This window comes from Mesorhizobium sp. B3-1-8 (genome assembly GCF_006439495.1).
Classification (GTDB): domain Bacteria; phylum Pseudomonadota; class Alphaproteobacteria; order Rhizobiales; family Rhizobiaceae; genus Mesorhizobium.
The window spans coordinates 1-57671 of sequence record NZ_VFTK01000031.1; the positions used below are offsets into that span (position 1 = coordinate 1).

General features: G+C 60.6%; 49 protein-coding genes, 3 tRNA genes and 4 pseudogenes (1 of these 56 running past the window's edge). 25 read left to right on the plus strand and 31 right to left on the minus strand.

The genetic code is table 11. The features are described 5' to 3' along the window. A pseudogene (locus FJ424_RS24685) lies at positions 1-77 on the minus strand (elongation factor Tu); the annotation flags it as partial. A 228-nt stretch (positions 78-305) separates the two neighbouring features. Here FJ424_RS24685 and FJ424_RS24690 point away from each other — a divergent pair. Further along, the gene (locus FJ424_RS24690; protein WP_140646974.1) at positions 306-1193 is read left to right on the plus strand and encodes a DMT family transporter; all 888 of its coding nucleotides are present in this window, start codon (positions 306-308) and stop codon (positions 1191-1193) included. Between the two features lie 75 nt (positions 1194-1268). Here the strand turns inward: FJ424_RS24690 and FJ424_RS24695 are convergent, their stop codons facing one another. Then, a complete protein-coding gene (locus tag FJ424_RS24695; protein ID WP_140657649.1) occupies positions 1269-1526 on the minus strand; it encodes a GlsB/YeaQ/YmgE family stress response membrane protein in 258 nt (85 codons plus the stop codon). Positions 1527-1656: 130 nt separating this feature from the next. On the opposite strand from FJ424_RS24695, the gene FJ424_RS24700 reads away from it, so the two are divergent. Beyond that, positions 1657-2112 (plus strand): YidB family protein, encoded by a 456-nt coding sequence (locus FJ424_RS24700; protein WP_140646973.1) that lies wholly within the window; start codon positions 1657-1659, stop codon positions 2110-2112. Positions 2113-2814: 702 nt separating this feature from the next. On the opposite strand, the gene FJ424_RS24710 is transcribed toward FJ424_RS24700, so the two are convergent. The 3 genes from FJ424_RS24710 to FJ424_RS24720 form a co-directional block, all read right to left on the minus strand. Continuing rightward, positions 2815-7236, minus strand: coding sequence for a DUF3883 domain-containing protein (locus FJ424_RS24710; protein WP_140657647.1), 4422 nt, complete (start codon positions 7234-7236; stop codon positions 2815-2817). A 475-nt stretch (positions 7237-7711) separates the two neighbouring features. Next, positions 7712-10279: an ATP-binding domain-containing protein gene (locus FJ424_RS24715; protein ID WP_140657645.1), complete on the minus strand. Its 2568-nt coding sequence runs from the start codon at positions 10277-10279 to the stop codon at positions 7712-7714. 221 nt (positions 10280-10500) lie between these two features. Next, the gene (locus FJ424_RS24720) at positions 10501-11496 is read right to left on the minus strand and encodes a WYL domain-containing protein (RefSeq protein WP_181182130.1); all 996 of its coding nucleotides are present in this window, start codon (positions 11494-11496) and stop codon (positions 10501-10503) included. Between the two features lie 80 nt (positions 11497-11576). Between FJ424_RS24720 and FJ424_RS24725 the strand changes: the two genes are divergently transcribed. Then, positions 11577-14939 carry a TM0106 family RecB-like putative nuclease gene (locus FJ424_RS24725; protein ID WP_140657641.1) on the plus strand — a complete coding sequence of 1121 codons (3363 nt, stop codon included), beginning with the start codon at positions 11577-11579 and terminating at the stop codon, positions 14937-14939. A 215-nt stretch (positions 14940-15154) separates the two neighbouring features. Further along, on the plus strand, positions 15155-16600 hold the full coding sequence (gene rmuC, locus FJ424_RS24730) for a DNA recombination protein RmuC (protein ID WP_210239439.1): 1446 nt from the start codon (positions 15155-15157) through the stop codon (positions 16598-16600). Positions 16601-17392: 792 nt separating this feature from the next. Here rmuC and FJ424_RS24735 read toward each other — a convergent pair. From FJ424_RS24735 to FJ424_RS24770, 8 genes are all read right to left on the minus strand, one after another. Beyond that, positions 17393-17872, minus strand: a complete 480-nt coding sequence (locus FJ424_RS24735; RefSeq protein WP_140657637.1) for a hypothetical protein — start codon at positions 17870-17872, stop codon at positions 17393-17395. A gap of 146 nt (positions 17873-18018) precedes the next feature. Continuing rightward, complete coding sequence (locus FJ424_RS24740; protein WP_140657635.1) at positions 18019-18483, minus strand: hypothetical protein; 465 nt, start codon at positions 18481-18483, stop codon at positions 18019-18021. 115 nt (positions 18484-18598) lie between these two features. Further along, on the minus strand, positions 18599-19015 hold the full coding sequence (locus tag FJ424_RS24745) for a hypothetical protein (RefSeq protein ID WP_140657633.1): 417 nt from the start codon (positions 19013-19015) through the stop codon (positions 18599-18601). 7 nt (positions 19016-19022) lie between these two features. After that, on the minus strand, positions 19023-20270 hold the full coding sequence (locus FJ424_RS24750; RefSeq protein WP_140657631.1) for an MBL fold metallo-hydrolase: 1248 nt from the start codon (positions 20268-20270) through the stop codon (positions 19023-19025). Positions 20271-20346: 76 nt separating this feature from the next. After that, positions 20347-20778 (minus strand): hypothetical protein, encoded by a 432-nt coding sequence (locus FJ424_RS24755; protein WP_140657629.1) that lies wholly within the window; start codon positions 20776-20778, stop codon positions 20347-20349. 147 nt (positions 20779-20925) lie between these two features. Beyond that, positions 20926-21471, minus strand: coding sequence for a hypothetical protein (locus FJ424_RS24760; protein WP_140657627.1), 546 nt, complete (start codon positions 21469-21471; stop codon positions 20926-20928). Between the two features lie 469 nt (positions 21472-21940). Next, entirely contained in the window at positions 21941-22555 is a 615-nt protein-coding gene (locus tag FJ424_RS24765) for a hypothetical protein (protein ID WP_140657625.1), read from the minus strand. Positions 22556-22833: 278 nt separating this feature from the next. Beyond that, entirely contained in the window at positions 22834-23208 is a 375-nt protein-coding gene (locus tag FJ424_RS24770) for a hypothetical protein (RefSeq protein ID WP_140657623.1), read from the minus strand. A gap of 444 nt (positions 23209-23652) precedes the next feature. Here FJ424_RS24770 and FJ424_RS24775 point away from each other — a divergent pair, with 444 nt between their 5' ends. The 6 genes from FJ424_RS24775 (at position 23653) to FJ424_RS24800 (ending at position 29607) form a co-directional block, all read left to right on the plus strand. After that, on the plus strand, positions 23653-24444 hold the full coding sequence (locus FJ424_RS24775; RefSeq protein WP_140657621.1) for a hypothetical protein: 792 nt from the start codon (positions 23653-23655) through the stop codon (positions 24442-24444). A gap of 89 nt (positions 24445-24533) precedes the next feature. Further along, positions 24534-25067, plus strand: coding sequence for a hypothetical protein (locus tag FJ424_RS24780; protein WP_140657619.1), 534 nt, complete (start codon positions 24534-24536; stop codon positions 25065-25067). Next, entirely contained in the window at positions 25067-27034 is a 1968-nt protein-coding gene (locus FJ424_RS24785; RefSeq protein WP_181182129.1) for an ATP-binding protein, read from the plus strand. Before FJ424_RS24780 ends, FJ424_RS24785 begins: the two co-directional genes overlap by 1 nt. After that, positions 27018-27356 carry a DUF6634 family protein gene (locus tag FJ424_RS24790; RefSeq protein ID WP_140657615.1) on the plus strand — a complete coding sequence of 113 codons (339 nt, stop codon included), beginning with the start codon at positions 27018-27020 and terminating at the stop codon, positions 27354-27356. The genes FJ424_RS24785 and FJ424_RS24790 overlap by 17 nt, the downstream gene beginning before the upstream one ends. Before the next feature lie 193 nt (positions 27357-27549). Next, positions 27550-28254, plus strand: a complete 705-nt coding sequence (locus FJ424_RS24795; protein WP_181182127.1) for an ATP-dependent Zn protease — start codon at positions 27550-27552, stop codon at positions 28252-28254. Positions 28255-28812: 558 nt separating this feature from the next. Then, the gene (locus FJ424_RS24800) at positions 28813-29607 is read left to right on the plus strand and encodes a recombinase family protein (protein WP_140657611.1); all 795 of its coding nucleotides are present in this window, start codon (positions 28813-28815) and stop codon (positions 29605-29607) included. A 753-nt stretch (positions 29608-30360) separates the two neighbouring features. Here the strand turns inward: FJ424_RS24800 and FJ424_RS24805 are convergent. The 3 genes from FJ424_RS24805 to FJ424_RS24815 all read right to left on the minus strand — a co-directional run bounded on the left by FJ424_RS24805 (position 30361) and on the right by FJ424_RS24815 (position 32117). Continuing rightward, positions 30361-31779, minus strand: coding sequence for a DUF6538 domain-containing protein (locus FJ424_RS24805; protein WP_140657610.1), 1419 nt, complete (start codon positions 31777-31779; stop codon positions 30361-30363). A 92-nt stretch (positions 31780-31871) separates the two neighbouring features. Beyond that, a tRNA-Gly gene (locus tag FJ424_RS24810) sits at positions 31872-31945 on the minus strand. An 87-nt stretch (positions 31946-32032) separates the two neighbouring features. Then, positions 32033-32117: transfer RNA gene (locus FJ424_RS24815), tRNA-Tyr, on the minus strand. Between the two features lie 199 nt (positions 32118-32316). On the opposite strand from FJ424_RS24815, the gene FJ424_RS24820 reads away from it, so the two are divergent. Then, positions 32317-33174, plus strand: a complete 858-nt coding sequence (locus FJ424_RS24820; RefSeq protein WP_140657609.1) for an RNA methyltransferase — start codon at positions 32317-32319, stop codon at positions 33172-33174. A 118-nt stretch (positions 33175-33292) separates the two neighbouring features. Here FJ424_RS24820 and FJ424_RS24825 read toward each other — a convergent pair whose 3' ends face one another. The 3 genes from FJ424_RS24825 to gcl are packed head-to-tail and all read right to left on the minus strand — an operon-like array spanning position 33293 to position 36921. Further along, positions 33293-34282, minus strand: a complete 990-nt coding sequence (locus FJ424_RS24825) for a 2-hydroxy-3-oxopropionate reductase (RefSeq protein WP_281405445.1) — start codon at positions 34280-34282, stop codon at positions 33293-33295. Between the two features lie 33 nt (positions 34283-34315). Next, the gene (gene otnI / locus FJ424_RS24830) at positions 34316-35113 is read right to left on the minus strand and encodes a 2-oxo-tetronate isomerase (protein ID WP_140657605.1); all 798 of its coding nucleotides are present in this window, start codon (positions 35111-35113) and stop codon (positions 34316-34318) included. 26 nt (positions 35114-35139) lie between these two features. Beyond that, positions 35140-36921, minus strand: a complete 1782-nt coding sequence (gene gcl / locus FJ424_RS24835; protein ID WP_140657603.1) for a glyoxylate carboligase — start codon at positions 36919-36921, stop codon at positions 35140-35142. Positions 36922-37124: 203 nt separating this feature from the next. On the opposite strand from gcl, the gene bhcR reads away from it, so the two are divergent. Beyond that, positions 37125-37946: an HTH-type transcriptional regulator BhcR gene (gene bhcR, locus FJ424_RS24840; protein WP_140646968.1), complete on the plus strand. Its 822-nt coding sequence runs from the start codon at positions 37125-37127 to the stop codon at positions 37944-37946. On the opposite strand, the gene FJ424_RS24845 is transcribed toward bhcR, so the two are convergent. Continuing rightward, positions 37947-38306 (minus strand): hypothetical protein, encoded by a 360-nt coding sequence (locus tag FJ424_RS24845; RefSeq protein WP_140657601.1) that lies wholly within the window; start codon positions 38304-38306, stop codon positions 37947-37949. A 200-nt stretch (positions 38307-38506) separates the two neighbouring features. Here FJ424_RS24845 and FJ424_RS24850 point away from each other — a divergent pair, with 200 nt between their 5' ends. Then, positions 38507-38878, plus strand: a complete 372-nt coding sequence (locus tag FJ424_RS24850) for a hypothetical protein (protein ID WP_246677345.1) — start codon at positions 38507-38509, stop codon at positions 38876-38878. Positions 38879-38972: 94 nt separating this feature from the next. Here FJ424_RS24850 and FJ424_RS24855 read toward each other — a convergent pair whose 3' ends face one another. Further along, the gene (locus FJ424_RS24855; protein ID WP_140657599.1) at positions 38973-39281 is read right to left on the minus strand and encodes a BA14K family protein; all 309 of its coding nucleotides are present in this window, start codon (positions 39279-39281) and stop codon (positions 38973-38975) included. Between FJ424_RS24855 and FJ424_RS33695 the strand changes: the two genes are divergently transcribed. After that, the gene (locus FJ424_RS33695) at positions 39274-39714 is read left to right on the plus strand and encodes a hypothetical protein (RefSeq protein WP_181182126.1); all 441 of its coding nucleotides are present in this window, start codon (positions 39274-39276) and stop codon (positions 39712-39714) included. The genes FJ424_RS24855 and FJ424_RS33695 overlap by 8 nt on opposite strands. A gap of 146 nt (positions 39715-39860) precedes the next feature. On the opposite strand, the gene FJ424_RS24865 is transcribed toward FJ424_RS33695, so the two are convergent. Then, positions 39861-40028 (minus strand): hypothetical protein, encoded by a 168-nt coding sequence (locus tag FJ424_RS24865; RefSeq protein ID WP_095767587.1) that lies wholly within the window; start codon positions 40026-40028, stop codon positions 39861-39863. Positions 40029-40178: 150 nt separating this feature from the next. On the opposite strand from FJ424_RS24865, the gene FJ424_RS24870 reads away from it, so the two are divergent. The 4 genes from FJ424_RS24870 to FJ424_RS24885 all read left to right on the plus strand — a co-directional run bounded on the left by FJ424_RS24870 (position 40179) and on the right by FJ424_RS24885 (position 41861). After that, a tRNA-Thr gene (locus FJ424_RS24870) sits at positions 40179-40254 on the plus strand. A gap of 340 nt (positions 40255-40594) precedes the next feature. Continuing rightward, positions 40595-41296 (plus strand): Crp/Fnr family transcriptional regulator, encoded by a 702-nt coding sequence (locus FJ424_RS24875; protein ID WP_140657595.1) that lies wholly within the window; start codon positions 40595-40597, stop codon positions 41294-41296. Positions 41297-41379: 83 nt separating this feature from the next. Then, positions 41380-41625, plus strand: coding sequence for a hypothetical protein (locus FJ424_RS24880; RefSeq protein ID WP_140657593.1), 246 nt, complete (start codon positions 41380-41382; stop codon positions 41623-41625). An 8-nt stretch (positions 41626-41633) separates the two neighbouring features. Then, the gene (locus tag FJ424_RS24885) at positions 41634-41861 is read left to right on the plus strand and encodes a hypothetical protein (RefSeq protein WP_140657591.1); all 228 of its coding nucleotides are present in this window, start codon (positions 41634-41636) and stop codon (positions 41859-41861) included. Positions 41862-42137: 276 nt separating this feature from the next. On the opposite strand, the gene FJ424_RS24895 is transcribed toward FJ424_RS24885, so the two are convergent. Beyond that, entirely contained in the window at positions 42138-42752 is a 615-nt protein-coding gene (locus FJ424_RS24895) for a TetR/AcrR family transcriptional regulator (protein WP_140657589.1), read from the minus strand. A gap of 93 nt (positions 42753-42845) precedes the next feature. On the opposite strand from FJ424_RS24895, the pseudogene FJ424_RS24900 reads away from it, so the two are divergent. From FJ424_RS24900 to FJ424_RS24930, 7 genes and pseudogenes are all read left to right on the plus strand, one after another. Next, a pseudogene (locus FJ424_RS24900) lies at positions 42846-43929 on the plus strand (spermidine/putrescine ABC transporter substrate-binding protein). An 8-nt stretch (positions 43930-43937) separates the two neighbouring features. Then, complete coding sequence (locus tag FJ424_RS24905) at positions 43938-44783, plus strand: ABC transporter permease (protein WP_140657587.1); 846 nt, start codon at positions 43938-43940, stop codon at positions 44781-44783. A 2-nt stretch (positions 44784-44785) separates the two neighbouring features. Further along, positions 44786-45567, plus strand: a pseudogene (locus tag FJ424_RS24910) (ABC transporter permease). Then, positions 45564-46184: pseudogene (locus FJ424_RS24915) on the plus strand (ABC transporter ATP-binding protein); the annotation flags it as partial. The pseudogenes FJ424_RS24910 and FJ424_RS24915, both read left to right, overlap by 4 nt. A gap of 38 nt (positions 46185-46222) precedes the next feature. Next, a complete protein-coding gene (locus FJ424_RS24920; protein WP_140657585.1) occupies positions 46223-46981 on the plus strand; it encodes an MBL fold metallo-hydrolase in 759 nt (252 codons plus the stop codon). Positions 46982-47410: 429 nt separating this feature from the next. Then, positions 47411-48184, plus strand: a complete 774-nt coding sequence (locus FJ424_RS24925) for an NAD kinase (protein WP_140646950.1) — start codon at positions 47411-47413, stop codon at positions 48182-48184. Positions 48185-48374: 190 nt separating this feature from the next. Next, positions 48375-49928, plus strand: coding sequence for a DEAD/DEAH box helicase (locus FJ424_RS24930; protein ID WP_181182125.1), 1554 nt, complete (start codon positions 48375-48377; stop codon positions 49926-49928). A gap of 94 nt (positions 49929-50022) precedes the next feature. Here FJ424_RS24930 and FJ424_RS24935 read toward each other — a convergent pair whose 3' ends face one another. From FJ424_RS24935 to FJ424_RS24970, 8 genes are all read right to left on the minus strand, one after another. Then, on the minus strand, positions 50023-50631 hold the full coding sequence (locus FJ424_RS24935) for a hypothetical protein (protein WP_140657581.1): 609 nt from the start codon (positions 50629-50631) through the stop codon (positions 50023-50025). 267 nt (positions 50632-50898) lie between these two features. Continuing rightward, complete coding sequence (locus FJ424_RS24940) at positions 50899-51549, minus strand: OmpA family protein (RefSeq protein WP_112099652.1); 651 nt, start codon at positions 51547-51549, stop codon at positions 50899-50901. A gap of 137 nt (positions 51550-51686) precedes the next feature. Beyond that, on the minus strand, positions 51687-52055 hold the full coding sequence (locus FJ424_RS24945; protein ID WP_140646947.1) for a GFA family protein: 369 nt from the start codon (positions 52053-52055) through the stop codon (positions 51687-51689). A gap of 186 nt (positions 52056-52241) precedes the next feature. Beyond that, positions 52242-52619: a hypothetical protein gene (locus tag FJ424_RS24950; protein WP_140646946.1), complete on the minus strand. Its 378-nt coding sequence runs from the start codon at positions 52617-52619 to the stop codon at positions 52242-52244. Positions 52620-52913: 294 nt separating this feature from the next. After that, positions 52914-53318 (minus strand): GFA family protein, encoded by a 405-nt coding sequence (locus FJ424_RS24955; protein WP_140657579.1) that lies wholly within the window; start codon positions 53316-53318, stop codon positions 52914-52916. A 30-nt stretch (positions 53319-53348) separates the two neighbouring features. Continuing rightward, positions 53349-54480 (minus strand): peptide chain release factor 2 gene (gene prfB, locus FJ424_RS24960; RefSeq protein WP_140646944.1). Its coding sequence is split into 2 segments (ribosomal slippage): positions 53349-54413 and positions 54415-54480, totalling 1131 coding nucleotides; the frame shifts between segments, so codons are not numbered across the junction. 128 nt (positions 54481-54608) lie between these two features. Further along, complete coding sequence (locus FJ424_RS24965) at positions 54609-57065, minus strand: penicillin-binding protein 1A (protein ID WP_140646943.1); 2457 nt, start codon at positions 57063-57065, stop codon at positions 54609-54611. A gap of 225 nt (positions 57066-57290) precedes the next feature. Then, positions 57291-57671, minus strand: partial view of an N-acetylmuramoyl-L-alanine amidase gene (locus FJ424_RS24970; RefSeq protein ID WP_140657577.1) — the final stretch only. The gene runs 876 nt beyond the window's last position; only the last 381 of its 1257 coding nucleotides appear in the window; its start codon lies off the right edge, out of view — the gene reads right to left on this strand; its stop codon occupies positions 57291-57293.

A 57671-nucleotide genomic window follows, 5' to 3' on the forward strand; every position in this document is an offset into this window, starting at 1 on the left:
GTCTTGCCATGATCGACGTGGCCGATCGTGCCAATGTTCACATGCGGCTTGGTGCGCTCGAATTTACCTTTTGCCATAGTCTCTTTCCTTGGACGGCCTTGACCTTCAGTTCAGTCGAATGCGGGGCGATTAGCGACAACGGCCGAAAAACACAAGTGCCTTGTGGCTGAGCGGATTCCCGCTCGACCCGAACCAATGGTCGATTTCAGTGGCATATGGCGCGGATATAGGGGCGCCGCGCGTAAAATCAAAGGCTCCGGGCTGGCCCATTGCCGCCGCCGCGCCGCTCTGATCTTGTTCGCCGGATGCAGTTCATTCCATCCAATATCCGCGGTCCGCTGTTCATGACCGTCTCGACGGGGTCCTACCTCGTCAACGACACGATGATGAAGCTCGCGACCGCCGGACTGCCGCCCTATGAAGTGCTCCTTCTGCGCGGCGCGGCCGCCACGCTGTGGGGCGTGCCGCTGCTTCTGATGCTTGGCTACGCAAGGCAGATCCCGCTGCTCTTCGAGCGCAAGGTGCTGCGCCGCAACCTGTTCGAGCTTTTGGCGATCCTCTGCTATGTCGTCGCCTTGGCCAACATGCAGATCGCGGATTCCACCGCGCTCGGGCAGGTCACGCCGCTCATCGTGCTGGTCGGCTCCTCGATGCTGTTCGGCGAAAAGATCGGCGCCACGCGCATGGCGCTGATCGGCCTTGGCTTTGTCGGAGCGCTCATGGTGGCCCAGCCGACCATGCAAGGCATTTCGGTCTATGCGCTGCTCGCGCTCGGCAACGCCGCCTTCGCGGCGGTGCGCGACCTTGCCGGGCGCAAGGTGGGCGCCGAGGTGCCGGGCATGATCGTCGCCATCTCGGCTGTCGTGGTGGTGCTGGTCGGCTCAGGCGCGGCGCATGTCGTCTCCGAGCAATGGGTGATGCCGGAAGGACATCATCTGCTGCTGATCGCCGGCGCCGGCCTGTTCCTGATCTTCGGCCATTTCTTCATCTTCATGGCCTACCGGGTCGGACCGACAAGCGCGGTCGCACCCTTCTATTACTGCTTTACCGTCTGGGCGGTTATTTCGGGACTGCTGGTGTTCGGCCAGTTTCCCAACGCGCTCGCCGTCTGCGGCATCCTGCTGGTGATGGCCAGCGGCCTCGCCATCGTCTCGCTCGACGAAAGAAAACGCCGGCTGGCGATGGTCGCCTGACGACACGAGTCCAACCAAGGTCGATCCGGAATGGGTCGACCTTCAGCAGCCGATCAAATGCGGCTTTGCTTGCCTCTACAGCGTGCGCTTGCCGGAAATCTGGTGATAGGCCCACAGCACGACGACCGAGCCGATGACGGCCACGATCAGGCTCCAGATGTTGAGGCCGGTGACGCCCGACGCGCCGAACGCGCTGAAGATAACGCCGCCGACAACGGCGCCGACGATGCCGAGCACGATATCCATGATCATGCCCTGACCGGTCTTGTTGACGATCTTGCTGCCGATGAAGCCAGCAACGATGCCCAGAATGATCCAGCTGATAATGCCCATAATTTCCCTCCAAATTTCCCCGCCGCGCCATCATGGTCATATGATTGTCAAAAGCTCAAGACAGCTTGAAATTCCGTCCGTTTGCGCCATTGTGGGGCCGGGCGGACTTGGCTGGACAAGGAGATCCACTATGGGCCTTTTCGACAATGCCGTTCCGGGCGGCAATATCACCAAACCCCTGATGATCGCGCTCGGCGCGCTTTTGGTCGGCAAGATGCTGAGCGGCAGAAGCGAAGAGGCGGCCACGCCGCAAGCGCCGGCGCCGACGCCCGCGGGAACCGACGCGTCCGCCGATGGCGGCCTGCTCGGCGGTCTCGGCGGCCTGCTCGACAAGCTGAAGAATGCCGGCCATGGCAACGTCGCCGATTCATGGGTCGGCACCGGCCAGAACCAGTCGATCAACCCGGGCGATCTCGGCTCGGCGCTCGGCCCGGCGGTGATCCGCGAAATCGCGCAGCGCACCGGTATGAACGAGCAGGAACTGCTGCAGCAGCTCTCCACGGCGCTGCCCGGCATCGTCGACAAGCTGACGCCGAACGGCCAGGTGCCGCAGAACCATCAGGTCGCCTCGGCCTTCAACAGCTAAACGGCTGGATGAGATGGAAACGCTGCGTGCCACGGCGCGCGGCGTTTTCTTTGGGGGATGCGAGGAGGAAATCTGGAGCGGGTAGCGGGCTTATTTGGAGCGGGAAATGGGCTCCATCCCTTCATGTGCCTTAAGGAAAATCAAGCACTTAGATTGAAATTCAGAAATTTCGAGACGCGCTTTGTATCACGCAATGTATCACATTGATAGCGAGCCGATGCGTGACTGGTCAAAGGATTCCCCACCGAGAAGAATAGGTCAAGCGCCAATCCTAGACCAATGTCCAACTGGCCATCGTGTATTGCCCATCGGCTGCACGCTCGGCAACGGGAGATGAGGCCAGACTGCGATCATGGGTATCGCGCTCACAGCACCGGAGTTTAAGCGGCAGGTCGCGCAGGGATATCTTTCCGGCGGGACACTGTGCGGACTGTCCAAGCGCCACGACATCCAACGCCCAGCTAATCCGGGTCTGGGTTTGCAAATACCGCAGTTTCACTGAAAGATCCGTTCTGAAGGATGCATCGGCGACCGTTGAAACGACGTCTGTAGCCGAAAACAGCGGTGCCGGGTCAATGGCAATGCTGCGCTTATGGCAGCCTCCTTACGCAACCGTGAATGAGAAAGTCCCAGCGATCGGCCAGGGACGCAGCTTGTAAAATTATTCACTACCGATTGAGAATTGAGACACGGTAAATAAGGTCATTCCTCTGCGTTCCCAAACGGGATCAGGACCAAAGGCGCTTCTGTCAACGCAACTAGCTTCACGCCGTTCAACGGGCGGACGGTCGCGCGATGGGCCGGGTCGAATATCAACCTCACCTCGTCCTGATACCCATCTTCGAGGCCGCTGACCAAAGCAAGGATAAAGTCATTGCCGCGTTCCTTGGCGCGCTCGTATTCGGCATTGGACATCTCGATCGAACTCTGTGGCGCGCGACCGGTCGCTTTCATTTCGACGAAAGTCTTCCAGTCGATCGCGCCATCGGCACCTACGCCATGCCGGCTGCGGAAATCTACCAGCAGTTCCTCCGCCGAGGTCTCCAACGCCTGCGTTAGCAACTCCCAGCCGCGTTGTTCCAGATCGCGATCGGTATAGGCCGCCGATGCCGTGCGCGATCCGGGATCGGACGGCTTTGTCGGAGGCGGCGTGTCGTGCAGCTTCGGCTTTGCCGGCGGTGGCGCCGGCTTCGGATTGCTGCCCGGCACCACCGTGGCGCCTAGAATGGGACCGACGCTGTTCTTAAGGGTTCGGGGCTTCAAGGCGGGGCTCTTCCCGCCGGGTGTGCTCACCGAAATTTTCTTTTTCGGGGTCGCGTTGATCTTGGCGGCGCGGTCTTCCATCGCCTCGGCGTGTTCCTCGTCCGATGCGAGGCGAATGGCTTCGGCCGCGGTATCGCGCGCCTCCTGCCAGGCCACCACCCATTCGGCCTCGATGCCGCGGCGCGAGGCATGCGGAAACAGCGACGCGATCGCGTGGCCACCGTATTCGCGCTTGGGCAGAGCCTCGTCCCAGACATGCAGTTCGAGCGGATCGCGCACGATCAACGCCTGAAGCTGGATCGGAATTTTCATCGCCGAGAATTCCTCGTCCCTCGCAAGAACCGCAATCGGACCGGCATGAACGAACAACGGAATCTCCCGCAGCGCGTCCCAACTGATCGCCATGCGCTGACGCACCTCTGGGTCGTTGCGCGCTAATTCATCGGAGAGGTGATCGACCGTCTGCCGGAAGTGCGCGCGTGTCCCATCGCCACGATCCCGGGCCGTGTCGCGATCATCCGCGACGACCAGGGCGGGCTCGCTCCGCGTTACGCCTGTGAAAACCATGAACGTCGCCAGCTCGCGAAGATCACATGGCGGCGTCCAGAATTTCTTGGCGGGCAGAGCCTTCGCCAATTGCGATCTAAGTTCGGAATCCTCGACCAGGAAAATAGGCCGCTCGGACTCCCAACGGTCGCCGCAGTACAGCGGCAGCGTTTTCATGCGTTCGCGGTGCCGCCGCTCCGCATTGGCCAGCAGCGGCTCCATGTAGCGATATACGTCGATCAGGCGTGACGTGACCCCCACGTCATACGCTTGCCCCGCCAGCGACTTCAAGAACGCAAGGCAGTCATCAAGCGTAGGCTCGCGCACATCCAAGGCCGACCAGAGGCTCGCAATGGCCGGTCCAGCCGGCACGAAGCGCGAGCGGTCATGAAAGATATCCTTGCCGCGCATAAGCTCGTTTGGCCTTCGCCAAACATTGCCGCCGACGTGGATAAGCCCCTGGTTCTCCGTGAAAGCCTTGCGCAAATCCTGGGCGGTCATGTCGCCGATGCGGGTGTTCCACACGACCGCGCGCGGCACGTATTTCGCGATATTGCGATAGATCGCCATGACCTGCGGGTCATCGACGGCCTCGACCCCATCGCGCGTCTCGCGCAGCAGTTTGACCAGATCGCTGACCCGCACCGAGGTGACCAACCCAAGCGTCGCCGCGAAGTCCGCAGTAAAATCCCCCAGATCGATGCCGACCGCGAAGGCCGTGCTGGCGTAGAGCGTTTGCGTCTCTTGAGTCTTCACCACGGCTTCGTTCGGCGTCACCAACTCGCCCTTGCCGATCGCCACCCACGGCGTCTCACGCAACTGGATCAGCCATTGCGCGGTGACAGGTGCCTTCGGATAAACATAGACACGCGCCTCGTGCTGCGAGGCCACCATCTTGCGATTGGCGTAAGACCGCTCCCAGGCGCGCGCCATGGCCTTGAACAAAGCGGGGCTTCTCTCGCGCAGGTCCTTCTTGGAGAACTTGGGGAATGCGGCCAGGACGCGATCGAGATCGGGACTGATCCAATCGGCCGGCACTTGCTCGGCCTGGGCCGCGCGAAGTTCCCGGTTCCGCGTGGTACCGCCCCAACGGACCAACCCGGTTTGCTTCAGTCGCGGCGCGTTCTCCACGCCAAGCAGGGCGAAGAACTTGCGCGGGCCTCTCGAGATGGTCCCGTCCGCGCGCTTACGCTGCGCGCGGGTGGCGCCCGTCTTCAGTTTCTCATCGTACCCGGCGGAGATCCATTGAATGCCCGGTATATTCTCGGCCGCCGTGGGCCAATTGGGGAAATCGCTGTCCAAGGTCTTGCAGAGATAGGCTTCCGTCGGACTCACCTTCTGCCGGTGCATCTTGCCACTCTTGTAGACGAAGCCGTCCACCATTAGCGCCGCGCCCACGGCATGGCCGAGCTCATCCGCGCGGCGGTCGCTCAGCTCATCGAAGCGGTTACGAAGCTCGCGCAAATCCGCGTCCTCGATCTCTAGCGGTGAAGCCGCGAATCGCTCGGCGAAGGCCGCGAGTTCGGTCGATGCATCGACACTTGTCCGGAACGCCGCGTGTTCATCCAGCCATCTAATAGCGACTTCGCCGTCCTTCTCGGTGCCGTACGCGGCATGCAGGCGATCGAGCAGGTTCCAGCGTAGGGAAAACAATGAAAACTCTCCGCCCAAAACGAGCGGCTTGGCCGTAGCGCCTTTGCGCTTGCACACCACCGCGCGGCCTTCATCAGTCAGCCAGAACGGCACATCGAATAGTTCCTCATCGGCGTGGATCTCCACCAACAAGCGCGCGGCTTTCACCCACCAACTTGGTCCCTTCGGTTGAAACAGCGACTGCTTGAAGCCCTCAAGCAACTCCGTGGTGCCAACAGTGGCGCAGACTCCGATTTGATCGAGCACCGTGCGCCACCTGCCGCCCTCATCACGAACATCCCGCGGCAGCGCCCGCGATCCCTCGGCCAGCGCCTCGATATCGGCGTCGGTCAGAAGATCGCTTAGGTAGGCGTATTCATAGGCGATGTTCGACAAGGCGACGGGCGCGCCGCCAATCAGGATCGCCGCATGCTCGCCAAGCCAATCGCGCACGGTTTCGAATGATTTCGCGAAGCCACCACGCAGCCAACGGTCCCCTTCGTTGCCGATATACTCGGCAGCGACCGGCACGAAGCGCCAGGCGTCTTTGGGCGTCGCCAGCATACGGCCATGCGCGATCTCGCCAAGTACATCGCCGCATCGCTCGATCAGCCAGTTGTTCCACGTGCTTTCGATCAAGGCCTCGCGCGTGGTGCTGGGATCGAATTGCGCGTCGAGCGAAAATGACAGGTCCACTGAGACGCGGGTCTTGAAGCCGATATAAAGACTTCCCGCGCCCGCAGCGCTTGGCACGGCGATGGAAATTCGCGTCACGTCGGGGCGCGCCTTGTGAGCTGGATGCAGATGACCGGGCACGGGCAAGGTCGCGCGCCACACGGTCCACGACGCCGCCGTGCTCTGGACCTCGCGTCTCGATAGCGCGGTGATGGAGGCGCGACCGCCAACCAGGGCCATGTCTTCCCACGCGCCGAAGGTCAGGGTGCGGCCTTCCATGGTTGCGCCGGTTAGATCACACCAGCGGAAACTCGAGACCCAGGTCAAGAAGATTAGGCCATCGTCCTCCCACTCCGCGAACCAGGCTTTCAGCCCCTCCTCGCTGAAATCCGGTTTCAGGCGCAGGACGATCATCGTGTCGGTCACGGGGTCGTAGAAGCCGGGCAGCGGTCCTTCCGCTGGCACAACTTGGACCGAAAGCTGATCCCCGGAAAAATGATACGGCGCCGAATGGATCGCGAGATTATCTGCGATGCGCTTGAGCGTCTTCAGGCCAATGCCAAACCGCCCGCGCTGATCGGTTTTGTTAGTCTTAGTCGTAACGAACGGCAGCGCCATGCCCAGCACGTGCTGGCAGGCAACCGGCTGGCCGTTATGCACGATCAATAGCTCGCGGCCGGCATCCATGTCGCGGAGGGCGAAGCGCACTTCCGCGGCGCGTAAATCATCCGCGTTTTGGATCACTTCCGTCAGCCCCTGAAACGGCTCGACGTTCAAATCCTCGGCGGCGGCGGCCGCGCCGCGCATCATCTTTTTCAAGGCACCGGGCGATGATGCCAAAGCACTCGCCAATCCCGTGACCACGGCATTGGCGAAATCGGGAGTGCGCGGATCGATCAGATCATCGACACCCGACTGATCGTCCCAGATCATCCGCGCGGCGCGAGCGCCCAAGTCGGCGTCACTATCGGCCGCAATCGGTGATGGAAGCACCGCGAATTCGTTCATAAAATAAAGAGCCTCCCGAGAATATGGACGTTCAAAGATTAGCACAAACAAAGGCCGCGAATGGGCGTTCCCACCAGCACCTTGCGGCCCTGGCAGCGGTGCTTCCTCCAAGCGCGATTCGACGTTCTTTTTTGTTTTCTCCTAAATGTCCCGGCCGAACGCGAACCTGAAACCCGCGACAGCGGTCCCACCAATCGCCGCCGCTACCAACGCCAGTCTTGAACGTGCGCTCGATTGCCCGTCGACCCAGACGAATTGTACGGAACGTGCCCTTCGCCCCCGCCAGAGCCATCTTTCCTAACATCTCAAAATCTCTGTCGCGAAAGACCACAAGCACGCACTCAGTGTAAAATCGGAATTCCACACTGAGAGCCCCTTCCCGATTGCCACGAGCATGGCCGTCTTTGGAGCGCCGGCTGTCAATCGGGGAGTGCAAATAGGCAACGAGCTGACATAGCTCTAATTAGCTACGCCGCTACGCTACGCGGTCGACTGGGTCACCTACTAGCTCTTGGGTTCGAAGCACGAGATGTCCGTCATCCACCATACCAGCGACCATCGACGAGCCGATGGCCTCATAGTCGCAACCCATCAGAAGAGCATGACGCGGACGGCTAACCGCGACGTAGAGCGAATTCCTGCCAACAGCGTCGGAGCCGTCGTATGCCGCCAAGTTCGGGATCACAACCACGTCGAATTCAAGCCCCTTTGCTTCTACCGGGGTCGTGAAATGAGTGTGAAACCGCATCGTCAGCTTTGAATGATCTGAGATCATCGGATTTCGGAAGTTCGCATCGAGATCGCCATGCATCAACGCGAACCAGCGATCAACATCCTGATCGTCGGCACAAATGACAGCTACGCTAGCGGTCTCCGGAAGCGCGACAATGCGATCGATCGCCATCCGGGCGAACTCCGCGGGATCCTCATACACGTCCAAAGGGGCATTGCAGGCGCCGACCATCTGACCACCATCCACCTCCGTTAGTGAACGGAAACAGGCTGACAGCGCTGCAAGCGGACCAGTCTGGCGCATGTTGCGGTCCAGAAGAACGGATGCATGGCGCATTGCAATTTGAGGGAACGCCCGCTGCACCTCTGCAAGACCGTCTCGATGGAGCCGTTGGCTGGCGTCCCCAGAGACTGTGACGAGCCAGTACTTTGGGAGGGCCTTGTAGCCCATCAGGAGGACCTGCAACTCGTTAAAATCCTGGTATTCGTCGATAAAGACGCCAACTCGTTCCGCAAATGTCCGCAGGTATGGGATAGCCCTGATGTCACGCTCGAATTGATCGCACGACAGTGCGTTCAGGCACAGCGCGCAGATAACATCGTCATCTGTAACCAGGTTCTGATTAAGGCGCTCGACTATCGGATCAACGACGTCCTTCGACGAGATGCCCACACTTAGGGCAAGTTCCTCGATCCGTGTGCGGTACGCAGGCTCGGTAAATATGCGGACATACAGCTCTTGTGGATTGAGAAGCCTGAACAGCCGCTGTTGAGCGTTCTCGACGGCTTCGCGGACAATTCGCCGCTCACTCGGTTCGAGACCGCCCGATTCATTTTCCCCAAGGCGTATTCGGCGGTCGATCTCGATCGCCACTTTGCGCAAAACGAACGTCCGAACGTCGAGATCCGGCGCCACTACCTCCAAGCTTCTGACCAAGCTTTGAAGCCGAAACCTCAGTGGTCCCTTGCCCCAGGTGTCCGTAATCAGTTGCTCCCAGCGCCGGTCCGATATTTTTTCAGCTCCGGGGACCGCTGGCTTTACGAGAGGCGCCGCGGCTATCTCCCTCATACCGTCTGCGACGTACGCTGCCGCTACGATATCTAGTATCTTCAGCCAGCGCACCGACTTCTGCTCCGGGTGGCAGGGTTCCGAAGACTTCTTGAACGGACGACCGTTGAATACGCGACGATGCGTGCGCTCGGCGTGCAGGAATTCCGCGAAATCTTGGATCTTCATCGCTCCGATGTCCAAGCTCTCGGCCGTCTGCTTCAGATACGAGACCAGACTCGGGCTCAGCACGAAGCCAATCATCCCGCTGGCGTCAAAGTCGGCGAAGTCACGTTCGTGCAACCCGTACTCAAGCAGATTCTCCAATGATCTGAAGTTCGCGAAGAACTTCAACCGACCAAGGGCGACCGACGTCTTGCCACTCCCCGCAATGCCATGAACAATCTGCAGACCTCTTACCGTTTGAATGCCGGCTTCTTGGTTGGCTGTTGTTTGTGTGAAGAACTGGCTGCCGAGCGAAACCTCCGCATCGTCACCAAAAAAGGCGTCTCGGCGGATATGCCAGAAAGGATCGGCTTGAGCATCTTCAGACACTTCGTCCGAAGGCAACAGATCCAACTCCGGCGTTGGCTGGGCTTGAACGACCCCGTCTTCCGAATGGCTACCAACCGACAAAGATTCATCGACTTCGGTTGAAGGATCGCCCGGGACAGGCTCGCCTCCGAACTCGTCGGTATCTGGCGTTCGGGCAGGACCCGGCAACGAGCGGACGAACGCCCGCAGATTGAACACCTCCTCGTCCGTGAGGCCCTCGCCAACCCTAAACAGGAGCCTCTTCGCGTCCGGATTTTCGCGAAGAAGATTGCTCATGCCGGTGATGTCGACAATTCCGGTAACGAGGATCGAGCGCTCTCCCTTCGGTACGCGAACCGAGATTTCATCTCCGATAGAACAAGACGCTATCTGGCTTCCGACAGGCGAATTGCGAGCTACAAGGCGGATTGGTCTGTCCGGGAAACCGGCATTGGCTTGTGAAACCCGATAATAAGTAGCGCCAGCGTAGTCTCCGTTTTCATCGTACTCGTCTGCGAACACGACACGTCCATACCCACGCTTTGCGACTTCCTCGAACGCCTTTGTCAAGCCATCGCTGATATTCACCAGCTCCACCTGCTCAATATTGCGAATGACTTCGGGCCGCGCGGATCGATAACCTTCACGTATTTTTTGTGACAAGCGCGCGCTGAGTTCGCCAAGAATGTCGAACTCATCTTTCGCCCGTTCAATTGTCTGCTGGCGCACCTAAAACCCTCCCACTTCGAATCGCCCTTCGAGTAGACTACCAAATCCTTACAGCAGAGGAGCAGCTAACTCGCTGCAAAGCCGGAAGCGCGGAAAGCGCGCTTGGCAAACCAGCAATCTATTGCTCCTTGGCCCGCCCACTCTGACGAACTGCTCTGAAATAGAATATGCAATAGCCGGAAGACAAAACCTGTCACCCTTCGATGAGGGTTAGTCCGTTCCTAAGGAAGCGAGGGAAAGTCTGCGCGCCGATAATTTCGCACCATCTCACGTAGAGCCAAGGGAGCGATCACCTCCACCTTGTCGCCCCACATGTACAGATGCCAGCACATCTCGAGATGACCGGCGGCATGGAAGCGAACCATCAGTGATCCGTCGGGCAGTTCTTCCAAGATTTGGCCCGGATGAAACAGGAAGCTTCGGGCATGGGAAGCCGCTTGCGGCGCAAATCGCCATACAACCTCATCGAATTCGCCGTCATTCTGAAAGGCCCCAAAGGCCCTGTCGGCGTGTCTATGGATGTCGAAACCGGGATCCCGCTCGAAAATTTCGCCGGTCAGCTGAGCAGCCTCGATCTTCTCGGCGAGATAGTGGCGGAAAGATCCGGCTGAGTCGGATTTTGGCTTGGCGACCAGATAGCGCCTGATGCCAATGAGCACGCCATAGGGCTCGACGACACGCTCTTTTGGCTCGGTCGACTGCCGGGATTGATAGACAATCCGCAGCCGTTCTGAGGCTTTCAGGGCGGTTGCAATCGTAGCGGCAATCGTCGGCTCGATGCGCGAAACCGGCCCCGGGCGCGCCGCAAGACCGAGTGCCTCGAGCAATGCGTCGTGATCGGTTTCCAGACGTGCCAGACGCTTGCGCGGAACAAGCGCGACAATTTTCTCACGCAACGATTTTAACTGTTCAGCCTCTGCACCCTGCGAAGTCCGTTCCAGAATCTCGACCGAAAGGTCCAGCGCGGCCAGTTCGTCAGGGGTAAGGGTAATGAGATCACGCAGCGCACCGCTCTCCAGGCGCCACCGCTTCCTACCTTCGTCGTCGAAGAAGACCTCCGTATCAGGAAACTGGATTTCCAGGGTGTGAAGAATGCGCTGCGCAGTTCGCTTGGAAACCTGAAGCTGATCGATCACATCGCCAAGCGTCACGCCTGACCATCGCGCAGCCACAAAAGTTGCGAGACCGATAAGCTCCTGTGCCTTTTCGAATGACATATCCGTCGCCGCCCCGGGGTGCCAACTATTGTCATGGCCATTGCTTACGGTTTTATTAGCTGTGGCATTGGGGTGTGGGCATGAAACTTGAAAGTGGAAAGATCCTGCTTTCCGCATCCGATCTGATGCGGTTCATGGGATGTCAGCACGCCACCGCGATGGACCTTCGCTATGCCAGGGGAGAGCCCCTGGTCCCGGCAGAGGATTCCGAGGATGCGCAGCTTCTTCAGAAGTATGGTGATCAGCACGAAGCGAATTATCTCGCCAAATTGCGGAATGATGGGCGATGGGTTCTGGCAATATCGCGGGACCTCGCATTGCCGGTTGCGGCAGAACTCACGCGGGAAAAGCTCTTCGAGGGTCCGGACACCATTTTTCAGGGGGCCTTCTTTGACGCGCCCTGGGGAGGCTGGTCGGACTTCCTCGTCAAGGTGGAGCGACCTTCCTTGCTAGGCCCGTTTTCCTACGAGGTTATTGACACCAAGCTCAAGCGCAAGCCCGATCCGAAGCACATCCTCCAGCTCGTCCTTTATTCCGATCTCCTGGCGCGGCTTCAGGGCACCGAACCCGAGCAGGCGCATCTTGAGCTTGGCACCGGCGAGCGTTTTTCATTTCGTCTGAATGAATACGCCCCGTACGCAAGGAATGCGCGCGGGCGGCTCGAAGGGTTCGTCGCCGATCCGCCGGACACCTCACCTGACCCGGTGAGGATGTGCAATCTCTGCCGGTGGCGGGAGCAGTGCAAAGCACATTGGGAGAAGACCGACAGCCTGGCGCTCGTGGCGGGTATCTCCAAATCCCAGCGGGATAAGCTGACGGCTGCGAGTGTGACCACGATGACTGCTCTCGGGCAGCTCGACAAACGCGTTTCGAAGTTTGCCGACGACACTCTTGCCAGATTGAAGATGCAGGCCCGCCTGCAAACGGATCGGCGTGCGGGTGGCCCGCCCGCTTTCGAGCTGAAGGCTTTTGATCCGCAGCGCGGACTGGCCCTGCTCCCCCGACCGGATCGAGCTGATCTTTTCTATGACATCGAGGGTGACCCTTTCTACGAAGGCGGCCTGGAATATCTTCACGGCCTCTGGTTTGAGGACGACGGCGTCGGTGCCTTCAAGGATTTCTGGGGCCACGACAGGGTAGAAGAAAAGTATGCTCTCCGCCAGCTGATGGCGTTCTTCGAGGCGCGGCTGCGCCAGCATCCCAACGCGCACATCTACCATTATGCAGACTATGAAGTCGCCGCACTGCGGCGGCTGACCAGCATTCATGGCATAGGTGAATCGCTGCTTGACCAGATGCTGCGGGAAGGCCGCTTCGTCGACCTCTATCGGGTGGTTTCCGGGGGGATCATTGTCTCGGAGCCGAGATACTCACTGAAAAACCTCGAAGTCTTCTACATGGAGGAGCGGACGGGAGAGGTGAAGACGGCGGGCGGCAGTGTCGTGGCCTACGAGGAATGGCGAGACAGCGGTGACCAACACATCCTCGACGAGATCCGTGACTACAACCGGATCGACTGTATCTCGACACAGAAGTTGCGGGATTGGCTCATTACTGCCGTGCGTCCGGCCGACATGCCATGGCGAGCTGACAAGGTCGTCGTCGACGAGAAGATCTTCGATTTTGAGAAAGTCAGTGTAGAACAGGCTTCGGCTGACGAGTTGCACAGTAGGCTAGCCCCCGTGCGGCAGCGGTTCGGCGACACGTTTGCCGATCTACTCTTTGACCTCAGCCATTTTCACCGGCGCGAACGGAAACCGGCCTGGTGGTCGGTTTTCGACAAGATGGGCCGGGAGCCAGAGAGGCTCGTTGATGATCTGGATTGCCTTGGCGCGCTGGAAGCCACGTCGCCCGCCAGAAGCGAAGGCAATCATTGGGTGCGCAGTTATTGTTTCCCGGAACAGGAAAGTAAGCTCCAGTCTGGAGACTGCCACGTCGAGTTGAATGGAGCTCCCGCACCTGTTTCTGCCGAGATCGATCTCGCCGAGAATACGGCCGAGGTTCTTTTTCCCAAGAAATGGTTCGATGGCGCCCCAGCGGCAACCTCGCTTGTTCCCCCGGGTCCGCTCAGAACCGAAGCCATCGAGAGGGCTGTGGAACGGGTGGTGGACTCCATTATTCGTGATGACAGGCGATATACAGCTGTCCTTGACCTGATGCACCGCGCAAAACCTCGCTTCCACGCCGGCAACCGGGCAGCAAGCATAATCAATCCGGAACGGGATCTTGTTCAGGAAGCTGTGACGGCCATCGCTGACATGGATGGAACCTTACTGGTGATCCAGGGGCCGCCAGGGACGGGCAAAACCTATGTCAGCTCGCGCGCCATCCTGGATCTGGTCGGGCGTGGCAAGCGCGTCGCGGTTGCTTCGAATAGCCACAAGGCAATTGAGAATCTTCTTTTTGCGGTCGCTGACAGGGCAGCCGAACTCAAGCGGCCGGTCAGCATCGCGAAGAAGAATGGCCATGGCGGCGATGAAGGCTATAACCGATCCATCTACGTGGCGACGAGCAACAATGACCGGCAGCTTTTCTCGGCTTCCGTGGTGGGCGGAACGGCCTGGCTCTTCGCCAGACCCGACTTCGAACAAACCTTCGACTATCTGTTTGTCGACGAAGCCGGCCAGGTTTCGCTTGCGAATCTCATCGCCATGAGCACCTGCGCGAAGAATATCGTTCTTGTGGGCGACCCGATGCAGCTGCCGCAACCCGTGCAAGGCGCACATCCGGGCGAGAGCGGTCTCTCATCGCTCGAATATCGGCTTGCGGGCCATAACACGGTTCCCCCAGACGCTGGCATTTTCCTGCCCGTCTCGCGCAGGATGCATCCCGATCTCTGCCAGTTCGTTTCCGAGATGGTTTATGATGGCAGGCTGAGATCGGACGATGGCGCAGCAAGGCAGGCCATTCTCGTCGAAGAACCCGCTTCGGGTGTTCGCCTGCGCGAAATCGTGCACTCCGGCAACAGGCAAACCTCTCCAGAAGAGATCGAAGCCATCAAGCGCGAGATGTCGCGTCTCTTGGGAAAGACATTTCGCGACCGCGACGGACGGCAACGGCCGATAACACTCGATGACCTCTTGATAGTGGCGCCCTACAACGCCCAGGTCAACGCGCTTAAAAGGGCTCTCCCTGCGGGCGCGCGCGTCGGAACCGTCGACAAGTTCCAGGGCCAGGGGGCGCCTGTCTGCCTGATCTCAATGACGAGCTCATCGTACGACGAAATTCCGCGCGGTGTTGATTTCCTGTTCAGCTTGAACCGGATCAATGTCGCGGTCTCGCGCGCGCAAGTCTTGGCGCTGGTTTTTGCGAGCCCGAAGCTCCTCGACATTCCCTGCAGCAACATTCGCGAAATGCGGCTTGTGAATACACTGTGCGCGTTGAGGCAATATGGCCGCGGTCAATGCGGGTGTCAGACGAAGACGGCTTCGCAAACGACATGACAGGAAATGGCACCCTTGCGCTCTATCTCCGGACATCGAAGGAAGGAGGAAGGACCGATGTTCACCCGCCATGCCGAAATTCGGTGCCAACAGAGAGGGATCAGGGCTGACGTCATCGACGCCATTCTGGCCTACGGATGCCGGCGCCGTCGCCATGGCGCAGATGTCTATTTCATGGACCACGAGGCGAAGGCACGCGCCAGAGCGGAACTGGGGTGCCAATACGCTATCTCGGCACCAAGATCAATCGCCTGAAAGGCTTCGCTCTGGAGCCGAGCCAATTCGAGCAGGGAATTCAAAAGCTGGAAACGGTGTTCCGCGACGACAGCCGCAATGGCCGGGAGGAACTGAACCAGTTCCTGGTACGGCTTCTCCAGGCAATCGAAAGCCGCCTGGCAACGCTGGGGACCCAACAGAATGAGCAGCTTGCCGCGCTTCGGAAGGAATCGAGCGATGGCCAGACAGCGCTGGAGACCGGCCTGAAGCAAAGCACCGATGCATTTTCGGACATGCACGCGAGGCGTCTCGGCGAGACAAACCAAGCAATGAGGGAACTGGCCGAGCGACTCGAAAAGGCGCACATCGAAGCTCGCAGGGATCAAAAAGACGGCCTGGAAGCCATCGCCACGCAAATCAAGTCGCTTACCGAGTCGAACGAGAAGAAGCAGGAGTCCATACGTGAGGCGCTCAACTCAAACCTGGAGCATTTACGGAAGGAGAATGAAGCAAAACTCGAGCAGATGCGCCTGACGGTTGACGAAAAGCTGCAAGGCACACTTGAGAGCCGTCTCGGCGAATCCTTCAAGATCGTTAGCGACCGACTGGAATTGGTCCACAAAGGCCTTGGCGAGATGCAGACTCTCGCAACGGGCGTTGGCGACCTCAAGCGGGTCCTCACCAACGTCAAATCCCGTGGCGGTTGGGGCGAGATGCAGCTGGAAATGGTCCTGCAGGATCTACTGACAGTCGACCAATATGCGAGGAATGTGCGCATCAACCCAGACCCCAACGAAGTTGTCGAGTTCGCAATTCGGCTTCCGGGTAGGAACGATGATGCTCCGCTCTATCTGCCGATCGATGCAAAGTTCCCGCAGGAAGACTATGAGCGGCTTCTAGCCGCCCAGGACGCGGGATCACCGGCCGATATAGAGGCTACCGGCTTGGGTCTAGAGCGTGCCATTCGCCTGCAGGCCAAAACGATTTCAGAGAAATACGTACACCCGCCGCACTCGACGGATTTCGCAATCATGTATCTTCCAACGGAAGGGCTTTTCGCGGAGGCCATTCGGCGCCCCGGTCTCGGTGGTGACATCCAGAGCAAATACCGTGTGGTTCTGACGGGTCCCACCACACTCGCGGCGCTACTGACGAGCCTGCAGATGGGATTTCGCACACTGGCGATCGAGAAGCGGTCGAGCGAAGTCTGGCAGGTGCTTGGCGCCGCCAAGGCTGAATTCCGCAAGTACGGCGAAGTCTGGAGCAAGCTCGGAAAACAGCTCGATACCGCCAAGCGAACGGTCGAGGATGCCGGCCGCCGCACCAGAGCGTTGGAGCGCAAGCTTCGCGATGTCGAGACGGTGGAACTGCCGGATTTCAACACGGAGCTTTCTGACAACGGGGAAGAAGAACAAGAGGGAGAACCGTTGGAAGAAACCGCCTGAGCATCGATTTCTTGGGCGAGATAGTCGGCTTCGCCGCCGAGTAGTTGATGGAGACGGACATGTCAGGGCATGAATTTCCGGGCGCTTTCGTCGCTCCACTCGCTACCCGTAACCGTTGGTGTCCCCTTCTCGTTGAGATAACTAGCTATCTTCTGGAAACGCCATCGCCCTTCTGGCATTCTCTAACGCCTCGGCAAACGCTGCCACGATCGCCTGTCGTTGATCGCTTCTCCAACTGCGCTCGTTGTCCCGCCACTTTTCGAAATGTTTGATCGATCAAATTGCTGCCCATCTATCGAGAGGGGTATAGGCTCCAAATCGATCAGCGTTAGGCCACTATCCTTGAGCATTTGCCACATGTGGTAATGTCTGCGCCACAGACGCACATGGCCAAAATTGACGTAGACAAATGCGCATCGCCGTTCCTGGCATAACTTGACCGCCTGCTCCAATTCACGACGTATCGCCACCGTACCGTGCGGACCCGGAGGGCTCCGGGCGTTTCTACTTCACCTACGCGGAAATGTTGCAGCCGCTCATCAACACTTTGCCAAACGCTTGCGAGGTCTGGTCTAACTTTGGAGGGCCACGCTGATCCAACAGTTGGTGTCGCGACTCCCTGCCTCCATAAATGAAGAAGGGCCTTTCGGCCCCCTTTCGTGTGTTATGTTGGCTGCCGACACAGGGGTGCCGAGTCGATTCGTCATAGGCATTTTCAAAGCTCCTGTTGGCATCTGACCTAATCACCGATGCAGCCGCCGCAACCATTGCAACAGAATATATGCCGATATTTTAATCGGAAGATGCTTTAGCCTCCGAGTTCCCCGACTGCGATGGCTTCCTCTTTCTGAAAGTGGCGGCTGTCTTTGCTACGCAACCAACCAAGGGTAGTGCTCGAGTCTTGTCGTAACCTAGCGCATACATTTTTTGGCCAACAAGATAGCCTGCCGTCACTGTCCCGTCATTGTGAGGGCCATAGTCGTTACCGAGCTTGGCCTTTATCAACGGATCTACGGCCTCGAGCGGTGGGCGGCCTTTGGCAGCAGCGTCTAGCATCTTCTCGACGTTTTCGGGATTGTTGATCACAACCTCCATTGCGCGATAAATGGGGTCGCCATGGGCGAGAGATTTGTCTTTTTGATACGGCATTCCAGTGGCTTTCAACATTTCGATAATTGCTTCTGCTTCCGGGCCACCTTTTCGCAGACAGTTCTTGTAAATCTGAGCCCTCTGCTCAAGCGTCATCGCTTTCAATTTGTCGACGGTGTACATGGTGATGCCCCTCAGACGAATGACTCATATTCTTTTGGATCAACCAACTTGCCCAGCTGAACGTCGATGTTCAGGCGCTGCTGGCCGGGATTGAGATTGTCGTAACGCTTCTCGATCCCATACTTCTAGCAACCGCGTAGAGCCGCTCAAGGAGAAGGAGCCAATGCCCTTCGTTGCGCAGCCCGATCGAGCATCCGCTGATCAACGCCCAGAAAACCACCATATGGCTTTCCGATGCCCCTTACCCTGTTCTTTGCGCCCAGTTCTGCCTGGAGTTCTTCTTCTCGCTTTTTCCAGCGCTCTCTCTGCTGGCCGTCATAACCGAATGCGAGAATTCTTGGACGGACATCCACCCCAAGAGGGCTTTCTGGCTTCGCCAATCGTTCCATCACCTCAATGTCGCTGCTGTCTATTCCAGGTGTCCTGCGGTCAAGGCGCATCTTGAGAATTTCGGCCTGGAAGGCGCAAACGGCCCGATATTGCTCAACCAAGGCCTTCTGGTGTCTTTCGATCTGGCCGTGATATCGTTTGACCTGCTTGAGTACGCGATCGGTGAAAAGATCACTGTTCCCGTAGAGCTTCGCCTCCCAAAACACGAGATTGTAGCCCACATCGTTCGGCTCCAGGCGTACGATATCGATCCGGTCATGACCCGTCGAATTGTCTTCGTCTTCCCTTTCCGCCTTGGTCCGGACGATAGAAAGCTCAAGGTCGACGACAAGCGGATCACCGTTGATTGCGCGATAGACCCCCGTAGCTTTCGCTCTGCTTTGCGTACGATGCGCCCTTGATTTCCTTCAGGGTCTGGCCTGGACGATAATCCGTTTGCATGCGTGCCTGCGGGTCGTAGTCGAAGGCTCCGCCTCGCATCGCAATGTATGCCCGTTCATTCCTGGGTTCGCGGATCAAGTATTTCACGTGGGTGTGCGGAACCGCCTTCCCCGCCCGGAAATCAATCCTGTAGATGAGTGCACCGCGGGAATAGGCATCGACGCGATTGTTGCGGAGCGCAAAGAAGACCTCGGGATCATCGAGTGCGTCTCGAAACCAGTTTGGTTCGCTCGCGCTTGCGCTCGCCAAAGCCTTCAGGATTTCAAAATTCTCGGGGCTCAGCTTTCGCGCGAACGGGTGATGTCGCTTCATCCATTCTTCAAACCTCCAACCAGTTCCCATCTTCAGAAGTCACGACATTCGCAAAGAGACCTTCGTACCGATCAGGAAAAAAGGTGTGGATCGGTATGAGTCTGCCGGGATCGACCGCCTTGGCATATCGCTGAAGGTCCAGAATATCGGCATGGCCCGAGGTGTGGATGGTCTCCATCGGAACGCCGAGTTCGCGGCACTTTTCCGTAAACCTGATGCCCGTTTCCTGGGCAAGATATCCATCCCACTGAGACCAGATTGCGCGCGCCTCGTTGAGCGCACCAACCTCCTGGAGGTCCGACAGCATCCAGGGCCTGACGATCATCACTGACTTGCTGGCTTCCCCCGGCAGCTTCTCCGGGAATATCCGATGCCCTTTATAAGCGTCGACCAGATGAGCGATCTCGTTCTGCACCAAAAGCCGGCGCTGGTATTTTGGAATATAGACTTTCACGTCGTCCCAGCAGTCTGCGGGCTTGGGAATGGACGCCGTATCCGTGGCTTTCAGGACTTCTGCCCCATACGCATCAACGATCAACTGCCGACGTGAGCGCTTGGCCGCCCGATAGACGCTGACAACGCGATCGATGTTCTGGACCGAGCAGGCCACCAACACCATTCCCGTTGTCTGGCGCATCGCATCATGCAGGCGGATCTCGATCTGGCTTTCCGTCTCGAACCGATCGCCTGCGGCGAGCCGGCCGAGGCTCGAGCCTTCCAGAAGCATGACATCGACGGCTTTTGGCGGATGCGCCACGAAGCGCTCGAACAGCGCAGCCTTTCGGCCATGTGCTCTGATGTCACCTGAATACAGCAGCCGTTTGCCTCCGGCCTCGACCAGCAGGCTGTAGGCGTCGAAACCGGAGTGATCCATAAGGAAAGGCGTGATCTCGAAATGGCCAACGCGGAAAGGTTGACGATCCCGATAGACGACGGGGCTCTCCGGAGCGTATCCACGCGGGACGAACGGCTTGGCGGCACGCATGATCGACAAGGTCTTTCCGCCTACATAGACATCGATCGGCTGAGAGAGTTTCGGAAGAAGGCCCCAGTGATCCCGGTGGCCATGACTGAGAACAATTCCCAGCAGCCCGGCGTCCGGCTCCTGCAGGCCGCTGACGGCCGGCAGGGTTGCGCTCTCGAATTCGAGGTCGAGCGGCTGCCCAAGGTCCAGCAGGATCCTGTGACCGTCCTGCTCCAACTCGACGCAACTTCCTCCGATTTCCTTGCTGCCACGATGGATGCAGAACTTCATTCAGTTTAGGCCCCCCTTTGGCCCAAATCTCGCAAGCCGATGCTAGCGTCGGATTGGTTACCGTTATCGATGCGAGCTATCCCAATCTCATTGGCTGGTAATGACTGTCGCTCCGGACGTCGAAATAGCCATCGCGCAAGGCGAACGCCTGCTTGATCAGGGCGATCCGCGACGGGGTGTGCAACCTGCGATCCGCCATTAGGATGAGCCGTTCGGCGTCTATGGAATAAGAAACCCGGCCACGAGGCCAGTCCTCGTACTCCGTCGCAAGCAAAGCCGCGCTCAGTCCCCTGCTGCGGAGCCAGCCTGGTCCTCGCCTCTGCATTTCAGACCAGAAGGTGTAGTGCCCCCTCGGGCTGACTATAGAAGGGCCATAGACTTCGCCCTTGGAGATGTCGATGGCTTCGGCCAGGCACGTGTCCCGGCCCGACCTGTCGTCCACGATCCAGAAAAGACCTATCTTCGCGGTAGTCACCTCGGGTGGCAGGTTTGCCAGGATTGAATTCAAATGCGCGCCTCCAGCTGTCGCAACGGGGCTTTCCGTGGGCCGCAGCGGCGGCTCCACGGCAGAGAGCCCAGATAAGTTCCTAAAATCTCGTCATCTTCCGGCATCTCAGGACGCAACGGCCGTTGACCAGCTCCGGTCGGGAATCGTTCAGTATTTCCTGCTCGATCTCATCCCCAGGAAAAGAATAAGGCCAACGAGCAATACCAATGAAAACGTGAGCTGCACTGCCGTTAGAAAGGTCCCGAACACCAAGTTCGTCTTCATGACATTCACTGCCAAGGCGGCAATCCCAAATATGGCCGCAAGTATGATCACGAGTACTCCTCCGCTGCCAGGGGCGCCTTGCGCTTGTTGAGCAAGCCAGAGGGTGAGCGCAAGGAATATTACCGCGAGAGACGAAAGCAATACGCCACCGATCATGTGGCCTATCCCAACGCCATATCTGCCGCAAATGCTTACTGTCCATGCCATAGTGATCAAAAGAGTAAAAATCGCGCAAACCCAGTATCCGGCTTTCCAGATTGGAGGAAAATCGTTCGTAATACTCACGTAGAGGAGATACGCCCCGATAGCTAACGTGGCCATTAGGAAGATCGAACTTATTGTTCCACCAAATGGAATGCCATTCCTGGATACCTCCTGTTCCGCACTATCAAAATTTGAATCGAACGTTCCCCCCATTTTGTCAGTCATGCAGATATCTCCCCTTGACCCCGCCATTTCTCATGCTTCAGGCCGAATGCTAATCGCGATCCCCCGCCGTCCAGTGGCGGCACGTCCCGGCGGGTATGTGGAGGCGGAGTTGCCCTCGCCCCACGCCATGTGCCGCTCCCTTGTCAGGAATTAGCTGTCGGAATGGTGATACGTATTAGGGCGGGAGATATTTACACCCTGACATCCAAAAAATGCGCTTGTTGCAAATTCGCAACAGCATCCAATGGGTGAGATGCCTGGCCGATTGGAACATCACCGTCGAGGACAGTAGCCGTGCTTGGCGGGCCGCACGCGGGCTAATGAGGCCCCGAACCAGCAGTCCGCATTTCTATCAGGGAGGCCAGCGACCGGCGAAGTCATACCGCGCGTGGAGGCCGGAAATGCATTGTTTCAGAATTCTGTCTCGGTCCGGGATGAATGTGGTCGGCCTGATCAACTTGAAACTCGTTTAGTGCCGTGGTGCCTCGTCTTGTACTCGAGGTACCCGCGAGAATGGACCCTCCAGCTTGACGGCCTTTGATCTCTCCAGCGGTCGGACATCTGAATAGCCTGGATTGACAGCCTTGATAGCCCCGACATTCTGCTCTATGTCGTTCAGGTATGGTATCAGAAGCGTTCCACCGTGCTTGCGAGCCGCGCCCGCGATTAAATCATCTACGGTTTTTTGTGCTTTAATAATAAGTATATTGATCTGCTCCGATTCCGTGTAGTAATCTATCGCTTGTTTTGATTGCTTCTCGTCAAGCGCTTCAAGTTTGACAAGTATATTCTCCCTCTTCCTGGCAAGAGCAAGAATCTGCTTAGAATAACTAAGTGCTGACAGTATAAGATTATTCATACTGTCGCACTCTGCGGAGGGAGTTTCGACACTTAATGTCGGTTCGTCAGCGTGCCCAGCTGTAGGCGGAAGGACCCAGAGAGTGCTCTTGTTCTCAGTGTCTGGGAAGACCGCAGAATCGGTCACACTTACAATTTGATCGTCAGGCCGCGGAGACGTAGGATTTGCCAAAGCGATTTGGCAGCTGAAGGCGACAATGGCGACGGAAAACGCGAACTGCCGCATGCCAATCTCCCACTATTTCCTTAAACAGTGGCAGAGGTGCAAGAAAAGTCAAGGCGGTAACTCTAGCCGAGAGCCGAAGGTATCAACTCGGCTCTAGGCGGATTGGCTAGTAGCCGATCGCGACCTGAGCTACTTGTCGTCCGACGCCCTTCAGTTTCGGTGAGTACAGGGGAGTTCGGTAGCTTCTCCATTCCTGAGTACGATGCAGGCAGCTTGGCCAGTTGGCCTAGGCCCCGACGAGAACACCGGTTTGGGACCTTGCCTAACGTTGGCTAAGCTCAATTTCCGTCTGCCTTCCATTTGTCGTAGAGCGACAATGCTTCTTCGGCCGCAGACACCTGCCTGAGATTCTTTTTCCCCTGAGCCAATCCCACGTCCTTTATCTCGAACCCGATCTTGGCAGTCGTCTCGACCTGCATCCACGGCCCATCCGCAGGATTCATTGCAGCGGTCGGGTCTCCCTTTTTCAGACGCTCAAGTATGTCGTCCCGAGTTTTTAGATAATCTGCCTCGGAGGTATTATAGACGACCTCCTGTTCCATGCTGGCGATGCCTAGCAAGTTGACGCTCTTGACCACCCTCTCTTCCGCAGCGGCTGCAACAACAGCCAATGCGGTTCCCAATATCAAAATAATGATCGAACGATATGCCATCTTCTCCCCCGTCCTTCAAAAAATAAGGAGCAACTTATATCGTCAGAAGCTTGTCTTGCTAGCTCAATTCTCAATGTCCGGCGGTTGTTCGAAATGCCTCCCGGCCGACCAAGCATCCCCACAAATTAACCATGCCGGCGTCTACCGGCTTGAGATCTGGCTCGGATCCCGATCGGTTGTCGCCGTTCACGTTGAACGTGAATGCAATCGGCCTCCGCCAAGTGCTGGTAACACCTGACGAAGGCCTGACCCAACCACCTGGATAGGGGTAATCGGGCTATGGACATTGATAGAAGGCATTTCCGCCGACCGGAAGGGGATCGGCACGCGTTGGAAGCAAGACTTGCGGGTTATCGACGCCTTCCTTGCCCGTCGGCGACAATGCCGAGGCAAGCGCGTGACGACGCCGATACGATCGGCGTCGACAGGCTGATCGATGAGGCGATGACGGCGGCGCTCGCCACGGAAGCGCGTGAGGATTCGACCTTCGGCGACTACGCGTCGCTGTTCGGCTTCTTTCGGTCGGCCGTGATGCAGGAAGGCCGCCTGGTCGAGACCGCGGTCGGGCAGGAGATCCTGCGCAATCCAAACCTGACGCTCTTGCCCGTGAGGCCGATGCCGATCGTGCCGGCCGCACAGGAGATGCTGAAACGCACGCCCGCCGATCAGCTCAAGGGGGTGAGATTTCCGTCGCGGGTGCATGCCAGCGAATCCTACAGGCCGGACCTGTTTGTCGTGAACAGGGCGCGGCACTCGGGCCTGATCCTGGACATCAAGAGGAGCCTGATCTCCTACCGCCCGCAGGAGGTCGACCGGCTCCGCTTCCGTATGCTGGCGGTGGCGGCGATCGCGCCGGAATGGGTGGCCGAGCATCAGCACACGCTGCTGGTGGAAGTGGAGACGGCCATCATCGATGCCGCTGACGAGGTGTCGGATCACGAGCGGGGTGTCTTCCGGCTTTCCGAGATCGACATGCTCCTGGAGACCCAAGGCGCCGCCGAATCCATCAGGCAGGTCAGGGACGCGTTTTCGTTGCGGGTTCAGGCGGAGCTTGCCAAGCGATGCCGGGCAGTCGGAATGGAGAAGCCTGACGCGGTCCTCGTGGGTTCCATGACGAATCCTCCAGCAGCTTCGGCAACACACACCATCGCCGAAAGCGACCGGACGGTCGTTCCTCTGCCAGCGTCCGGCGCGCGCCCGCGCTTCGGCTACGCGCGACGGCCAGGATTGCACTGACGGCCGAGGTCGACCGACCGCCTGGAGCCACCATCACTTGTCGAGTTTGATCGCCGCGGCCTTGCCGTGAGACGCGGGAGCATTGTGTCGTGAAGAAGCCATTTCCATTCAAAGCAGCATCACAACTCACCGTCGTGCCGAAGGAGCCACGCGGGCGCCAGCAGCGGAATCCTGGCGACAACGGCGCGATCCCGCAACATGCGCATCCGGCAGCCATGAAGAGACTGGCAAGCACTCCTCCCGCCAACGAGCATCGGGGCTCGCCTGTTGCCAGGCTACCGGAGGCCACCGTCCAGGTAGCGAAAGCCTCAACCTCGCATGAACTGCTGACGTTCATCGGGCACACTGAATCCTGTGCGGCGCTCAGACGCGCAGGGCTGATCTCGTCCTGCGATTGCCAGATCAATCCGGTGGAAGATCCGGCTATCACTATCGCCCTGATGGTACAGTCCGCCAGGATCAGTCTCGCCCAAGGCTCCCCCATCCCACCCATGTTCATCGAACTGCTCGCCCGTCGCGTCGAGGAAGGCGACGCCGCCTGCATGATGGTGGCCGAATGGCTCGACGCGATAGGGCTTGCCCAGGTGAAGCCGTTGCCCGCCCGCCGGCGGAGGACCCGCTGATGGACGCCCGTCTGGCAAAACATTTCCTGCGTCGGCTGCGGCATCGGCTGGAGGCGGACGCCATCGACCACGCCGTTGAGCGCGGAATCCTTGTGGAACGGCTGGGAACGGTTGAGGGACGCCGGCTGCGCGGATTCGCGCCGGGTCCGCTGGCGATCGGCAAATCAGAAGCGGAGATCGCCATTCTGCTGGGGCGCCATCACCGTGCGGGTTCCTCGACCGCCCGCTCCGACGATGACTGGGCCGATTTCGGAGTGACGGCCGATGACAAGGGTGCCGAAGGATTCACGTCCGGGTCCGATCAGGTCCCCGTGACCCCAGAGAATGCCTTGGATCTGCTCCGTCTTATTCGTCAGAGCGCCGAGCCGCCGCGGCCGGAAGCGATTGCCTCTCTCCTGCTGGTCGCGCAGGCGATCACCATGAGCGAAACTTCCCTGGACGAGGTCATGCGAATGCTTCGAACCCCAAGACCGATCGTCAGGATTGTCGGCAGGGTCCCAGGATTCGAGCAGGCATTCCTCGACCTGCTCGAGGGCGGTCTGATCCTGCCCGGGGGAGTCGCGACATGCCCCGGTTATGGCCTGAATCGGAATGCCTCCAATATCGGCTTTTCCGCGGTTTCCGCTGCACGCTGGCGGCGTATGGTCGTTTTCTCCGGTAGCGACCGCGACGACGCGTCCGACGAGGCGGCCGAGCGGCAGGTCGGATCGGCCGGCCGCACCGCCTATCCGATCCTTGGTGTGGCCGATAGCGAAGATTTCCTTCCGCCATCGCTGATGCGGGCAGCGACTATCAATCTCATCTGCGGGCCCCTCACCATGCAGATCATTCGCAAGACGATGAGCGCGGTTTTGGGCGACGAGCCGGAAGGTGGCATTCCCTGGCAATACTGTGAAGCGCTCACCATTGCTGACTTGGCCCTCGCCATCCGGCCCGGCGTGCCGGTCGGTCGAGTCCTTAACGTTCTGGAGGACATGGCTCGGGCTCGGTTCGCTGCTGCCTCGGTGACCAGCGGGTCCGGCTCCGGCTCGGGCGGGGAATCGAGTTCGAAGCCCAAAGACTCCACAAAGAAGAGCGACCGAGGCGATCCGAGTTCGGGCAGCGAGCGCATCGAACCTGTCGAAGCGACGGGGCCTGACAAAGGGCGTTTCGTTCCTCGTGTCGAAACGCTTTCCGGCTATGGTGATGCCACCGCGTGGGCGCTTGGCCTCAAGGCTGATCTGGCGCTCTGGCGTGCAGGCAAACTCGCCTGGCAAGATATGAGCGCAAAGCTCATTTTGTCAGGGCCGCCCGGCATCGGAAAGACCACATTTGCCCGTGCGCTCTGCAACAGCTTAAGGATTCCTCTCTTTGCCACGTCGGTCGCGACATGGCTCGAGCCAGGGTATTTAGGCGATGTCTTGAAGCGCATGACCTTGGCATTCCGGGAAGCGGAGGCGGCGGCGCCCGCCGTCCTGTTCATCGACGAGATCGACGGCTTCGGAACCCGCACCAGTGGTAAGGACTGGTCGGATTATCACAACGCGATCGTCAACCGAGCTTTAGAACTCCTTGACGGCGCGGCCAGAACAGCGGGCGTGGTCGTGGTCGGCGCTACCAATCGCCCGGAAGGAATCGATCCTGCCATTTTGCGCGCCGGGCGCCTGGAAACCCACATCGTCATCCCGCGACCCGATACCGCGGCGCTGATCGGAATCCTGCGGCATCACCTCGGTGGCGATCTCGACGCCGTTGTCGCCAGCGCGCCGCCGGAGACCTTCGGCGAGATCATGGAAGCCGATACTCCCCTGACGAGCTTGAATGAGACAGATCCCGATTCTGCTGACGGCGATCCATCGAGCCTCGAGCCGGCGACACTTGCTCCGAACAAAACAGTTCCCGACACCCATGGCGACGGCCGGCCCAGCACGCGGTCCGAAGCGGCGTCATTGGGACCGGTAGAGGAAGCGTATGATGATACTGTTTGATGGTGCGAACACCGACCTGACATTCGACTTGGCGCAGGCCCGATTGGTGTCGCTCCTTTCCGATATGGAGCGGCTACGGGATGGAATCCGGCCCGAGGATTTCGCCGGGCAAGTTCCGCTCCTCGATTACTGGATGCTCGCACAACGTCCGGCCACATGCCTGATCGGGTTGTCGACCGGGCATCCGTTGCTGCCAGGCATCGAGCGGCAGATTTCTACCTCCGACCTGATGTTGATGTCGCGTGACCGCGAGTGGGCGCGGACGATGTCGCGCTGGTATCGGCTCGGCCGTCCGGCCACCATCACGGGCCGCGAGCAGTGAGGTGTATCAACATTCCGGTCTTCACCAACATCTCGCGACGGCGGCCGCCAGCAACCGGGACCGACGTCAACATCTGCCGCCGCGATACCCGCTGCGGCCCACCCTCGGAGTGCGCTCGCCATGAATGAGCATGCGGAAAGCCGCAGCACGAGCGAAAGCGTCGCTGAGACGGCTGGCATTGACGGCGACCGGGATGACGGGCGCCGATCTCGAGCGAGCGGTGCGCGAGGCCCGGCAGAAGGCCAGACGTGCCGGGCGGTCGCTTAACCATTCCGATCTCGAGAAACTCCTCGCTGGCGCACGGCCGGCAAGGTCACCGTCGATGCGTCGGCGCATTGCCGTTCATGAGTCCGGTCACGCCCTTGCACGCATCGCCTGGAATTTCGGCATCGTCACACTCATCACCATCGAAGATCGCGACGGAATGGGATTTGTGGAATCTCATCGCGATCACGAGACGATTGACACGCAGGAGCAATGCTTTGCGCTCCTTCAGGTGCTCCTCGCCGGGCATGCCGCCGAGACAGTCATTTACGGTGCCGCATTGTCTGGATCGGGCGGCAGCGAACGGAGCGATTTGGCCCGCGCCACTCACCTTGCCTATCTGACGGAGGCGTCGATCGGCTTCGGCAGCACGACGCCGCTGCTCTACCGCGATGCTGCTGACATGCACGCCGCACTGCGCTTCGATCCCGAACTCGCCGCCCGCGTCAACGCACGGCTTGAGGCCGCGCATGCCGCCGCCTGCGGTCTCGTTAGTCGCAATCAGGAGGCCCTGCAGCATCTCGCCGAAGCACTGGTGCGCCACGGCACGCTGGAAGGCGCGGAGCTCGCGGCAGTGCTGGCCGAGGTGCGCAGTCAAATTGAACGTCCTGAGCCGCCTCTTCACACGTCATGACAGGGCGTTGTCTCCACCACAAGTTGCGGACGTAAGCCCCGAACATACCGTTCGCGGCGGGAGGAGTGACGATGAGGCGATCCACACTCAGTTATGAAAGATACCTCCCAGAGCCGAACGCAGCGACTTTAGGAACTGGGATGGGTGTCGAAACGGGTGTTTCGAGGAGACCGGGCGAATCCTTGGATAACGATGGCGGCGTTTCGGGAAATGGTCGTCGATGGGGATACGCAACGTCAGTCACTTTTGGTTCCCGATGTAGTCCTTTGCCGGGTTCCTTGAGTGCCCGATTTGTTCGCCGCAGCGCGAAGAATTCTCGGATTGGTTGTAAGGATTCGTTGCGCTAATGGGAAGCCGGCGAATCCTTTCCACGCGCGGTCAGCATCGATCCCATGACAAAGGATTCATTATTGATAGCAATATGTTAGCTCATGGCAACGCCGAAGTCAGACTCATCGCCAGAGCTTTACAAATAGCCAGGGCCATTCATGTTGTAGGCCATGCTGACTTCAGTCGGACTGGAAACTTACAACCTGAGAGAGCATAGGAGTAAACGTGATGCAGGATGAAAAACAGGTCCGGGTCCACCTGCTGGCGCGGACCGCAGGCGTGAAACAGGGCGACATTAATACTGGTACTGCGGACCAGCTGCGGGACTTGAGAGCGCATGCTGCAGAGAGAGGTTGGGTTGTTGCCGGAGAGACGGCGGAGATTGGCGTCAGCGGAAACTCGACCGATCGGCCGGGCCTGAATAAGATTCTGGCGCTGGCGTCATCTGAGGCGCCGCCGTTCGACATTCTTCTGGTTGTTTCGGCCGATCGCATCTCCCGCGACGTCGGTATGGTGTCCCAGGTCCAGCGCCGTCTCCAGGAGAACCGGATCGAGATCCATACGCTCGAAGGCGCTTGGTCATCACCCTCCTTTGAAACGACGCTTAAGCCGCCGGGCGGAGGACTTCGTAGGCAGCGACCAAGAAGGATCGCGGACGTGGTCATGGATCACGAAGCCCAAGGCAATGAGATAGCCGGCAATGGCCGCGTCGAAGCACTGACGGAAACGCGCCCAACAGGGGTGATACGGGCAATAGTAAGATCACTGGATGCAATAGCGCGTGCACCCGGGTTGTCGTTGATGGACTGGGCGATAACCAACGCAGGCAAGGCGAGCGTCGCTCCCGAAATTCTGGATTTTGCTACGGGTGGCACAGCGAGCTGCTCAGGTGGGCGCAGCTGCGCCCGCGTCTATCTTGCTTTGCAGGGTATGGCGATACCAATGACAGAAACGACGACGGGAATGGATATGACGCGGCGCGAATGGTGGCTGCGCGCCATGGCGGAGCATATGGCAAGGTGACCAAAAAGGCGTGATGGCAATTGCTACTGCGCAGCCCGCGATATGGGAACAAGCCCAGGCGGCGACCCGTGCATGGGAGAAGATCACGCAGGAACAGGAGCAGCGTTTTGCGGATGACGAGTGAAAATCGCAAACAGGTCATCCGTACGACGAGGCGATTGGCGTTCGGTCGGCAAGCCGGGACCTTGTATCAGCCTATGGCAGCGCGGGAGTGTTCTGATGCAGCCTTACGCACGTACGTAGGCCGGTCCGTAAGCGGCGGAAGGAGACCGGCACATGGCGCGCCCGAGCGCCGGAATCGACTTAACACGCCAAGAATGGTGGCTGCGCGCCGCAGTCCCTCCCAGGCTTGGCCATTGCCCGAATGAGCCCGGGGAAACAGGCAACGAAAAATGGCTCGCGACTCCATCGCTCCAGCTAGGCTTGTAGCCCACAGGATCCACCCCCGGAACCCCTCGATGCGGCCCTCAGGAACGAGCCACGAAAGGATATCCGCGCACCGCACCGCGGTGGCGGACTGCGGCCGTTCCCGACCCACAGGCGACACAATCTCGACTGCGGAGCCAAGCCGCGCCCTCGATCCGACCACGGTAGACCGACAGCTTCTGGAAGCCTGCCTGGATCGGCTCGCCCAGATAATCGTGACCGGAGGCGCTGAGGAAAAGAAGATCATAGCGATTTTTGAGCGGATCGAGGCGGAAATTCGGCTCATCGACGAAAAGGCTGATGCCTTAAGGAAAATCGACGCTCGGTTCAGACGACTCTCGGATCGAAAGGCAGCGCCATCCGCTTAAGCCCTTTTTGCCATAGCCTCAGACCGCCCCCTTCGCCATATTCCGGCCTGTCGATCGAATGTCCGACCATCATTTTTCGGACTTCAGCATCTATTTTTGCGTTCTTCATTCGATCTTCGAATGCATGCCGCAAGGAATAAACAACGTGCTTTTCAGTCTCAAGCAGATTGTTCTCCTCGAGGTACTTGTTGCACGTTGCAGAGAATGAGTTGGAATTGTCGTAGTATCGTGGAAATCCGTCCTGAAATTTCTGAAATACTTTAAGGGCGACGCCGACAAGGGGTATGTCCCGCTCCGATGACCCCGTCTTCAGCTCGAAAGGATCGTCGAGGTCCATCGACGGCCTGATGCGGATATGCGGCACCGGACCGTCCAACACGATATCATCGCGGCGCAAGTTGCATATTTCCGCCGGTCGGGCGCCTGTCTCGATCAAGGCCAGGAATATGCCTCGCGCCTCTTCGTTCATCCCGTCCAGCGCGCTTCCGTGCAGAAACTTTTCGACTATCCATCCGGTGCTGAACGGAGGCCGGATCGCCTTCCTCTTCTTCTTCTTTGGTTCGCTGAAACTCAAATCTGCGAATGGGTTTTGTCGGTCCCGCTGGCCGATATGCGTGTAATACGCCTTGTACAGCTTGCTCAGCGCCCCGATCGCGCGATTTCCGGTGGAGACCGAGTAGAGTTTGGGACGCTCACCGCTGAGCTGGTCCTTCGATGCCTGCTGATCCTTCCGGTCCTTCACATCCGGCACGATCTTCTTGACCCAGTACTCCTTGTATCTCGTAGTCATCTCCCGCGTGATTGAACCGATCTCGACCACCCCGATGACGTCGTGGAAGCCGGCGATCGCCCATTCCAGTTTCGTCTTCCAGCGTGCGCGCTGCCTCACGCTCTTGCCCATGAGTTGCGTGCTCGCGATCATTTTTTCGTAGATCTCCAGAACCTCGGTAAAAGTCACCGCCGGCAAGTCAACCGTTCCAAGAACTGCTTGAACCGCGGTCGCCGGGGTCTTCTCGCCCATCACCGCAACCACCCTTTGGACGATTTCTTCGATCGGCAGCTTCGCTACCTCGGCGGCGGTGCGGTATGAAAAGCCGAGCGCCTTGGCATGCCGTACTGCCTGCCCGTACCGGTCCAGGGCGTCGCCCGCCGAGCACTCGTCGGAGATCAGCGCCGCCCAGTAGTCGTTGTGTGCCTGCTCGTAGATGTTTCGCTTTTCGCGTGCCGTGAGGATGTCATCGGTCTCAAGCGACAACCTGATGATGGGCGGGAAACGCTTGTCGATGAGCGCTAGCTGAGCCGGAACTCGCCGATGGTACTGGTAGATTCCGCCTCGGCAATGAAGGTAGCGGTCAGGACTGATCTTTATGCGCCGCATGGTTATGTATCACATTTTGTATCACGCAATGTGGCACGAAAATCCGCATTATGTCAATGCTATAGCCAAAAACCCGGTGTTTGAAGGGGGGCTGGAGCGGGTAGCGGGAATCGAACCCGCATATTCAGCTTGGAAGGCTGCTGCTCTACCACTGAGCTATACCCGCGCCCTGCACTGAGGTACCGGATTCACCCGAAAAGCGCCATGCACTTTCGGTCCGAGACTTTTCGTTTCAGGGCTTCCGGGCCGGCAGTGGTGGAGAGGGTTGGATTCGAACCAACGTAGGCTAAGCCAACGGATTTACAGTCCGTCCCCTTTAACCACTCGGGCACCTCTCCAGTCTGCCGCCGGAGCCATGCAACGAGGCATTTTCGCCGATCCGAAGCCCGAGTAAGATCTTCTCCGAAATCAGCGAAGCGCCTTATGGCGGCAAGGCCGGTGGGTGTCAACCGGCGCGGCGAGGGTTTTTCGAGGATGTCCGGCATTCATGTCTTCAGCCCATATCCTTAGCCGGACGGGACGGCTATAGAAGCCGCCATGAGCGACGATAAAAGCAACAAGCCCGGCACGCGCAAGGACACCCACTACGCCAAGCTGAGGCGCGCGCACCGCGACCAGAAAGCGGGCGGGCCGCCGGCATTCCGGCCGCGCCAGCCGATGCAGCCGGGCGACGCGGCCGCCGACGGACTGGTGCGGCTTTACGGCCTGCACACGGTGCGGGCCGCGCTCGACAATCCGCGCCGCAGGATCAGGAAGATGCTGGTGACCCGCAACGCAGCCGAGCGGCTTTCGATCGGCGACCTTGCCGCCCTGCCCTTCAAGGCCGAGCTGGTCGAACCGAAGGACATCGACAGGATCACCGGATCCGACGCCGTGCACCAGGGTGTGCTGATCGAGGCGGAGCCGCTCAAGGCCAAGCGCCTCGACGCCCTCGGCGACGCAAAGCTTGTGCTGGTGCTGGACCAGGTGACGGACCCGCACAATGTCGGCGCGATCCTGCGCTCCGCGGTCGCCTTCGGCGCCGGCGCGCTGATCACAACCGCCCGCCACAGCCCGCAGGAATCCGGCGTGCTGGCCAAATCCGCCTCCGGCGCGCTGGAGCATATCGACCAGATCGAGGTGAAGAACCTCGCCGATGCGCTGGGTCAGTTGCACGAGGCCGGCTACCAGACCATCGGACTCGATTCCGAAGGGCCGGCAGAGCTCGAGAAGACCTTCGATGGCGAGAAAATCGCGCTGGTGCTGGGCGCCGAAGGCAAGGGCCTGCGCCAGAAGACCCGCGAGACGGTGGCCGCACTCGCTCGCCTCGACATGCCTGGCGCCATCCACTCGCTCAACGTATCAAACGCGGCGGCGATCAGCCTCTATGCGGCAAACGTATTCTTGAAGCGCTGAACCCGGATCGGTCCCTGGGCATCGAAGCGAAAACGGGTTCCGGCGAGCAACGCAGGAACCCGTTCTCTGACAGGAAAAGAGCAGGCGGCATGGGAACGTTGAGCCGCCCGCTCCTGACCTAAGCCGCCTTGCCCTTGGCTTGCGTTGCTTCCGCGCCAACCTCATGCGCCGCCATCCGCTCCAGCGCCCTGACCAGCGCCGAGTGATCTTCGCTGGACCCGCCATTGGCGGCGCAGGAATTGAACAGCTGCTGTGTCGTTGAAGTGTTGGGCAGCGACACGCCGAGCGCCTTGGCTCCTTCCAGCGCCAGATTGAGGTCCTTCTGGTGCAGTTCGATGCGGAAGCCGGGCGCGAAGATGCGCTTGATCATGCGCTCGCCATGCACTTCGAGGATGCGCGAAGCGGCGAGCCCGCCCATCAGCGCCTGCCTGACCTTGGCCGGATCGGCGCCGGCTTTGGAGGCAAAGACAAGAGCCTCGCCGACGGCTTCGATGGTGAGCGCCACGACGATCTGGTTGGCGACCTTGGTGGTCTGGCCGACACCGTTCGGACCGACCAGCGTGATGTTCTTGCCCATCCTCTCGAAGATCGGCCTGGCGCGTTCAAAGGCTTTCTCCTCGCCGCCGACCATGATGGTGAGCGAGGCCGCCTTGGCGCCGACCTCGCCGCCAGATACCGGCGCGTCGAGGTAATCGCAGCCGAGCTCGTTGATCTTTTTCGCGAATTCCTTGGTCGCGATCGGCGAGATCGAACTCATGTCGATGACGAGCTTGCCCTTCGACAGGCCGGAGGCAACGCCGTTCCCGCCGAACAGCACGTCGGCGACCTGCGGGGTGTCAGGCACCATGGTAATGATGATGTCGGCGGCCTTGGCCACCGCATTGTGGCCGGAAACGGTCTTCAGGCCCTTGGCCAAGAGATCGGCCGGCGGCTTGGAGCGGTGATCGCTGGCGATGACCCTGTAGCCGGCGTCGAGAAGATGTCCCGCCATCGGCGCGCCCATGATGCCGAGACCGATAAAACCGATGGTTTCCATGAAAGTTCTCCGTCGTGTTTGTCGAGGTCGCGTTCCTGCGCGCCCCTCTCTGTCCTGCCGGACATCCCCCACGAGGGGGGAGATTGGCAGCTTCGGCGCCGGCTCTTAAGCCGCGGCGCTTCCCTGCCCGGCGAATTCGCGAAACCAGCCGAGCCCGGATTCCGTGCCGGCCTTCGGCTTGTACTCGGCGCCGATCCAGCCGGAATAGCCGAGGCGGTCGATGTGGTCGTAGAGGAAAGGATAGTTGATCTCGCCCGTCCCCGGCTCGTGACGGCCGGGATTGTCCGCAAGCTGGATATGCGCGATGCGGCCGAGGTTCGCCTCGATGGTACGGGCGAGATCCCCCTCCATGATCTGCATGTGATAGATGTCGTATTGCAGGAAGATATTCTTCGAGCCGATGCGGTCCATCAGCGCCAGCGCTTGGTCGCTGAAGTTGAGGAAGAAGCCCGGTATGTCGCGGGTGTTGATCGGCTCGATCAGCAGCCTGATCCCGGCCTGCTCCAGCTTCTCGGCCGCGAAGGCGAGATTGTCGGCAAAGACATTCTCCAACACCGCGCGGTCAGCCCCCTGCGGCGCGATGCCGGCCAGGCAGTTGATCTGCTCGCAGCCCAGCGCATGGGCGTAGCTGATCGCCTTGGCGACGCCCTGGCGGAATTCCGGCACGCGGTCCGGCAGCACGGCAATGCCGCGCTCGCCCTTCGCCCAGTCGCCGGCCGGCAGGTTGAAGAGAACCTGGCTGAGGCCGTTCTTCTTCAGGCGAGCCGCGACGACGTCCGGCGCATGATCATAGGGGCCGATATATTCGACGCCCTTGAAGCCGGCGCGGGCCGCGGCGTCGAAACGGTCGAGGAACTCATGCTCGCCGAAGAGCATCGAAAGATTGGCTGAAAAACGCGGCATGCTTTTTCTCCTTCGCCCGCCTGAACTCAATCCAACATCATGATGGCCGTCGGCGCATCCTCGTTGCGTTCGGCAAGTTCCTCGAATTCGGTGATCTTGTCGATTTCCGTGCCCATGGAAATGTTGGTGACGCGCTCGAGGATGAATTCGAGGACGACCGGAACCTGGTGCTCCTTCATCAGCCGCTGCGCTTCCTTGAAGGCGCCGGCGAATTCCTCGGGCTTCTTCACGCGGACCGCCTTGCAGCCCATCGCTTCCGCGACCGCGACATGGTCGACGCCGTAGCCCGCCTCCGGATCGCCTGCACGGTTGACGTTCTCGAAGGCGAGGCTCACCTCGTAGTCCATCGAAAAACCCCGCTGCGCCTGGCGGATCAGGCCGAGATAGGCGTTGTTCACGACGACGTGGATGTAGGGCAGCTTGTGCTGCGCGCCGACGGCCAGTTCCTCGATCATGAACTGGAAGTCGTAATCGCCGGAGAGCGCGACGATGTCGCGGTCCGGATCGGCGGCGCGCACGCCGAGCGCCGCCGGCAGCGTCCAGCCGAGCGGGCCGGCCTGGCCGCAATTGATCCAGTTGCGCGGCTTGTAGACGTGCAGGAACTGCGCGCCGGCGATCTGCGACAGGCCGATCGTGGTGACATATGTGGTGTCGCGGGCGAACGCCTTGTTCATTTCCTCATAGACGCGCTGCGGCTTCAGCGGCACCTGCTCGAAATGCGTCTTGCGCTTCATCGTCTTCTTGCGCTGCTGGCACTCCTTGGCCCAGGCCGACCAGTCGCGCAGCTTGCCGGCGGTGCGCCATTCGGTGGCGACGTCGAGCAGGATCTTCAGCGCGGCGCCCGCATCCGAGACGAGGCCGAGATCCGGCGCGAAGACGCGGCCGATCTGGGTGGGTTCGATGTCGACATGGATGAATTTTTTCCCCTTCGTGTACACATCGACCGAGCCGGTGTGGCGGTTGGCCCAGCGGTTGCCGATGCCGAGGACGAAGTCGGATGCCAGCATCGTCGCGTTGCCGTAGCGGTGCGAGGTCTGCAGGCCGCACATGCCGGCCATCAGCCGATGGTCGTCGGGGATCGCGCCCCAGCCCATCAGCGTCGGGATGACCGGCACGCCGGTGACTTCGGCGAACTCGATCAAAAGATCGGAAGCGTCGGCGTTGATGATGCCGCCGCCAGCGACGATCAGCGGCTTTTCCGCTTCGTTGAGCATCGAAAGCGCCTTTTCGGCCTGGGCGCGCGTCATCGCCGGCTTGAACGGAGCGAGCGGCTCATAGGCGTCGATGTCGAATTCGATTTCGGCAAGCTGCACGTCGACCGGCAGGTCGACCAGCACCGGACCCGGCCGCGACGAGCGCATCAGATGGAACGCCTTCTGCAGCGCCATCGGCACCAGATAGGGCTCCATGACGGTGACCGCCCATTTGGCGACGGGTGCGGCGATCGAAGCGATGTCGACAGCCTGGAAATCCTCCTTGTTGAGACGGGCGCGCGGAGCCTGGCCGGTGATGCAGAGGATCGGGATCGAATCCGCCGAGGCCGAATAGAGACCGGTGATCATGTCGGTGCCGGCAGGACCGGAGGTGCCGATGCACAGCCCGATATTGCCGGCCTTGGCGCGCGTATATCCTTCGGCCATGTGCGAGGCGCCCTCGACATGGCGGGCGAGCACGTGGCGTATGGTGCCGCGCGCCTTCAGTGCCGAATAGAGCGGATTGATCGCCGCGCCGGGCACGCCGAAGGCATTGGTGATGCCTTCCTTTTCGAGAACGAGGACCGCTGCGTCGACAGCACGCATCTTGGCCATGACAAGCCTCCATTTCGTTGGTTGGCTTGACAATGCCAGTGCGCCTTCGATTTTTCAATTTTTTCAGAATATTTTTTCATTTCTAGAAAGCCCCTCTTGTTAGCTGATTTTATTTTGTTTTTCGTTTTCCAGAAAATCCACCGCGACGATCACTGAAAAACTTTTTCATTGCATCCGGCGGCAAATCGGCGAGAATGACAGGCATGGAAACGACGGAAAAACGCCAGCGCGGCCGGCCGCGCGCCTTCAACGGCCCATCCGAAGCGGCGTCGGTGCAGTCGCTCGACCGGGCGCTGCGGATCCTCGCGATCGTCGCCGAGGCCAGCGGGCTGTCGCTCAGCGAAATCGCGGCGCAAAGCGGCATTGCCGCCTCCACCGCCTATCGCATGCTGACGACACTGGAAAACCACGGCATGGTCGAGTTCGATACGACCGACCAGCTCTGGTCGGTCGGCGTTGAGACCTACCGCATGGGCGCGGCCTTCCTGCGCCGGCGCAAGCTCGTCGACCGCGCCCGCATCGTCATGCAGGAACTCATGGAAAAGACCGGCGAAACGGCCAATCTCGGCGTCGCCGAGGACGATTGCGTCGTCTTCGTCAGCCAGGTCGAGACGCACCAGGCGATCCGCGCCTTCTTCCGGCCGGGCACGCGCAGCCCCTTCCATGCTTCCGGAATCGGCAAGGCGGTGCTGGCGCATCTCGAGCCGGAACGGGTCGCGGCCATCCTGCGCAAGGCGGGCCTGCAGCGCTATACCGACAAGACGCTGTCCGACATTTCGGCGCTGGCGCATGACCTCGCGACCATCAAGCGCCGCGGCTGGTCGGTCGACGACGAGGAGCGCCATCCCGGCATGCGCTGCGTGGCCGCAGCCATCTTCAACGAATATGGCGAGCCGATCGGCGGCGTTTCGGTGTCCGGGCCAACGGTGCGGGTCACGCCCGAGCGGCTGGCCGAGATCGGTCCGCTGGTGCGCGACGCCGCGGTCGAAGTGACGAAGATGATCGGCGGCGGCAAAGCGTTCTGACTAGGAAGCGCCCGGCAAAGCGCTCTTGGCCGATATGTCGAAGAAATCGAGCAGGATGGCCAGGCCGACGCCACAGGCCGCCAAGATGAGGCCGGCGATGAATATGCGACTGGCGCGGTCATGAATGCTTCGCTGCAGGGATTTGATGTCGAGCAGAATGGCCAGCGCCCGGATCTGCAGCGCAATGCCGACCAGGATCGGCAGGACGGCAATCAGATGGTAGGTCTGCCATGGGATCGGGTTGGCCGCCCAATGGGTGATGAAGCCTAGCGAGAACGCCAGCAGAATGCCGACGATGGTGATGGTGCCGTTGCGGAAAACCGGTTCGACCCGTTCTTCCCTGGGATCCTGATTGTCCAAGCCACCCTCCCCTCGATTGGCGTCAAAGCCAGACTAGACGCTTGCAAAATCGCTGTACATCGGTGGTTGCTGCGCAAGAGCCGGCCGGTCACTGCCGGGCCGGACGCAGGGCTGTCTTGCCGCGGCGTTTGAATGCATGCGAAAGGGCATGGATGCGGAAAACAGCTTATCTCCTATCCGCCGCCTCGCTTTGCGGATGCGTGGCGACGACACCGCCGCCGACAGCACCTATCGGCGGCCCCAGCGGCAAACCACAGGTCGATCCTATTCCGATTTCACTGGCCCTGGAGGAGATCATCACCGCCGGCGTCCGCCAGCACCTGAAAAACCCTCTCGCCGCAAAGTTCGGAACGATGCTTGCCGGAGAGCGCACGCTGAACGGCCGCGACGAGACCGTTGTGTGCGGCTATGTCGACGACAAGGGTTCTCCCGGCGGCAGCGAACCGTTCATCGGCAAGATTTATCCCGATGCCGGAAACAGTTTTGAACTCGTCGCGATAAACGACGCTTCAGTCAGCGGCGCCTGCCGCATGGCGGGATTGGCGTTGCCCGAGCAGAAACCCAATTCCTAAGAACGCTGTTCGCCTCAAACCAATCGGGCGGAGTGCTCGAACGCAAGAAAAGGGGCGCGTACAGCCCCTTGTCCTGTCGTTGATTTGGCTCCCCTTAGAGCCTGCAATAACGCGGGCCGTCGTAGCTCATATAGGTGTCGGAGCGCTCGTCGTAGCTGGCGTAGCGGGCGTAGCAGCGGCGGACGTGGATCGAGTCGTAGCCGTCGTCTTCGACATAGACGGTGCGGGGCTGCTGAGCGAGCAGGCTGCCGAGCACGAAACCGCCGACGCCGGCGGCGATGCCGATGCCGAGCTCGCGGCGGTGATGATGGTCGTGGGCGGCCGAAGGCTGGACGGTGCCGACGAGCGAGCCGGCGGTGACAGTGGTGGCGATGAGGCCGGAAACGATGGTGCGCTTGAACATGACGATCTCCTGGATTTCGGTGGAGAGGCGAACCATCCGCCTCTTGATCATGGGTCGCAGCAAGCCGAAAAAAGGTTCGAAGATTTTCGAGATTTTTTCGCCGACGATTTTCGCGGCCTTTCTCCGCCTCCGACTGCCGATCGCCCGAAATGCAAAAAAGGGCGGCCCGAGGCCGCCCTTCGAAGACAAAATGGTCTTCTCGTCAAAGGAAGATGATCACCTTGCCGTGGTGGTGGTGATGATGATTGTGGTGCCACCACCACCAGGGCTTGCCGTGATGATTGTGGTGATGATGGTTATGGTGGTGATGATGATGATTGCCATGGGCCGAGGACGCTTCGACCGTGGCGGCGAGCGCGCCGGTGGCAACAAAAACGGCGACGAGGCCGGACGTAAGGGTACGCTTCAACATGATGATCTCCTGGATCCTTGATCGAGGCGACCATTCGCCTCTCGGGAGATCAGTCGTGGCGAAGCGGCAAAAGGTTCGAAGGATCGAGTGAGTAGTCGGTAGGCGGTAGGAACCTGCAGGGCTGGCGACAAATACTCACTACTCACTATCGACTACTGACTATCACTCTATCCCATCCCCGTGACATGCCTCAGCCAGAAGGCCAGCACGATAAAGCCGACGAAGGTGGCGACGCCGGTCCAGTCGATATTGGCCTTCTTCAGATCGCTGACGACCTTCACCAGCAGAAGCCAGGTCACGACGATGAGCGGCAGGATGATGACGAATCTGATCATGCGGCACCCCGTTCGATGCGATTGCACCTGAACAAGATGTAGGAAGCGGCGCGACGCTTTTCAGCATGCCGGCTTAGCGCCGGATCCATTAGCAAGCCGAAACGGAGTTTTGTCTTTACTGGCGCACGAAATATGCTACCGGAGCGCCATGCCCTTGTAGCTCAGCTGGTAGAGCAGCGGTTTTGTAAACCGAAGGTCGCGGGTTCGATCCCTGCCGGGGGCACCAGAAAGTCAGTCTTCCAGTCTTCCCCCCAAAACTAAACGCGGCACTTGAGCTGGCGGGCTCGTTCAATCGCCTAACACTTTGCAAAGCCGCTATCTTTTTCAACGCCGGGTGTTAAGGGGTATACGCAGGGGTAACGTGCCACCCTAGCCAAGGCTTGTGACACTCGCGCAAATCATCAAGCGAAACGATGCGAAATCCGGCATGCAAAGTTTGGCATGCAAGCGAGCGTCGTTGCTAATCGGCCGTCCGAAGCCTATGCTTTCGATATCGGCCGCTAGGCACGTACGGATGCAGCCGACAGTGAGAGGAAAGTGCTCTTGCCCGCAACGGGAGAAGAGCCATGCCTCAATCCACTTTTCGCAACCACGTACTGAAATCCCTCGCCCGTGACGATTTCGCCCTCTTGCAGCCGTCGATGCATCACGTCGAACTGGGCATCAGAGAACAGCTAGAGGTCGCCTATCAGCCGATAGAGCAGGTGTATTTTCCCGAGACGGGGATCGCTTCGGTAGTCGCTGCCATGACTGGAGGGCGCCAAAGCGAAGTCGGCATCATCGGCCACGATGGTATGACGGGTGTTACGGTCATTCTCGGCCAGGAGAGCTCTCCCAACGAGACCTATATTCAGATCGCTGGCCAGGGCTGGTGCCTGCCGGTTGAAAATCTTCGCGCGGCCCTCGCAAAAAGCCCGACCCTTGGCCGATCGTTGCTTCGCTATGCCAACGCCTTCCTCATCCAGGCCTCCCGGACCGCGCTGGTCAACGGCCACTCGAAGATCGAGGAGCGGCTGGCTCGGTGGCTGCTCATGGTCCACGATCGCTCTTCAGGAAGCAAGATTTACCTGACGCACGAATTTCTGGCGACCATGCTTGGCGCCCGGCGCCCAGGAGTCACAACGGCCCTGCAAATGCTTGAATATCGGGGGCTGGTCCAAGCCAGACGCGGCGAGATCACGATCGTCGATCGCAGCGGACTGATTAAGCTCACACACGGTGCCTATGGCGAGGAAGAGCAACGCCATTTCGACGTTGTCTCCAGCTGATTGTCCGGAAGCGTACATATGCTTGATGGCCGCTGAAAATAGGGCGTAAATCACGTTGGTTTGGGCTCAGGGAGGAACTCGCAATGACCAACGCTTTTCACAGCGTCACGGTTGAAAAGGCGACCGAGGCCTATGTCCTTTCCAGGGGTCGAGCCCGGTTCCTTTCCATCTCACAGGCAATCCGCGCCATCCGGACACTTATGCCTGCCTGCAGAACCAGCGACCACGAGTTGGAGGGTATGTTGGCGGCGGCCTGCATCGTTCACGGCATTCCCGTGGCCTTCGACGCAACGATGGCCGAGGGCGAGGAAATGCGGCTCCATTCGTAGGGTCGGAGATGCTCACGATCGCCCAGACAGCCATTTCGTCGGACGTTCGGCAGGCGATTGTCCGTTACCTGATCGATAAGGTCGACGACCCCAGCATTTCGATCGCCGACTCTGTCCATGCCGTGAGAGAGATGTTCCCACTCTGCGAGCTGACGGATTGGCAACTTGGCGATCACATCGCTCGAGCCGCGATCGACGCAGGATTTGCGGTTGAATTCGACGCCGAGGTTCCCTGAATGAAGACAATGGCAGGCGCATATCTGGATCACCTTTTGGAGTGCCCCTTTTGCGGGACGATCCGCCTCCAGATCCCGGCCGACGCCCAGCCTTCAACGCCAATCAGGTGCGCTGATTGCGGGCAATATCTCGGCACATGGGACGATTTGCAGACCGATTTTGAGTCCCAGGGGGGCAATGACGGAATATTCCGTCTCGACAAGGGGCGCATCCTGAAACTCGATTAGCGCCCGCTCATCAAGCGAACCTTGCATGCCGGGACCTTTCCTGAGGGCTCACACCCCAATCGCCGACACCAAAATCCGGTTCTGCCTTCGTACCGCCGCGCGCAGCTCCGGTATCCTCGCTTCGTCGCGCTTGACGAACTCGATGAACATCATGTTCATGTTGTTGAAGATCAGCTCTCCCACCGCCGGCCCGTCGATGTCCGGCCGCACGAGGCCGATCTCCTGCAGCCGCGCCATCAGGGCGCTTATTTGCTCGGTTAGCGCGCGGTCGAGCGCGGTGTAGGCCTGGCCGAAGGGGCTGTCGGGCAATTGGGTCGAGATCGCCATCGCCTGACGCCACATCTCCTTGCTCAGATAATTCAGCGAGTGCTCGATATAGATGCCGATCAGCGTGTCCAGCGCGTCGCCGACATTGGCCGGGGGGCTGGCGACCACCCCTCGCCCGGCATTCAGCACCTCGTTGACTTCCATTGAAACGATGGCGCCGAGGATGTCGCCCTTGTTCTGGTAGTAGTTGTAGATGGTGCCGATCGAGACTTCAGCCTGTGCGGCGATCGCTTCGATCTTGGCGCCTTCATAGCCGGCCTCGCGGAAAAGCGCCGTCGCCGCATCGATGATGCGGCGGTGCCGGTCCGCCTTCTGCCGTTCGCGCAATCCGCTCATACCAGCCTCTCTGCCACAAATCATAATTGACTCAATTTTAGAATTGGTTCAACTTTTCTTCCAACAGGCCAGCAAAGGCAGGGAGAACACTCGATGACCGTCAACGCCCGGACTCCGCTTTCCATTCTGAAATCTCATCTTTCAGCCGCCTGCGCGACAGCCGCATTGCTGCTCGCGGCCGGCAGCGCCCAGGCCGCCGATCTCAACGCTCTGATCTGGTGCGACCATTCCGATCCGGCGCTGCTGCAGCCCTTCGAGGAGGCCAACAACGTCAAGGTCAACGTCAAGGAGTTCGAGGGCACCGGTGCAGGTCTCGCAATCGTCGAGCAGTCGCAGCCTGGCGACTGGGATGTGATGGTGATCGATAGCATCGACGTGCCGCGTGGCGTCGAAAAGGGCCTGTTCGAGCCGCTGCCTGAGGACAAATTGCCCTTCGCCGACCTCTTCCCGGAAGTGAAGATGGACAAGTCCACCGTCGTCGACGGCAAGCGCTACGGCATCACCGAAAAGTTCCGGCTACAACACGATCGGCTTCAACAAGACCAAGGTCGATCCGGTCGACATGCAGTCGCTGGCCTCGCTCACTAGCGACAAATACAAGGGCAAGGTCGCGATCTACGACTATTACCTGCCGGTGATCGGCATGGCCGCTTTGGCCATCGGCAAGAAGACCGCCGACCTCACCGAAGCCGACCTGCCGGCGCTCAAGGCCGAGCTTCTCAAGATGAAGGCCAATGCCAAGCTCGTCGGCGAAGTCACCGCCAGCCAGACCGCCCTTGCAACCGGCGAGGTCGACATCCTGGTCGGCGGCGGCGAATGGGTGACGGCCGGCCTTGCCAAGGAGAACCCGGCGCTCGACTTCTCTATCCCGAAAGAAGGCGCTGTGCTGTGGTCGCAGTCGCTCGCCATGTTCAAGGATTCCAAGAACAAGGACATGGCGCTGAAATTCATCCAGTACATCATGAGCCCGGGGGGCCAGGCGCGGCTTGCGACCTCCTCCTGCTACTGGGGCATGCCGTCGAACAAGAAGGCGGCGCTGAGCGACGATCAGAAGAAGATCCTGCGCTTCGACGAGCAGCCCGGCTTCCTCGCCCGCGCCCAGGCCTATCCGGCGCCGAACGCCGATCTCGACAAGAAGATGCAGGACATGTGGACCGAGATGCTGCAGGCGCAGTAAATCGGCCGATGGCATCCGCGGGAAACAATTCGCGTGCCCTGCCCTGGGCGCTGGTCACGCCGGCGCTGGCATGGACGTGTGCATTCTTCGTGCTGCCCTTCATCGCCATGGGGTTTTCCAGCCTCACGGCGCATGAAGGCGGCGGCTTCACTTTAGCCAATTACAGCCAGTTCTTCACCGACCCGTCCTACTGGCGGGCGATGGTCAACTCGCTGGAGGTCACGGCAATCGTCACCGTGATCTCGATCCTGCTCGCCTATCCCTTTGCCTGGATCCTTGCCGAGATGGTGCCGGAACGGTGGCAGCGGCTGGCGCTGATGCTGGCCGTGCTGCCATTCTGGACCTCCTATGTCGTGCGCTCCTATTCCTGGCTGCTGGTGCTGGCGCAGAACGGCGTCATCAACCGGGCGCTGACCGGCATCGGCCTGATCGGCGAACCGCTGCAGCTCGCCAACACGCGCTTCGCTACCGTCACCGGCTTCGTGCATTTCTTCGTCATGCTGCTGACGCTGACGATCTTCGCCAATCTCAAGCAGCTCAACCCGAGTTATCGCAGGGCGGCCGCCGATCTCGGCGCGGGACCGGTGCGCGCCTTCCTGCATGTCGTGCTGCCGCTGACCTTGCCGGGCATCATGGTCGGCGCCTTCCTGACTTTCGTGCTCTGCATCGGCGACTACATCACGCCGCAGATACTCGGCGGCAACAACGAGCTGCTCATGCCGCAGCTCGTCATGATGCAGATCGGCCGCCGCGGCGATTTTCCGCTGGCCTCCGCGCTGTCGATCATCCTGATGGCCGTCGTCACCATCGCCTATCTCGCCTGCGCGCGCTGGCTGAAGATCGAGCGGGCGTGACGATGCGCGCCGCCGTCCGCCTCGCCGCCTGGGTCTACGCCATCGCCGTCTACGGCTTCATCTTCCTGCCGGTGGTCGTGCTTGTGCTGTTTTCGCTGCAGGCGACCTCCTTCCCCATCCCGCCATTCACCGGCCCATCGCTGCGCTGGTACCAGGCGGTGCTGTCCGAGGCGAGGCTCACCTCGGCATTGTTCAATTCGCTGCTGGTGGCGGTGCTCTCCTCGCTTGCTTCGGTCACGCTCGGCTTTCTGTCGGCCTGGGGCTTCGCGCGCTTCGTGCTGCCGGGCTCGGCCATCCTGCGCGGGTTGATCACGCTGCCGCTCACCGTCAGCTACCTCATCATCGGCATGGGCCTGCTTGTGCTGTTCAACTGGGCCGGCGTGCCGAAATCGCTGCTTGCGGCCGGCATCGGCCATGTCGTGATCAACCTGCCGCTCTGCTTCGCCATCATCTACAGCCAGATGGGCGATCACCAGATCAACATCGAGCGCGCCGCGCGCGACCTCGGCGCCGCCGAGTGGAAGGTGCTGCTCATGATCACCGTGCCGGTCATGGCGCCGGCAATCTTCGCAGGCTTCTTCCTGTCGATGACCTTCTCCTGGGACGAGTTCGTCATCTCCTTCCTGCTCACCCGTTTCGAGACGACGCTGCCCGTGGAAATCTGGAACTCCTGCGCTCCGGCCTCAATCCCAAGACCAATGCCGTCGGCTCGCTGGTCTTTGCCGTCTCCATCGTCCTGGTGGTGTTTTTCGAACTGACGCTGTTGCGGAGAAAGCCGGCATGAGTGCGCCCTTCGTCGACATCCGCAACGTCTCGCACCGCTTCGGCCAGCTCCCGGTGCTGAAGAACGTCTCGCTGGCGATCGAGCCCGGCAGCTATACGATCCTGCTCGGCCCGTCCGGTTCCGGCAAGACGACGCTGCTTTCGATCCTCGGCGGCTTCGTCAATCCAAGCGAGGGCACGGTCTTCATTCGTGGCCAGGATTGCACCGCGGTGCCGCCGGCCAAGCGCCCGACGACCACCGTGTTCCAGGACTATGCGCTGTTTCCGCATATGAGCGTCGGCGGCAATGTCGGCTTCGGGCTGCGCATGCAAGGCGTCGACGGCGCGACCCGAGCGGCGAAGGCGCGCGAGGCACTTGCGCTTGTCGGGCTGGCGGCCGCCTTCGACAAGAAGCCGCATCAGCTTTCCGGTGGCCAGCGCCAGCGCGTGGCCCTCGCCCGCGCGCTGGTCATCGAGCCTGCGGTGCTTCTGCTCGACGAGCCGCTCGGCGCGCTGGACCTGAAGCTGCGCCGGCAGATGCAGGACGAGTTGAAGGCGATCCAGAAGCGCGTCGGCACCGCCTTCATCCATGTCACCCACGACCAGGAAGAAGCGATGGCGCTGGCCGACCATTGCGTGGCAACGCTCAAGACATCATCCTGCTGGCGGACTGATCCATGGGTATGCTTCCCGTCATCGAGGCTCCGGACTGGTACGAAACCATCCGCATGGGCGACGGCGTCACGCTCATCCATGAGCCGTGGATAAAGCCGTTCTTCCGCTGCAACATCTGGCATGTGCGCGGGCGCGACCGCGACCTGCTGTTCGATACCGGCCTCGGCCATTTCAGCCTACGGCGCCATGTTCCGCTGGTGAGCGAGCGCAAGCTGACCTGCGTCGCCAGCCACACGCATTTCGACCACATCGGCTGCCATCACGAATTCCCCGACCGCTGCGTGCATTCGGCCGAAGCCCAAATCCTTGCCGATCCGCGTAATGAATGGACGGTCGCCGACCGTTACGCCAATGAGGAGATGTTCGACGGCGCGCCGGAAGGCTGGGACACCGCGCGCTACCTGATCCTGCCGGCACCGGCGGGCCGGCTGCTCGAGCACGGCGACGTCGTCGATCTCGGTGACCGCGCCTTCGAGGTCATCCACACGCCTGGACATTCGCCCGGCGGCATCGCGCTTTACGAGAAAAGGACCGGCATCCTGCTGTCGGGCGACATCGTCTATGACGGGCCGCTGATCGACGACGTCTATCACTCCGATATTCAGGATTATGTCGGGACGCTGCTTGCCATCCGCGACCTCGACGTCTCGGTCGTGCATGGCGGCCATTTTCCGAGTTTCGGCAAGGTGCGCTACCGGCAGCTCATCGACGAGTATGTTGCGGGCAAGCGCAAGGCCGGCTGCCACCTGCGGAGCGGCTGAGCGACCGGGGAGGCGAAGCCTACAGCGCCCTTTGCGGACAAGGTGTCCCGGTGGCGTCGCCGCAGCGGGAGGCCGTCGGCTGCGGCCGCTGGCTCATCTCTTCGGAATGGCGCACCAGTTCAGCGAACATGAGCGCGAAACTTCCCATCATCAGGAAGACTATGATCAGACGCGTTACCGGCAATAGACAGGTCTCTCGACTGGCCAGCCCCCGCCACCCATCCACTGTCGGCTAACATGATCGATCCGGCTTTACGAGTGTTTAAGCTTGGCCTTAACCATAGCAGCCATCACATTCGTGTCGCGGCTGTCACGAAGCGCGATTGTCGGATGTGACCCGCCGGCCCGCGCAGCGCCCTTCACAGATATGGGCGGCGCATGCTACGCCGTCGCCGGCGCGGCCCCGCAGACGGTCGCCCTCCGGGAGCCATGAGCAAAGCCGCCAGCCGTTTCGCCTTCGTCTCTTCCGACACCGACGACGCCCGCGCGGCGCTGGAAAGCCTGTCGGCGCGCTATGGGCAGGTGCCTGTCGCGGAGGCCGAGATCATCATTGCGCTGGGCGGCGACGGCTTTCTTCTGCAGACGCTGCGCGACACGATGAGCACGGGCAAGAAGGTCTACGGCATGAACCGTGGCACCATCGGCTTCCTGATGAACGAATATCGCGCCGGCGGCCTCGAGGAACGCATCGCCGCCGCCGTCGCCGAGACGATCCGGCCGCTCGAAATGGTCGCGGTGACGCATGACGGCGAAACCGTTTCGGCGCCGGCCATCAACGAGGTGGCGCTGTGGCGCCAGTCCTACCAGACGGCGAAGATCCGCATCACCGTCGATGGCCAGGTGCGGCTGGAGGAACTCAACTGCGACGGCGTGATGATCGCGACGCCCGCTGGCTCCACCGCCTACAATCTGTCGGCGCATGGGCCAATCCTGCCGCTCGATGCGCCGCTTCTGGCGCTGACGCCAGTGAGTCCTTTCCGACCGCGCCGCTGGCGTGGGGCGCTGCTGTCCAACAAGGCGACCATACGCTTCGACATCCTGGAAGCCGAAAAGCGCCCAGTGAATGCCGCGGCCGATCATACCGAGGTCAAGGCGGTGGCCTCCATCACCGTGCGGGAATCGCCGACGGCGACGGCAACTTTGCTGTTCGATCCGAACCATTCATGGAACGAACGCATCCTTGCCGAGCAGTTCCGCTACTGAGCCGGCGCAACGATACTGTTTCGATCAAGCGTCGCGATTAAGGTTACGTCTTCACAATCGCTGTATTTCGGTCCGTTTCTGTTGACAAATCGAGGACTTGCGCCTAACTGCAACACCGATCTTGCAGGCGCGCGGCGCCTGCCGCGGCTACTGTGTCGCGATTTTCCCAACCAACAAAGACAACAAACACTTGTCCTCAGACACCACGATCGCTCAAGAAGCGTTGACATTCTCAGACCTCGGCCTGTCGCCGAAGGTGCTCTCCGCAGTCACCGATGCCGGCTACACCAAGCCGACGCCGATCCAGGCCGGCGCCATCCCGCATGCGCTGCTCGGCAAGGACGTGCTGGGTATCGCCCAAACCGGCACCGGCAAGACCGCTTCCTTCGTGCTGCCGATGCTGACGCGCCTGGAAAAGGGCCGGGCGCGAGCCCGCATGCCGCGCACGCTGATCCTCGAACCGACCCGTGAGCTGGCCGCGCAGGTCGAGGAAAACTTCATCAAATACGGCAAGAACCACAAGCTCAACATCGCGCTACTGATCGGCGGCGTCTCATTCGACGAGCAGGACAAGAAGCTCGAGCGCGGCGCCGACGTGCTGATAGCTACGCCCGGCCGCCTGCTCGACCACCGTGAGCGCGGCAAGCTCCTTCTCAACGGCGTCGAGATTCTCGTCATCGACGAGGCCGACCGGATGCTCGACATGGGCTTCATTCCCGACATCGAGCGCATCTGCGAGATGATCCCGTTCACGCGCCAGACGCTGTTCTTCTCGGCGACGATGCCGCCGGAGATCACCAAGCTCACCGAGAAATTCCTGCATGCGCCGGTCCGCGTCGAGGTTTCCAAGGCGGCCTCCACCGCAACCAGCATCACGCAGCGGCTGGTGAAATCCGGCGCGAAGCCATGGGACAAGCGCGAGACCCTGCGCAACCTGATCAAGGCCGAAGACGCGGAACTGAAGAACGCGATCATCTTCTGCAACCGCAAGATCGAAGTATCGGAGCTGTTCCGCTCGCTGCTGAAGCATGATTTCGATGCCGGCGCGCTGCATGGCGACATGGACCAGCGCGCCCGCATGCAGATGCTCGCCAATTTCCGCGACGGCAAGCTGCGCTACCTCGTAGCCTCGGACGTCGCCGCGCGCGGTCTCGACATTCCCGACGTCAGCCACGTCTTCAACTACGATGTGCCGATCCATGCCGAGGACTATGTCCATCGCATCGGCCGCACCGGCCGCGCCGGCCGCGCCGGCAAGTCCTTCACCATCGCCACCCGCTCCGACACCAAATATGTCGACGCGATCGAAAGGCTGATCGGCACCAAGATCGAGTGGCATGACGGCGACCTGTCGACCGTGACCGAGAGCGAGGGCGAGGAGCAGCCGCGCCGCGGCCGCGGCGCCCCGCGTCGCGCCGGCCGCAAGGACGAGGACCGCAAGGACGATCGCAAAGAACGCGGCGAGCGCAAGAAGGACCGTCACGCCAAGCGCGATGAGACGCCCGATACCGCGCGCGAGGAACAGCCCGTCGCCGAAGTGGCCGATATCGCCGAACGCCGCGCCCGCAAGGACGCGATCCGTTCCGAGAACGAGCGCAAGGGCCCGGGCAACCGTCACGAGCAGCGCGGTGACGCTCGTCCGCATCGCGACCGCCCCGGCCGCCACCGTCAGGAAGAAGACGACGCGACCGTCGGCTTCGGCGACGACGTGCCGGCCTTCATGCGGATCGTCGCGAAGGTCTGAAGTCGATACCAGCATAGCCTGGAATGAAAGCGGCCCCAAACGGGGCCGCTTTCTTTTTCTGCTTCGCCCGAAGCAAGCCGGCCAAAGGCGATGCCTACATCGGTCCCGGCATCATCTTGGTCGGCTTCTCAAGCATCGGGAACTCGGCCTTGCTGCATTTCACGTTCGGGTTCGTTGGACTGAACATGCCGTTCGGATTGTCCCTGAACAGCCATGCATGCAGGTCGTAGTGGACGAACTCCCTCGGAATGAGCGGATAGTGGCCTTCCATCGGCCCCATGAATTTTTGGCCGAACAATGTCGGGGCCGCCTTGGTGTCCGGTGTCAGCGGCACCAGCCATTCCACGCCAACCAGCTTCAAGCCCTTCTTCGTCGGCTCGTAGATCAGGACGTTGGGCTTCATCGGGTCGAGCGGCTTGCCGACGCTCGGGACGTTGACGAAATGGATACCCATCGCGCCCTTCGGATAGTACATCGCGCCATCTATCTTCTCGCCGCTATAGTGGACGCAGCCGACGGTCGACAAATAGAGGTCGCGGACAGCGGTCGTGTAATCTTCATACTTGGCCAGCGATTTCTTCAAGGCTTCGATGTCGGCCTTGTTGGCGTCCTCGGCGCGGGCCGTCGCGACCCCGAACGATGTGCCAATAAGATACGCCAAAGCGAGGACGCCGCAGCGCCCCAAGCGAGCTGTTCTTGTCATGCATTCCTCCCAGATTCCTTGATCTGGCCGTGCAAGACCGGGGCGGCAGGTGTTGATTGCGCGGCCAATTGACCACCCCATCCCTCTGGAACAGCAGGATGGTAGTCCTTTCACGGGTTCCGGAAAAGTATCAATTAGAAAAAGCTAATGCCATAAGACCTCCGATCCCATCTTTGGACCATTTCAAACAAAAACGGCCCCGTACGGGGGCCCCGTACGGGGCCGTTTGCCTTGATGGTGTTTTGCGCCTCTACGCTCCGTTTTCTCTCAGGTGAGCGGCGACAGCTGGATTTCGACGCGGCGGTTCTGCTCGCGGCCGGCGGCGGTCGCATTGGATGCGATCGGGCGGGTCTTGCCGAAGCCGGTGACGGCGAAGCGGCGCTGATCGACGCCCTGGCCGGACAGGTAATTTGCGACGGCAAGCGCGCGACGCTGCGACAGATCGAAATTGTGCTGGTCGCCGCCGGTCGAATCGGTGTGGCCGAAAACGTCCACCGTGGTCTGGCGGAATTTCTTCAGCACCAGCGCGACCGAATTCAGCACCGGATAGAAGCCCGGCTTCACCGCATCCTGGTCGACATTGAAGGTGATGTCGGACGGCATGTTGAGGATGATCTGGTCGCCGCTGCGGGTGACGCTCACGCCGGTGCCCTGCAGCTGACGGCGAAGCTCCGCCTCGTTCTGATCCATCGTCGCGCCGATCGCGCCGCCGGCGAGCGCGCCGATGCCGGCACCGATCAGGGCGTTGCGGCGGTCATTGCCGCCGGCCAGCAGACCGAGGCTGGCACCTGCCAGCGCGCCGAGGCCGGCGCCGGCTGCCGTATTGGAGATCTTCTGGTCGCCGGTATACGGATCGGTGGTGGTGCAGGCGCTCACCAATAGAGCCGTCGCCACGGCGACGAGCACAGTCTTCTTCATGAGATTGGTCCCTCTCCAATTCGCAGCCTTTGCGGCCGCGCCAAATCAGCCCTTCCGCAGCCTTGTAGCATGAAATGCGGCGAAAAACGGAACGGGAATGCGGCCGGCAAAGTCCGGCGGTCGTTCCCGCTTCGCGTCTACCACAAATTCTTGCCGTCGATGACCACCACCTCGACCTTATCCAGGTCGAAATCGTCGAACAGGCGCGAATTGACGCTGATCTTCGGGTTGTCGAAGTCCGGCTTTCCGGTCGACCAATCAGGCGTTTCGGTGAAGGTGCCGCAGCCGCAGGTGGCGCAGAAACCATGCTTTACGGTCTTCGAGCCCCAGCGGTAGAAGGAGACGTTCTGCGGCGGGCTCGTGAGCTTGAATTGCGACGGCACATAATACGCCCATAGCGACCCGCGCTTCGAGCAGAACGAGCATGTGCATTGCGTCACCGTCCGCGGCGCCTCGGCAACCTCGAAGGTTGTCGCCTTGCAATGGCAGCTTCCCTTGATGGTCATGAACTCACCTCTCCCATTGTCCGCCACGCGCTTTCTTTCACGCAATTCCGAACGGAAAACCTGGAATTGCTCCGTGGCAAGGCAACATAAAGAAGCGTCCTGACAACCGTCTGTCAGCAGGATATGCAGCCTTCTGCTGCCGTGGATCGAGGCCCGGGTCTTGCCTCCCGCGGCAGGTCCAAAGCCCTAGTAAGATGGTGGCGGCACGAACAGGCAGATCGTCTTGCCGGCGTCGAGCCCGGCCTGATGCGCGCACCAGTGATATTCGCCGTCGGGCGAATTCTTGACCCGCTTGTCGCTATAGGCCACCACCTCGCCCGTGCCTTTTATGACATAGCCTTCGGGCCGCTCGCTGATCGATGACTGCGGCACCTCCTTGCAATCGAAGTTGGCACAACAGGCAAAGGGGTATTTCCAGCCTTGCGGCATGACAGCCGTAGGCTGGGCGTCGTGCGCGATGGCCGGCGGCGCCAGCACCGAGATGGCTCCAACAGCGAACAGGGAGAACAAAAGTCGGCCAGCCGGTCGAACGGCTTGGGCCGATCTTGATATGGCAGCAGACATCGAAACGTTCCTTTCGAGCATCAAGCGTTTTCGCTTGCCCGTTCCCGGAACGTATCTTCCCAGTGGCCGGATCGTCGGTCGCAGATATGCCGCACCCGGCCATAAATGCTTTTACTCCCAGCGCAAAGGCTGGGCTGATTCCTCGGTTGGCGCAAGCATCCGCTTGCATCGGCAAAGCCGCGCTTCACGCCAACCCCTGCTATCCAGAATCGTGTGCCGGCTTGGTTAACGACCGGTTAGCCGCACGGAACTGGTGCCGGACAACGGGATTCGGCTCAAGCTGGTTCCAAGCGTTCAGCCGGGAACATGCCCATCATACTGCGGCAGGCCGTCGGCGATTGTGAACCACTTCGCCTTGGACCCAACAAAGATGTGCGCGGTCGGCCGTATGGTCGGATCGTCGACCAGCGTCCCCATGGCGATATGCACATAGGCGCCGTCGCGGACCAACGAATAGATGAGCGAGCCGCATCGCCCGCAATGCGCGTCGTGGCCAGTTTCGTCACCGTAGATCAGCAGCGGGTCATCGCCGGCGGTCAGGCGAAACTTTTCGCGCTCGATGCCGGCGAAGGGTTTGAACGCCGACCCCGTGGTGCGCCGGCAGTTCGAGCAATGGCAGTTGGCGGCATAAACGAATTCGTCCGCAACCTCATAGTGGACTGCGCCGCAGAAGCATTTTCCGGTAAGTTTGCGCGTCACCGGCTCCTCCCTCGTGCGACGCGGGGCCCCCTAGTCGAGGTCCGCCACTGCTTCGCCGGCGCCGCCCTCGATCCGATGCGAGAGCGAGGCTTCCATAAACTCGTCGAGATCGCCGTCGAGCACGCTCGACGGCGAAGTGCTTTCGACGCCGGTGCGCAGATCCTTCACGAGCTGATAGGGCTGCAGCACGTAGGAGCGGATCTGGTGGCCCCAGCCGATGTCGCTCTTCGACGCCTCGGTGGCATTGGCGACCGCCTCGCGCTTCTTCAGCTCTTCCTCGTAAAGCCGCGAGCGCAGCATTTCCCATGCCTTGGCGCGGTTCTTGTGCTGCGAGCGCTCGGCCTGGCAGGCGACCGCGATGCCGGTCGCCAAATGGGTGATGCGCACCGCCGAGTCGGTGGTGTTGACGTGCTGGCCGCCCGAACCCGAGGAGCGATAGGTGTCGATGCGTACATCGGATTCGGAAACATTGATCTCGATCGAGTCATCGATGACCGGATAGACCCAGACGCTGGCGAAGGAGGTGTGGCGCCGCGCGTTGCTGTCGTAAGGCGAAATGCGCACCAGGCGATGGACGCCGGACTCTGTCTTCAGCCAGCCATAGGCGTTGTGGCCCTTGATCAGCACGGTGGCGGACTTGATGCCCGCCTCTTCGCCGTCATGGATTTCCAGAATCTCGACCTTGAAGCGGCGGCGCTCGGCCCAGCGCGTGTACATGCGCAGGAGCATCGAGGCCCAGTCCTGGCTCTCGGTGCCGCCGGCGCCAGCATGGATTTCGAGATAGCTGTCGTTGGCGTCGGCCTCGCCCGAGAGCAGCGTCTCGACCTGGCGGGCCTTCGCCTCGCCCTGCATCGAACGCAGCGCCGCCTCCGCTTCCGCGATAATGCCGTCGTCGCCCTCTTCCTCGCCGAGTTCGATCAGGCCGATATTGTCTTCCAGCGCCTGCGTCATCCCCTTGACGGCGGCGATGCCGTCCTCGAGCTCCTGGCGCTCCCGCATCAGCTTCTGCGCTTCGATCGGATCATTCCAGAGGCTGGAATCCTCGGCGCGCGAATTCAGGTATTCAAGCCGCTTTACAGCTTGGTCCCAGTCAAAGATGCCTCCTCAGCAGGGTTATCGCCTGCCTGATCTCGTCGACAATGTTGAGCGTTTCCGCGCGCATGGCTCTTCGTTCGGTCCTGTTCTTTTCGGTCTTTTCGGAATAGGCGCGATACATAGGCACGGCATCGCTGCCTGTAAAGCGAAATGGGCCGGCACCAACCTGCCGGCCCATTGCGAAATCCGGCAACGTCAATAGAGGCCGCCGCCGCCGTCCTGGATGGCCTGGTTGGCCTGCGGCGACAGCCCCGCGCCGGAACCGTTCGAGCCATCCGCGCCCATGCCGATCACCCAGTAGCTGTCAGCCGGACCGGTGCCAGGCTTGAAAGCCTCGATGATGGTGTTCGGATCGCCTTCGGCGGCACGCATGCCGGTCTTGCGGTTGATTGCGATCAGCTTCATGCCATCGGGAACCTGGAAGTCGGTGTTCGGCTTGCCGTCGAGCGCAACGCGCATGAAGTCCTTGAAGATCGGGGCTGCCAAACCGCCGCCAGTGGCGCCATGGCCAAGGCCGCGCGGCGTGTCGTAGCCCATATAGAGGCCGACGACGAGGTTCGGGGTGAAGCCGATGAACCAGGCGTCCTTCTCGTCATTGGTCGTGCCGGTCTTGCCGGCGATGTGGCGGCCGAGCTCACCGACGGTGGCGCCGGTGCCGCGCTGCACGACGCCCTCCATCATCGAGGTGATCTGATAGGCGGTCATCGGGTCGAGCACCTGCTCGGAATTGTCGACCAGCTCCGGCTCCGGCTGGTTCTTCCATTCGGTGGCGTTGCAGCCTTCGCAGCCGCGCTCGTCCTGCTTGAACACCGTCTTGCCGTAGCGGTCCTGGATGCGGTCGATCAGCGACGGTTTGATCGATTTGCCGCCATTGGCCATGATCGAATAGGCCGAGACCATGCGCATGACGGTCGTCTCGCCGGAGCCCAGCGCCATCGGCAGATAGGGCGCCAGATGATCGTAAACGCCGAAGCGCTCGGCATATTCCACGACCAGCTTCATGCCCATGTCGTTGGCCAGCCGCACGGTCATCAGATTGCGCGACTTCTCGATGCCAGAGCGCAAGGTGGCCGGGCCGGCGACCGTGCCGTCATAGTTCTTCGGCGTCCAGGTGGTGTTGCCGCTCTGGATGGTGATCGGGCCGTCCATGATCACCGAGGCCGGCGTATAGCCATTGTCGAGCGCCGCCGAATAGACGATCGGCTTGAACGAGGAACCGGGCTGGCGCATCGCCTGGGTGGCGCGGTTGAATTCCGACTGCGCGTAGGAGAAGCCGCCGACCATGGCGAGCACGCGGCCGGTGTGCGGATCCATGGCGACGAGGCCGCCCTCGACCTCCGGCACCTGGCGCAGCATGTAGGTGTTGTCGGAGCCGTCATTCTTCTGCACGAAGACCACATCGCCGGGCTCCAGCACTTCCGCCGGAGACTTCGCCCTGACGGACTTGCCGTTGACGAAGTGGCGCATGGCGAAGCCCATGTCCTCCTTGCTGACGGTGCCCTGGACGCGTTCCTTGACCAGATCGCCGGAAATCTGCCGCGTCGGCTGGATGCCGATGGTCAGGCCGGTTGCCGAGCTGTCGAGCACGACGGCCAGCGTCCATTCCGGCACATCCTCGAGGCCCTTCACATTGCCGAGCGGCACGCCCCAGTCGCCGGAAACGTCGATATGCGTCACCGGACCGCGATAGCCGCGCAGCATGTCGTATTTGAGCAGGCCGTTCTGCATCGCCTTACGGGCGATAAGCTGGATTTTGGGATCGAGCGTGGTGCGCACCGACAGGCCGCCCTCGTAAAGCGCATTCTCGCCGTAGCGCGCGATGATCTGGCGGCGGACTTCCTCGGTGAAGTACTCGCCGGCAAACAGATAGGAGCCGTTGCGGCGCGGCGTTACGCCGAGCGGTTCGGCCTTGGCCTTGTCGCCCTCCTCGCGGGTGACGTAGCCGTTCTCGACCATCTGGTCGATGACCCAGTTGCGGCGCTCCAGGGCACGGTCGGCGTGCTTGAAGGGGTGATAGTTGTTCGGGCCCTTCGGCAACGAGGCGAGATAAGCCGCCTCGGCGACCGTCAGCTCGTTGACCGATTTGTCGAAATAGGTGAGCGCGGCGCCCGCGACGCCATAGGCGCCGAAGCCGAAGAAGATTTCGTTGAGATAGAGCTCGAGGATGCGGTCCTTCGAATAGGCCTGCTCGATGCGGAAGGCCAGGATCATCTCCTTGATCTTGCGCTCATAGGTCTGATCGGAAGAGAGCAGGAAGTTCTTGGCCACCTGCTGGGTGATCGTCGAGGCGCCGACCTGCCGCCGGCCGGAACCGAAATTCTGCAGATTGACGATGATGGCGCGGCCAAGACCGGTGATGTCGATGCCCGGATGGTTGTAGAAGTTCTTGTCCTCGGCCGACATGAAGGCGGCCTTGACGCGGTCCGGGATGGCCTGGATCGGCAGATAGAGACGCCGCTCGCGCGCATATTCAGCCATCAACGCGCCGTCGGAGGCATGGATGCGCGTCGTCACCGGCGGTTCGTATTTGGCCAGAACCTCGTAGTCGGGCAGGTCCTTCGTCAGATGGCTGATGTAGATGGCAAGACCGGCCGCCACCAGCAGCGCCAGCGTCGTGCCGATGCCAAAGAAATAGCCGATGAGACGAATCATGCCCGCTCCAGTCCGAGGTTCGGGAATTTCCTAGACGAAGCCGACAGTCGCGCAAGCTTCCAGGGGCGGTCCCAATCCGCAATCGAAAAACCCATGTCGCGACCATGTGGACAAAATACGGCAGCGCGAAATTTGAGGACTCGGTTGGCGAATAATAACGCCGGGTGTTGTCGTCATGCAACGCTGCTTGTGGTTGTAGACGTCCGGCGGTCGTGGGCGGCGGGGTCAGCCACCCGTCGCGGTTCCGGTCTTGGCGGCGGCAAACAGGGCAACCGCGTTGGTTATGCTTTGCGCCGCCTTGCCGCGCCAGTCAGCGTTCAGCAGCTGCGCCTCGTCCTTGACGTTGGAGAGGTAGCCGAGTTCGACCAGGACGGACGGCACGTCCGGGGCCCTGAGCACCCTGAAGCCGGCCGAGCGCTGCGGATTGTTGATCAGGCCGACGCTGGTCGACAGCTGACCGACCAGCGTATGGGCGAAGCTCATCGAGAAACCATGCGTTTCACGGCGGATCAGGTCGATCAGGATGTCGGTGACTTCCTTGTTGTCGTCCTCGATCTTCATTCCGGCGAACTGGTCGGACAGGTTCTCGCGATCCGCGAGCGCCTG

Bases quoted from the DNA above. Each gene is read 5' to 3' on its own strand.
- FJ424_RS24690 (WP_140646974.1), top strand. From the start codon at position 306: ATGCAGTTCATTCCATCCAATATCCGCGGTCCGCTGTTCATGACCGTC.
- FJ424_RS24695 (WP_140657649.1), bottom strand. From the start codon at position 1,526: ATGGGCATTATCAGCTGGATCATTCTGGGCATCGTTGCTGGCTTCATC.
- FJ424_RS24700 (WP_140646973.1), top strand. From the start codon at position 1,657: ATGGGCCTTTTCGACAATGCCGTTCCGGGCGGCAATATCACCAAACCC.
- FJ424_RS24710 (WP_140657647.1), bottom strand. From the start codon at position 7,236: ATGAACGAATTCGCGGTGCTTCCATCACCGATTGCGGCCGATAGTGAC.
- FJ424_RS24720 (WP_181182130.1), bottom strand. From the start codon at position 11,496: ATGTCATTCGAAAAGGCACAGGAGCTTATCGGTCTCGCAACTTTTGTG.
- FJ424_RS24725 (WP_140657641.1), top strand. From the start codon at position 11,577: ATGAAACTTGAAAGTGGAAAGATCCTGCTTTCCGCATCCGATCTGATG.
- FJ424_RS24735 (WP_140657637.1), bottom strand. From the start codon at position 17,872: ATGTACACCGTCGACAAATTGAAAGCGATGACGCTTGAGCAGAGGGCT.
- FJ424_RS24745 (WP_140657633.1), bottom strand. From the start codon at position 19,015: ATGAAGCGACATCACCCGTTCGCGCGAAAGCTGAGCCCCGAGAATTTT.
- FJ424_RS24750 (WP_140657631.1), bottom strand. From the start codon at position 20,270: ATGAAGTTCTGCATCCATCGTGGCAGCAAGGAAATCGGAGGAAGTTGC.
- FJ424_RS24760 (WP_140657627.1), bottom strand. From the start codon at position 21,471: ATGACTGACAAAATGGGGGGAACGTTCGATTCAAATTTTGATAGTGCG.
- FJ424_RS24765 (WP_140657625.1), bottom strand. From the start codon at position 22,555: ATGCGGCAGTTCGCGTTTTCCGTCGCCATTGTCGCCTTCAGCTGCCAA.
- FJ424_RS24770 (WP_140657623.1), bottom strand. From the start codon at position 23,208: ATGGCATATCGTTCGATCATTATTTTGATATTGGGAACCGCATTGGCT.
- FJ424_RS24775 (WP_140657621.1), top strand. From the start codon at position 23,653: ATGACGGCGGCGCTCGCCACGGAAGCGCGTGAGGATTCGACCTTCGGC.
- FJ424_RS24785 (WP_181182129.1), top strand. From the start codon at position 25,067: ATGGACGCCCGTCTGGCAAAACATTTCCTGCGTCGGCTGCGGCATCGG.
- FJ424_RS24790 (WP_140657615.1), top strand. From the start codon at position 27,018: ATGATGATACTGTTTGATGGTGCGAACACCGACCTGACATTCGACTTG.
- FJ424_RS24795 (WP_181182127.1), top strand. From the start codon at position 27,550: ATGACGGGCGCCGATCTCGAGCGAGCGGTGCGCGAGGCCCGGCAGAAG.
- FJ424_RS24800 (WP_140657611.1), top strand. From the start codon at position 28,813: ATGCAGGATGAAAAACAGGTCCGGGTCCACCTGCTGGCGCGGACCGCA.
- FJ424_RS24805 (WP_140657610.1), bottom strand. From the start codon at position 31,779: ATGCGGCGCATAAAGATCAGTCCTGACCGCTACCTTCATTGCCGAGGC.
- FJ424_RS24820 (WP_140657609.1), top strand. From the start codon at position 32,317: ATGAGCGACGATAAAAGCAACAAGCCCGGCACGCGCAAGGACACCCAC.
- otnI (WP_140657605.1), bottom strand. From the start codon at position 35,113: ATGCCGCGTTTTTCAGCCAATCTTTCGATGCTCTTCGGCGAGCATGAG.
- gcl (WP_140657603.1), bottom strand. From the start codon at position 36,921: ATGGCCAAGATGCGTGCTGTCGACGCAGCGGTCCTCGTTCTCGAAAAG.
- bhcR (WP_140646968.1), top strand. From the start codon at position 37,125: ATGGAAACGACGGAAAAACGCCAGCGCGGCCGGCCGCGCGCCTTCAAC.
- FJ424_RS24855 (WP_140657599.1), bottom strand. From the start codon at position 39,281: ATGTTCAAGCGCACCATCGTTTCCGGCCTCATCGCCACCACTGTCACC.
- FJ424_RS24865 (WP_095767587.1), bottom strand. From the start codon at position 40,028: ATGATCAGATTCGTCATCATCCTGCCGCTCATCGTCGTGACCTGGCTT.
- FJ424_RS24875 (WP_140657595.1), top strand. From the start codon at position 40,595: ATGCCTCAATCCACTTTTCGCAACCACGTACTGAAATCCCTCGCCCGT.
- FJ424_RS24880 (WP_140657593.1), top strand. From the start codon at position 41,380: ATGACCAACGCTTTTCACAGCGTCACGGTTGAAAAGGCGACCGAGGCC.
- FJ424_RS24885 (WP_140657591.1), top strand. From the start codon at position 41,634: ATGCTCACGATCGCCCAGACAGCCATTTCGTCGGACGTTCGGCAGGCG.
- FJ424_RS24895 (WP_140657589.1), bottom strand. From the start codon at position 42,752: ATGAGCGGATTGCGCGAACGGCAGAAGGCGGACCGGCACCGCCGCATC.
- FJ424_RS24905 (WP_140657587.1), top strand. From the start codon at position 43,938: ATGGCATCCGCGGGAAACAATTCGCGTGCCCTGCCCTGGGCGCTGGTC.
- FJ424_RS24920 (WP_140657585.1), top strand. From the start codon at position 46,223: ATGGGTATGCTTCCCGTCATCGAGGCTCCGGACTGGTACGAAACCATC.
- FJ424_RS24925 (WP_140646950.1), top strand. From the start codon at position 47,411: ATGAGCAAAGCCGCCAGCCGTTTCGCCTTCGTCTCTTCCGACACCGAC.
- FJ424_RS24935 (WP_140657581.1), bottom strand. From the start codon at position 50,631: ATGACAAGAACAGCTCGCTTGGGGCGCTGCGGCGTCCTCGCTTTGGCG.
- FJ424_RS24940 (WP_112099652.1), bottom strand. From the start codon at position 51,549: ATGAAGAAGACTGTGCTCGTCGCCGTGGCGACGGCTCTATTGGTGAGC.
- FJ424_RS24945 (WP_140646947.1), bottom strand. From the start codon at position 52,055: ATGACCATCAAGGGAAGCTGCCATTGCAAGGCGACAACCTTCGAGGTT.
- FJ424_RS24950 (WP_140646946.1), bottom strand. From the start codon at position 52,619: ATGTCTGCTGCCATATCAAGATCGGCCCAAGCCGTTCGACCGGCTGGC.
- FJ424_RS24965 (WP_140646943.1), bottom strand. From the start codon at position 57,065: ATGATTCGTCTCATCGGCTATTTCTTTGGCATCGGCACGACGCTGGCG.